This is a genomic window from Enterobacter sp. MGH120 (genome assembly GCF_001037725.1).
In the GTDB taxonomy this organism is placed as follows: domain Bacteria; phylum Pseudomonadota; class Gammaproteobacteria; order Enterobacterales; family Enterobacteriaceae; genus Enterobacter; species Enterobacter hormaechei_C.
The window spans coordinates 1,169,324-1,225,862 of record NZ_KQ089940.1 but is presented as its reverse complement, the minus strand read 5'-3'; the positions used below and the strand labels follow the sequence as shown (position 1 = coordinate 1,225,862).

Annotated in this window: 55 protein-coding genes and 1 tRNA gene (2 of these 56 cut by a window edge); 33 read left to right on the top strand and 23 right to left on the bottom strand. The window is 56.3% G+C overall.

Annotated elements, in window-relative coordinates; translation table 11 throughout:
- The 3 genes from speB to yqgB form a co-directional block, all read right to left on the bottom strand.
- Positions 1-148, bottom strand: the start of a protein-coding gene (gene speB, locus SK54_RS05830; RefSeq protein ID WP_003860040.1) for an agmatinase. It extends 773 nt beyond the left edge of the window; only the first 148 of its 921 coding nucleotides appear in the window; it begins with the start codon at positions 146-148; the stop codon falls past the left edge of the window.
- 286 nt (positions 149-434) lie between these two features.
- The gene (speA, locus tag SK54_RS05825; protein ID WP_017382922.1) at positions 435-2,411 is read right to left on the bottom strand and encodes a biosynthetic arginine decarboxylase; all 1,977 of its coding nucleotides are present in this window, start codon (positions 2,409-2,411) and stop codon (positions 435-437) included.
- Between the two features lie 8 nt (positions 2,412-2,419).
- Positions 2,420-2,551, bottom strand: a complete 132-nt coding sequence (gene yqgB / locus SK54_RS21760; protein ID WP_057979949.1) for an acid stress response protein YqgB — start codon at positions 2,549-2,551, stop codon at positions 2,420-2,422.
- A gap of 660 nt (positions 2,552-3,211) precedes the next feature.
- On the opposite strand from yqgB, the gene metK reads away from it, so the two are divergent.
- The 8 genes from metK (at position 3,212) to ruvX (ending at position 10,351) form a co-directional block, all read left to right on the top strand.
- Positions 3,212-4,366, top strand: coding sequence for a methionine adenosyltransferase (metK, locus tag SK54_RS05815; RefSeq protein WP_003860037.1), 1,155 nt, complete (start codon positions 3,212-3,214; stop codon positions 4,364-4,366).
- A 416-nt stretch (positions 4,367-4,782) separates the two neighbouring features.
- Positions 4,783-6,180 (top strand): galactose/proton symporter, encoded by a 1,398-nt coding sequence (gene galP / locus SK54_RS05810; protein ID WP_015571832.1) that lies wholly within the window; start codon positions 4,783-4,785, stop codon positions 6,178-6,180.
- A gap of 58 nt (positions 6,181-6,238) precedes the next feature.
- Positions 6,239-6,736, top strand: coding sequence for a SprT family zinc-dependent metalloprotease (locus tag SK54_RS05805; RefSeq protein WP_015571833.1), 498 nt, complete (start codon positions 6,239-6,241; stop codon positions 6,734-6,736).
- A 94-nt stretch (positions 6,737-6,830) separates the two neighbouring features.
- Positions 6,831-7,538 (top strand): deoxyribonuclease I, encoded by a 708-nt coding sequence (endA, locus tag SK54_RS05800; RefSeq protein ID WP_003860034.1) that lies wholly within the window; start codon positions 6,831-6,833, stop codon positions 7,536-7,538.
- A 51-nt stretch (positions 7,539-7,589) separates the two neighbouring features.
- Complete coding sequence (rsmE, locus tag SK54_RS05795; protein WP_017692692.1) at positions 7,590-8,321, top strand: 16S rRNA (uracil(1498)-N(3))-methyltransferase; 732 nt, start codon at positions 7,590-7,592, stop codon at positions 8,319-8,321.
- A 31-nt stretch (positions 8,322-8,352) separates the two neighbouring features.
- Complete coding sequence (gshB, locus tag SK54_RS05790; RefSeq protein ID WP_015571835.1) at positions 8,353-9,300, top strand: glutathione synthase; 948 nt, start codon at positions 8,353-8,355, stop codon at positions 9,298-9,300.
- A 74-nt stretch (positions 9,301-9,374) separates the two neighbouring features.
- Positions 9,375-9,935: a YqgE/AlgH family protein gene (locus SK54_RS05785; RefSeq protein ID WP_006811924.1), complete on the top strand. Its 561-nt coding sequence runs from the start codon at positions 9,375-9,377 to the stop codon at positions 9,933-9,935.
- Positions 9,935-10,351, top strand: a complete 417-nt coding sequence (ruvX, locus tag SK54_RS05780) for a Holliday junction resolvase RuvX (protein WP_006811925.1) — start codon at positions 9,935-9,937, stop codon at positions 10,349-10,351. Before SK54_RS05785 ends, ruvX begins: the two co-directional genes overlap by 1 nt.
- A 9-nt stretch (positions 10,352-10,360) precedes the next feature.
- Here the strand turns inward: ruvX and SK54_RS05775 are convergent, their stop codons facing one another.
- Positions 10,361-11,341, bottom strand: a complete 981-nt coding sequence (locus SK54_RS05775) for a type IV pilus twitching motility protein PilT (RefSeq protein ID WP_015571836.1) — start codon at positions 11,339-11,341, stop codon at positions 10,361-10,363.
- A 17-nt stretch (positions 11,342-11,358) separates the two neighbouring features.
- On the opposite strand from SK54_RS05775, the gene SK54_RS05770 reads away from it, so the two are divergent.
- The 6 genes from SK54_RS05770 to SK54_RS05745 are packed head-to-tail and all read left to right on the top strand — an operon-like array spanning position 11,359 to position 15,074.
- Entirely contained in the window at positions 11,359-12,060 is a 702-nt protein-coding gene (locus tag SK54_RS05770; RefSeq protein WP_015571837.1) for a YggS family pyridoxal phosphate-dependent enzyme, read from the top strand.
- Positions 12,061-12,081: 21 nt separating this feature from the next.
- The gene (locus tag SK54_RS05765) at positions 12,082-12,648 is read left to right on the top strand and encodes a YggT family protein (protein ID WP_015571838.1); all 567 of its coding nucleotides are present in this window, start codon (positions 12,082-12,084) and stop codon (positions 12,646-12,648) included.
- Positions 12,645-12,941, top strand: a complete 297-nt coding sequence (gene yggU, locus SK54_RS05760) for a DUF167 family protein YggU (RefSeq protein ID WP_003860023.1) — start codon at positions 12,645-12,647, stop codon at positions 12,939-12,941. The genes SK54_RS05765 and yggU overlap by 4 nt, the downstream gene beginning before the upstream one ends.
- A 3-nt stretch (positions 12,942-12,944) precedes the next feature.
- A complete protein-coding gene (locus SK54_RS05755; protein WP_015571839.1) occupies positions 12,945-13,538 on the top strand; it encodes an XTP/dITP diphosphatase in 594 nt (197 codons plus the stop codon).
- Positions 13,531-14,679: a radical SAM family heme chaperone HemW gene (gene hemW / locus SK54_RS05750; protein WP_045141926.1), complete on the top strand. Its 1,149-nt coding sequence runs from the start codon at positions 13,531-13,533 to the stop codon at positions 14,677-14,679. The genes SK54_RS05755 and hemW overlap by 8 nt, the downstream gene beginning before the upstream one ends.
- 56 nt (positions 14,680-14,735) lie before the next feature.
- Positions 14,736-15,074 (top strand): endonuclease domain-containing protein, encoded by a 339-nt coding sequence (locus SK54_RS05745; protein ID WP_015571841.1) that lies wholly within the window; start codon positions 14,736-14,738, stop codon positions 15,072-15,074.
- Positions 15,075-15,157: 83 nt separating this feature from the next.
- Here the strand turns inward: SK54_RS05745 and SK54_RS05740 are convergent, their stop codons facing one another.
- The 3 genes from SK54_RS05740 to trmB are packed head-to-tail and all read right to left on the bottom strand — an operon-like array spanning position 15,158 to position 16,976.
- Positions 15,158-15,874 carry a YggN family protein gene (locus SK54_RS05740; protein WP_015571842.1) on the bottom strand — a complete coding sequence of 239 codons (717 nt, stop codon included), beginning with the start codon at positions 15,872-15,874 and terminating at the stop codon, positions 15,158-15,160.
- A gap of 56 nt (positions 15,875-15,930) precedes the next feature.
- Positions 15,931-16,257 carry a YggL family protein gene (locus SK54_RS05735; protein ID WP_003862421.1) on the bottom strand — a complete coding sequence of 109 codons (327 nt, stop codon included), beginning with the start codon at positions 16,255-16,257 and terminating at the stop codon, positions 15,931-15,933.
- Positions 16,257-16,976, bottom strand: a complete 720-nt coding sequence (trmB, locus tag SK54_RS05730) for a tRNA (guanosine(46)-N7)-methyltransferase TrmB (protein ID WP_015571843.1) — start codon at positions 16,974-16,976, stop codon at positions 16,257-16,259. Before trmB ends, SK54_RS05735 begins: the two co-directional genes overlap by 1 nt.
- Positions 16,977-17,120: 144 nt before the next feature.
- On the opposite strand from trmB, the gene mutY reads away from it, so the two are divergent.
- The 4 genes from mutY (at position 17,121) to SK54_RS05710 (ending at position 21,201) form a co-directional block, all read left to right on the top strand.
- Positions 17,121-18,173: an A/G-specific adenine glycosylase gene (gene mutY / locus SK54_RS05725; protein WP_169805287.1), complete on the top strand. Its 1,053-nt coding sequence runs from the start codon at positions 17,121-17,123 to the stop codon at positions 18,171-18,173.
- A gap of 26 nt (positions 18,174-18,199) precedes the next feature.
- Positions 18,200-18,472, top strand: a complete 273-nt coding sequence (locus SK54_RS05720) for an oxidative damage protection protein (protein ID WP_003862425.1) — start codon at positions 18,200-18,202, stop codon at positions 18,470-18,472.
- Between the two features lie 124 nt (positions 18,473-18,596).
- The gene (gene mltC / locus SK54_RS05715; protein ID WP_017382930.1) at positions 18,597-19,673 is read left to right on the top strand and encodes a membrane-bound lytic murein transglycosylase MltC; all 1,077 of its coding nucleotides are present in this window, start codon (positions 18,597-18,599) and stop codon (positions 19,671-19,673) included.
- A gap of 271 nt (positions 19,674-19,944) precedes the next feature.
- Positions 19,945-21,201, top strand: a complete 1,257-nt coding sequence (locus tag SK54_RS05710; RefSeq protein WP_015571846.1) for a nucleoside permease — start codon at positions 19,945-19,947, stop codon at positions 21,199-21,201.
- A 79-nt stretch (positions 21,202-21,280) separates the two neighbouring features.
- On the opposite strand, the gene citG is transcribed toward SK54_RS05710, so the two are convergent.
- Genes citG through SK54_RS05670 form a run of 8 tightly spaced genes read right to left on the bottom strand, consistent with a single transcriptional unit; the run spans position 21,281 to position 28,592 of the window.
- Complete coding sequence (gene citG / locus SK54_RS05705) at positions 21,281-22,084, bottom strand: triphosphoribosyl-dephospho-CoA synthase CitG (RefSeq protein WP_015571847.1); 804 nt, start codon at positions 22,082-22,084, stop codon at positions 21,281-21,283.
- Positions 22,062-22,601, bottom strand: coding sequence for a citrate lyase holo-[acyl-carrier protein] synthase (gene citX / locus SK54_RS05700; RefSeq protein WP_022651835.1), 540 nt, complete (start codon positions 22,599-22,601; stop codon positions 22,062-22,064). The genes citG and citX overlap by 23 nt, the downstream gene beginning before the upstream one ends.
- Positions 22,598-24,121, bottom strand: coding sequence for a citrate lyase subunit alpha (gene citF, locus SK54_RS05695; RefSeq protein WP_015571848.1), 1,524 nt, complete (start codon positions 24,119-24,121; stop codon positions 22,598-22,600). The genes citX and citF overlap by 4 nt, the downstream gene beginning before the upstream one ends.
- Positions 24,122-24,131: 10 nt before the next feature.
- A complete protein-coding gene (gene citE, locus SK54_RS05690) occupies positions 24,132-25,007 on the bottom strand; it encodes a citrate (pro-3S)-lyase subunit beta (protein WP_015571849.1) in 876 nt (291 codons plus the stop codon).
- On the bottom strand, positions 25,004-25,297 hold the full coding sequence (citD, locus tag SK54_RS05685; RefSeq protein WP_017382935.1) for a citrate lyase acyl carrier protein: 294 nt from the start codon (positions 25,295-25,297) through the stop codon (positions 25,004-25,006). The genes citE and citD overlap by 4 nt, the downstream gene beginning before the upstream one ends.
- Positions 25,298-25,313: 16 nt before the next feature.
- Complete coding sequence (gene citC, locus SK54_RS05680; protein ID WP_048246887.1) at positions 25,314-26,336, bottom strand: [citrate (pro-3S)-lyase] ligase; 1,023 nt, start codon at positions 26,334-26,336, stop codon at positions 25,314-25,316.
- Positions 26,337-26,349: 13 nt separating this feature from the next.
- Positions 26,350-27,213 (bottom strand): fumarylacetoacetate hydrolase family protein, encoded by an 864-nt coding sequence (locus tag SK54_RS05675; RefSeq protein WP_015571851.1) that lies wholly within the window; start codon positions 27,211-27,213, stop codon positions 26,350-26,352.
- Between the two features lie 17 nt (positions 27,214-27,230).
- Complete coding sequence (locus SK54_RS05670) at positions 27,231-28,592, bottom strand: 2-hydroxycarboxylate transporter family protein (protein WP_015571852.1); 1,362 nt, start codon at positions 28,590-28,592, stop codon at positions 27,231-27,233.
- A gap of 345 nt (positions 28,593-28,937) precedes the next feature.
- Here SK54_RS05670 and SK54_RS05665 point away from each other — a divergent pair, with 345 nt between their 5' ends.
- Together SK54_RS05665 and SK54_RS05660 are read left to right on the top strand one after the other, a co-directional pair.
- Positions 28,938-30,575 (top strand): ATP-binding protein, encoded by a 1,638-nt coding sequence (locus SK54_RS05665; protein WP_017382937.1) that lies wholly within the window; start codon positions 28,938-28,940, stop codon positions 30,573-30,575.
- A complete protein-coding gene (locus SK54_RS05660; protein ID WP_015571854.1) occupies positions 30,565-31,257 on the top strand; it encodes a response regulator in 693 nt (230 codons plus the stop codon). Before SK54_RS05665 ends, SK54_RS05660 begins: the two co-directional genes overlap by 11 nt.
- Positions 31,258-31,332: 75 nt before the next feature.
- On the opposite strand, the gene SK54_RS05655 is transcribed toward SK54_RS05660, so the two are convergent.
- The gene (locus SK54_RS05655) at positions 31,333-33,471 is read right to left on the bottom strand and encodes an ornithine decarboxylase (protein WP_045347354.1); all 2,139 of its coding nucleotides are present in this window, start codon (positions 33,469-33,471) and stop codon (positions 31,333-31,335) included.
- Positions 33,472-33,652: 181 nt separating this feature from the next.
- On the opposite strand from SK54_RS05655, the gene SK54_RS05650 reads away from it, so the two are divergent.
- The gene (locus tag SK54_RS05650) at positions 33,653-34,366 is read left to right on the top strand and encodes a DUF554 domain-containing protein (protein WP_003862452.1); all 714 of its coding nucleotides are present in this window, start codon (positions 33,653-33,655) and stop codon (positions 34,364-34,366) included.
- Between the two features lie 95 nt (positions 34,367-34,461).
- Positions 34,462-34,537, top strand: a tRNA-Phe gene (locus SK54_RS05645).
- A 77-nt stretch (positions 34,538-34,614) separates the two neighbouring features.
- On the opposite strand, the gene SK54_RS05640 is transcribed toward SK54_RS05645, so the two are convergent.
- Both SK54_RS05640 and SK54_RS05635 read right to left on the bottom strand, forming a co-directional pair.
- Positions 34,615-36,399 (bottom strand): hybrid sensor histidine kinase/response regulator, encoded by a 1,785-nt coding sequence (locus tag SK54_RS05640; protein WP_015571857.1) that lies wholly within the window; start codon positions 36,397-36,399, stop codon positions 34,615-34,617.
- Positions 36,396-37,028, bottom strand: a complete 633-nt coding sequence (locus SK54_RS05635) for a response regulator transcription factor (RefSeq protein WP_017692678.1) — start codon at positions 37,026-37,028, stop codon at positions 36,396-36,398. Before SK54_RS05635 ends, SK54_RS05640 begins: the two co-directional genes overlap by 4 nt.
- Positions 37,029-37,203: 175 nt before the next feature.
- On the opposite strand from SK54_RS05635, the gene SK54_RS05630 reads away from it, so the two are divergent.
- Together SK54_RS05630 and SK54_RS05625 are read left to right on the top strand one after the other, a co-directional pair.
- Positions 37,204-37,518, top strand: coding sequence for a lipoprotein (locus SK54_RS05630; protein WP_017382737.1), 315 nt, complete (start codon positions 37,204-37,206; stop codon positions 37,516-37,518).
- 116 nt (positions 37,519-37,634) lie between these two features.
- Complete coding sequence (locus SK54_RS05625; protein ID WP_048246885.1) at positions 37,635-40,682, top strand: autotransporter family protein; 3,048 nt, start codon at positions 37,635-37,637, stop codon at positions 40,680-40,682.
- A gap of 61 nt (positions 40,683-40,743) precedes the next feature.
- Here the strand turns inward: SK54_RS05625 and SK54_RS05620 are convergent, their stop codons facing one another.
- Positions 40,744-41,271 carry a helix-turn-helix transcriptional regulator gene (locus SK54_RS05620; protein ID WP_015571858.1) on the bottom strand — a complete coding sequence of 176 codons (528 nt, stop codon included), beginning with the start codon at positions 41,269-41,271 and terminating at the stop codon, positions 40,744-40,746.
- Between the two features lie 668 nt (positions 41,272-41,939).
- Between SK54_RS05620 and pgaA the strand changes: the two genes are divergently transcribed.
- From pgaA to pgaD, 4 genes are read left to right on the top strand one after another with little or no spacing between them, the layout of a single operon-like run.
- A complete protein-coding gene (gene pgaA, locus SK54_RS05615; protein ID WP_048246882.1) occupies positions 41,940-44,378 on the top strand; it encodes a poly-beta-1,6 N-acetyl-D-glucosamine export porin PgaA in 2,439 nt (812 codons plus the stop codon).
- Between the two features lie 8 nt (positions 44,379-44,386).
- Positions 44,387-46,324, top strand: coding sequence for a poly-beta-1,6-N-acetyl-D-glucosamine N-deacetylase PgaB (gene pgaB, locus SK54_RS05610; RefSeq protein WP_048246880.1), 1,938 nt, complete (start codon positions 44,387-44,389; stop codon positions 46,322-46,324).
- Positions 46,317-47,648 (top strand): poly-beta-1,6-N-acetyl-D-glucosamine synthase, encoded by a 1,332-nt coding sequence (gene pgaC, locus SK54_RS05605; RefSeq protein ID WP_015571860.1) that lies wholly within the window; start codon positions 46,317-46,319, stop codon positions 47,646-47,648. The genes pgaB and pgaC overlap by 8 nt, the downstream gene beginning before the upstream one ends.
- Positions 47,645-48,079 carry a poly-beta-1,6-N-acetyl-D-glucosamine biosynthesis protein PgaD gene (gene pgaD, locus SK54_RS05600; protein ID WP_015571861.1) on the top strand — a complete coding sequence of 145 codons (435 nt, stop codon included), beginning with the start codon at positions 47,645-47,647 and terminating at the stop codon, positions 48,077-48,079. Before pgaC ends, pgaD begins: the two co-directional genes overlap by 4 nt.
- Positions 48,080-48,131: 52 nt before the next feature.
- Here pgaD and gss read toward each other — a convergent pair whose 3' ends face one another.
- Positions 48,132-49,994, bottom strand: coding sequence for a bifunctional glutathionylspermidine amidase/synthase (gene gss / locus SK54_RS05595; protein ID WP_015571862.1), 1,863 nt, complete (start codon positions 49,992-49,994; stop codon positions 48,132-48,134).
- A 183-nt stretch (positions 49,995-50,177) separates the two neighbouring features.
- Here gss and yghU point away from each other — a divergent pair, with 183 nt between their 5' ends.
- The gene (gene yghU / locus SK54_RS05590) at positions 50,178-51,044 is read left to right on the top strand and encodes a glutathione-dependent disulfide-bond oxidoreductase (protein ID WP_003862465.1); all 867 of its coding nucleotides are present in this window, start codon (positions 50,178-50,180) and stop codon (positions 51,042-51,044) included.
- A 76-nt stretch (positions 51,045-51,120) separates the two neighbouring features.
- Complete coding sequence (gene fucR, locus SK54_RS05585) at positions 51,121-51,882, top strand: L-fucose operon activator (RefSeq protein ID WP_015571863.1); 762 nt, start codon at positions 51,121-51,123, stop codon at positions 51,880-51,882.
- Here fucR and SK54_RS05580 read toward each other — a convergent pair.
- Positions 51,872-53,419, bottom strand: coding sequence for a methyl-accepting chemotaxis protein (locus SK54_RS05580; RefSeq protein ID WP_015571864.1), 1,548 nt, complete (start codon positions 53,417-53,419; stop codon positions 51,872-51,874). The two genes, fucR and SK54_RS05580, sit on opposite strands and share 11 nt — an antisense overlap.
- Before the next feature lie 151 nt (positions 53,420-53,570).
- On the opposite strand from SK54_RS05580, the gene SK54_RS05575 reads away from it, so the two are divergent.
- Positions 53,571-54,611 carry an aldo/keto reductase gene (locus tag SK54_RS05575; protein WP_032649519.1) on the top strand — a complete coding sequence of 347 codons (1,041 nt, stop codon included), beginning with the start codon at positions 53,571-53,573 and terminating at the stop codon, positions 54,609-54,611.
- Positions 54,612-54,685: 74 nt separating this feature from the next.
- On the opposite strand, the gene SK54_RS05570 is transcribed toward SK54_RS05575, so the two are convergent.
- Together SK54_RS05570 and SK54_RS05565 are read right to left on the bottom strand one after the other, a co-directional pair.
- Positions 54,686-55,174 carry a TIGR00645 family protein gene (locus SK54_RS05570; RefSeq protein ID WP_006811956.1) on the bottom strand — a complete coding sequence of 163 codons (489 nt, stop codon included), beginning with the start codon at positions 55,172-55,174 and terminating at the stop codon, positions 54,686-54,688.
- 43 nt (positions 55,175-55,217) lie between these two features.
- On the bottom strand, positions 55,218-55,721 hold the full coding sequence (locus tag SK54_RS05565; protein WP_023295431.1) for an ESA_00282 family adhesion-associated protein: 504 nt from the start codon (positions 55,719-55,721) through the stop codon (positions 55,218-55,220).
- Positions 55,722-55,824: 103 nt separating this feature from the next.
- On the opposite strand from SK54_RS05565, the gene SK54_RS05560 reads away from it, so the two are divergent.
- On the top strand, positions 55,825-56,229 hold the full coding sequence (locus tag SK54_RS05560) for a hypothetical protein (protein ID WP_023304418.1): 405 nt from the start codon (positions 55,825-55,827) through the stop codon (positions 56,227-56,229).
- A protein-coding gene (locus tag SK54_RS05555; RefSeq protein WP_023304419.1) for a hypothetical protein crosses the window boundary here: on the top strand, positions 56,210-56,539 show its 5' portion. Its footprint extends 117 nt past the window's final position; 330 of the gene's 447 nt are visible here — the first part of the coding sequence; it begins with the start codon at positions 56,210-56,212; its stop codon lies off the right edge, out of view. Before SK54_RS05560 ends, SK54_RS05555 begins: the two co-directional genes overlap by 20 nt.

Genomic DNA, 56,539 nt, shown 5'->3' with positions numbered 1-56,539 from the left:
CGCGACCGGACGTTGCCATGTCGAACGGTACGCCGGTGATCACCCAGTCCGCATCGCTGTCGTACGGCTGGAAGTTCATCGGAAGGCGTAAAAAACCAAACGCGTTAGATACCAGAGAGTTATCGTACTGATGACCTAAAGTGCTCATGTCCTGACCTCTTATAAAGTCGATACATTAAAAACAGATGAAAAAAAATCCCCTCCGCGTCGTTAAACCCGACGAGGAAGGGATTGATTCGTAAATCGCATATTGGGGCGAATTATCGCCGTTAATCCATATGGGTTCAAGTGAGTATAGCATTCTGCCGGATGGCGGCTTCGCCTTCTCCGGCCTACATTCGTAGGCCCGGTAAGCGCAGCGCCACCGGGCATCGGCGGCACAGCGGCCTGATGCCCTCACCCCGCCCCTCTCCCACAGGGAGAGGGGGGTTTTCTTACTCGTCTTCCAGATACGTATACCCGTACAGACCCGCTTCAAACTCTTCCAGGAACTGCTGCTGCAAGGCATCGTCCAGACCGGTGTTTTTCACCTGATCGCGGAACTGGGTGAGCAGTTTTTTCGGATCCAGCTGAACGTATTCGAGCATGTCCGCCACGGTGTCCCCTTCGTCGGACAGCTCAACCTCCACGCTGCCGTCAGGGAAGACAAACACGTCAACCGCTTCGGTATCACCGAACAGGTTGTGCATGTTACCGAGGATCTCCTGATACGCCCCCACCATAAAGAAGCCCAGCATTGGCGGGTTCTCCGGATCGTACTCCGGCATTGGCATCGTCGTTGCGATACCGTCGCCATCGACGTAGTGGTCAATTGCGCCATCGGAGTCACAGGTGATGTCCAGCAGCACGGCGCGGCGTTCCGGGGCGTGGTTCAGCCCTTCCAGCGGCAGAACCGGGAACAGCTGGTCGATACCCCAGGCATCCGGCATCGACTGGAACAGGGAGAAGTTGACGTACATTTTGTCCGCCATACGCTCCTGCAACTCGTCGATAATTGGACGGTGCGCGCGGTTGCTCGGATCGAGCTGTTTCTGCACTTCGTGGCACATATTCAGATAGAGCTGCTCCGCCCACGCGCGCTCTTGCAGGCTGAAGGTGCCTGACGAGTAGCCGACGTGAATATCGTGCAGGTCCATCTGGCTGTCGTGCAGCCATTCGCGCAGGGAACGACGCGTGCCCGGCTCGTGCATCTCCTGCCAGGTTTCCCACATGCTTTGCAGGGAACGTGGGGCATCGTCTGCCGGAGGCGTGGCTTCGGTGATTTCGCTACGCTCAACGCCAATGATGTTAGAGACCAGCACCGTATGGTGCGCGGTGACCGCGCGGCCGGATTCGGTGATCACCGTCGGGTGCGGCAGGCCGTGCTCTTCGCAGGCATCGCCAATCGCCCAGATGATGTTGTTGGCATATTCGTTCAGGCCATAGTTTACCGAGCAGTCAGACTGCGAGCGGGTCCCTTCGTAGTCCACGCCCAGGCCGCCGCCCACGTCAAAGCACTGAATATTCACGCCGAGCTTATGCAGCTCAACGTAGAAACGCGCGGATTCACGCACCCCAGTGGCGATGTCGCGAATATTGGCCATCTGCGAACCGAGGTGGAAGTGCAGCAGCTGAATGCTGTCCAGACGACCGCGCTCGCGCAGAATTTCCACCAGCTGAAGCACCTGGTTCGCCGCGAGGCCGAACTTGGATTTTTCACCGCCGGAAGACTGCCATTTACCGGAACCCTGCGACGCCAGTCGCGCACGCACGCCAAGGCGTGGGATCACGTTCAGACGCTCGGCCTCTTCCAGCACGATCGCGATTTCGGTCATCTTCTCGATCACCAGATAGACCTTGTGGCCCATCTTCTCGCCAATCAGCGCCAGACGAATGTATTCGCGGTCTTTATAGCCGTTACAGACGATCACCGACCGGGTCATGCCCGCGTGCGCCAGAACCGCCATCAGCTCCGCTTTAGAGCCTGCTTCCAGGCCCAGCGGCTCGCCGGAGTGGATCAGGGACTCAATCACGCGACGGTGCTGATTGACCTTGATCGGGTAAACGAGGAAATAGTCGCCGTTATAACCATACGATTCCCGCGCGCGTTTGAACGCGGCATTAATAGAACGCAGGCGATGTTGCAGGATCTGCGGGAAGCAGAACAGTGCAGGCAAGCGCTGACCCTGCGCTTCACGGGTTTTCACCAGTTTAGCGAGATCCACGCGCGCTTCCGGGACGTCCGGATCCGGGCAGACACTGATGTGGCCCAGCTCGTTAACGTCGTAGTAGTTATTGCCCCACCAGGCAATATTGTAAGTGCGCAGCATCTTGCTGGCTTCCTGGGAGCTCATCGCAACCTCCTGCATAGAACGTAGTACACCCTGTTCGCCTGCTGACGAAGGCGAAAGCGAAGACATGTCGTCAGACATAGCGAACCTCAACTCTTTGTATTAAGTGTAAAACAGTTGACTACTATCGCAGCGTTATACGGCGATAACAACCCATTAACGGCTCCATTTCCCAGCAGAGTATGCTGAAATCCAGACCGTGCGACCGGTTTCTTATTCATATCATTGTAAAACACGTATCCGAACTCTGTATGACAAGGTTCGGCGAAACCACGAGAAAACTCCTGTATTAACAAGAGCGCCCTTGTTCAGTTTTCACAAAGCGTGACCGGCTCTGGAATCCTGAGAAGCACCGAGATGGGTATAACATCGGCAGGTGTTTAGACCAGAAGTGCGGGTGGGAATCAAATGCGCGCCAGAACGGCTGCGCTGAATGAGCGGAAAACGATGGTTCATTATCTCGTATCACCTCCACGGCCGCCTCTGCTGAAACGGACCACAAGCCAAAGCTAACAGTTCACTGCTTAACCCGGCTGGAAGTGGCGACACGATGTGTTCATCGAGCGCTTATTTTATATGAGCCGCGCGCCGCGTTTTATACCGAGAAGGTCGCTAAAAAGCAAAACAAAAATGCGCAGGTTGCCAGCGTCGTCAGGAAAAATTTCCAGCCGTGTTTTCAACGCAGTGAGAGGTGAGTCAAAAAAAACTGGAAATCGGGTGAAGAAGTGACCTAAAATAGACGTCCAGATGTTAATCCATCCATACCGATTAACACTCAGACTGCCAGTGTCAAAATCCTGTAGGCCTTGGTAGAATTATCTCCTATGGCTATTCCACACAGCAGCTTGAGCTAACCAAATTCCTCTTAGGTGAAATAAAACATGGCAAAACACCTGTTTACGTCCGAGTCCGTATCAGAAGGACATCCTGATAAAATTGCTGACCAAATCTCCGATGCGGTGCTGGATGCGATCCTGGCGCAGGATCCAAAGGCGCGCGTAGCGTGTGAAACCTATGTCAAAACCGGCATGGTTCTGGTTGGCGGTGAGATCACCACCAGCGCATGGGTTGATATCGAAGAGATCACCCGTAACACGGTGCGTGAGATTGGCTATGTACATTCTGATATGGGCTTTGATGCCAACTCCTGCGCCGTACTGAGCGCGATTGGCAAACAGTCTCCGGATATCAACCAGGGCGTTGACCGTGCCGATCCGCTGGAACAGGGCGCGGGTGACCAGGGCCTGATGTTCGGCTACGCAACCAACGAAACCGACGTGCTGATGCCAGCGCCGGTAACCTACGCCCATCGTCTGGTGCAGCGTCAGGCTGAAGTGCGTAAAAACGGCACCCTGCCGTGGCTGCGTCCGGATGCGAAAAGCCAGGTGACCTTCCAGTATGACGACGGGAAAATCGTTGGTATCGATGCAGTGGTTCTTTCCACGCAGCATGCTGAAGAGATTGACCAGAAATCCCTGCAAGAAGCGGTGATGGAAGAGATCATCAAGCCGGTTCTGCCAACTGAATGGCTGAGCTCTGCGACCAAATTCTTCATCAACCCAACCGGACGCTTTGTTATCGGCGGCCCAATGGGTGACTGCGGTCTGACCGGTCGTAAAATCATCGTAGATACCTACGGCGGCATGGCACGTCACGGCGGCGGCGCATTCTCCGGTAAAGATCCGTCTAAAGTTGACCGTTCTGCGGCGTACGCTGCACGTTATGTGGCGAAAAACATCGTTGCTGCCGGTCTGGCTGACCGCTGTGAGATCCAGGTTTCCTACGCTATCGGCGTGGCTGAGCCAACCTCCATCATGGTGGAAACCTTCGGTACTGAAAAAGTGCCTTCTGAACAGCTGACCCTGCTGGTGCGTGAGTTCTTCGACCTGCGTCCATACGGTCTGATTCAGATGCTGGATCTGCTGCACCCAATCTACCAGGAAACCGCAGCGTACGGTCACTTTGGCCGCGAACATTTCCCATGGGAAAAAACCGACAAAGCCGCCCTGCTGCGTGATGCTGCCGGTCTGAAGTAATCGACTGCCAGTAGCTTAAACAGGCCAGCCGTTGTGCTGGCCTTTTTTATGTCGGGTGGCGGCTATGCCTTACCCGACCTACGAGTAGTGAGTTTTTGTAGGCCGGGTAAGGCGCAGCCGCCACCCGGCAATGTTTGGAACCGTTTACACCTCACTCTCTATACCCCGCTTTCAGAATATTCTCTTTGCATGATCGCATTTCTTCTGCTGTTACATTCCCTTTCAGTTAAGTCTGAAATTTGTGCAAACGCGATGCACATCAATTAATTTACCTCTATATTTTCAAAGCTTTAATTATTTTTACGGTTACAAACTAGTGTAACCGATTACACCGCTGTGATTTGACTCACATATTTTTATGAGCCGCTCACCTACTCTTAATATCGTAAAAACTGATAACCCAACTGGAGGGCATAATGCCTGACAATAATAAACAGGGGCGTACGTCCAATAAGGCAATGACGTTCTTCGTCTGCTTCCTCGCCGCTCTGGCAGGATTACTCTTTGGCCTGGATATTGGCGTAATTGCCGGTGCATTACCTTTCATCACCGATGAGTTCCAGATTAGCGCACACACTCAGGAATGGGTGGTTAGCTCCATGATGTTCGGTGCCGCCGTCGGCGCGGTCGGCAGCGGCTGGCTCTCCTTTAAGCTCGGGCGTAAAAAGAGCCTGATGATCGGCGCGATCCTGTTCGTTGCCGGCTCACTGTTCTCTGCCGCTGCACCTAACGTTGAAGTGCTGATCATCTCCCGCGTGCTGCTCGGTCTGGCAGTGGGCGTGGCGTCTTATACTGCCCCGCTGTACCTGTCTGAAATCGCTCCGGAAAAAATCCGCGGCAGCATGATTTCCATGTATCAGCTGATGATCACCATCGGTATTCTGGGGGCTTATCTCTCGGATACCGCATTCAGCTACAGCGGCGCATGGCGCTGGATGCTGGGCGTAATCATCATTCCAGCCATCCTGCTGCTGATTGGCGTCTTCTTCCTGCCGGACAGTCCGCGCTGGTTCGCCGCCAAACGCCGCTTCCATGATGCCGAACGCGTGCTCTTACGCCTGCGTGATACCAGCGCCGAAGCCAAAAACGAGCTGGAAGAGATCCGCGAAAGCCTGAAGGTCAAACAGTCCGGCTGGGCGCTGTTCAAAGAGAACAGCAACTTCCGCCGTGCGGTGTTCCTCGGTGTGCTGTTACAGATCATGCAACAGTTCACCGGGATGAACGTCATCATGTATTACGCGCCGAAAATCTTCGAACTGGCGGGCTACACCAACACCACCGAACAGATGTGGGGCACCGTGATCGTCGGCCTGACCAACGTGCTGGCGACCTTTATCGCTATCGGTCTGGTGGACCGCTGGGGACGTAAGCCAACCCTGACGCTGGGCTTCCTGGTGATGGCCGTCGGGATGGGCGTGCTGGGTACCATGATGCACATGGGCATTCATTCCCCAACGGCACAGTACTTCGCCGTGGCGATGCTGCTGATGTTTATCATTGGGTTTGCGATGAGCGCCGGTCCGCTGATTTGGGTGCTGTGCTCTGAGATCCAGCCGCTGAAAGGGCGTGATTTTGGTATCACCTGTTCTACCGCAACCAACTGGATTGCCAACATGATCGTCGGCGCAACGTTCCTGACCATGCTCAATACCCTGGGTAACGCCAATACCTTCTGGGTCTACGCCGGTCTGAACCTGTTCTTTATCGTTCTCACTATCTGGCTGGTTCCTGAAACCAAACATGTTTCACTGGAACACATTGAACGTAACCTGATGAAAGGTCGTCCTCTGCGCGAAATCGGCGCACACGACTGATCCTCCTGCGGGAGGCGCCTCTTGCGCCTCCCCGCTTCCCGCTTTATGCTCTGCCCCTATGAAAGCTCCCCGTCTCCCCATCGCCATTCAGCAAGCCGTCATGCGCAGCCTGCGGGAAAAACTCGCCCAGGCCAACCTGAAGCTCGGCCGCAATTATCCTGAACCGAAGCTGGTCTATCAGCAGCGTGGCACCGCGGCAGGCACAGCCTGGCTGGAGTCGTATGAGATCCGCCTGAATCCGGTGCTGATGATGGAAAACCAGCAGGCGTTTATCGACGAAGTGGTGCCGCACGAGCTGGCCCACCTTCTGGTGTGGAAGCACTTTGGCCGCGTCGCACCGCACGGCAAAGAGTGGAAATGGATGATGGAGGCGGTGCTCGGGGTTCCGGCCCGCCGCACCCATCAGTTCGAGCTGGAATCGGTACGCCGCAATACCTTCCCCTACCGCTGCCAGTGTCAGCAGCACCAGCTTACCGTCCGCCGCCATAACCGCGTGGTGCGCGGCGAAGCGACCTATCGCTGCGTTAAATGCGGCGAACCGCTGGTTGCGGAATAATCACTCGAACTTTCAGGAACTTTCCTGATCTGACTGATTGCATACGGGAACAACATTCGTTACGTTGCGGGCTCGTTTTGACACGGAGTGTAAGATGTCCCGTAATGTTTCTCTCGCGGTCGCTTTTCTGGCGACAGCGCTATCCGGCCATGCTCTGGCCGACGGTATTCACAGTTTCTCTCAGGCAAAAACCGCAGGCGTAAAGATTAACGCCGACGTACCGGGTGATTTCTACTGCGGCTGTAAAATTAACTGGCAGGGTAAGAAAGGGGTCGTGGATCTGGGATCCTGCGGCTATAAGGTGCGCAAGAACGAGAACCGCGCCAGCCGAATCGAATGGGAACACGTTGTTCCGGCCTGGCAGTTTGGCCACCAGCGCCAGTGCTGGCAGGACGGTGGACGTAAAAATTGCGCAAAAGATCCGGTCTACCGCCAGATGGAAAGCGATATGCACAACCTGCAACCCGCCGTGGGTGAGGTCAATGGCGACCGCGGAAACTTCATGTACAGCCAGTGGAACGGTGGCGAAGGCCAGTACGGTCAGTGCGCCATGAAGGTCGATTTCAAAGAGAAAGTCGCCGAACCGCCTGCCCGCGCACGCGGCAGCATCGCCCGCACTTACTTCTATATGCGCGACCGCTACGATCTCAATCTTTCCCGCCAGCAGACGCAGCTCTTCAATGCCTGGGACAAGCTCTACCCGGTGACGGACTGGGAATGCCAGCGCGACGAACGTATCGCCAAAGTCCAGGGGAATCACAACCCTTACGTCCAGCGGGCTTGCCAGGCGCAAAAGAGCTAACCTACACTACGGCAATTCGCTTATATCGCATGACACATGGAATTTCTGACTATGCGCATCCCTCGCATCTATCACCCTGAACTGATTACCCCAGGCGGCGAAATCGCCCTGTCTGATGATGCCGCAAACCATGTAGGCCGCGTGCTGCGCATGGGTGCAGGCCAGGCGATTCAGCTCTTTGACGGCTCTAATCAGGTTTTCGACGCTGAAATTACGCGCGCCGATAAAAAAAGCGTGCACGTGAAGGTGCTGCGTGGCGAGGTGGATGACCGGGAATCCCCGCTGCACATTCACCTGGGCCAGGTGATGTCGCGTGGGGAAAAGATGGAGTTCACCATTCAGAAATCCATTGAACTGGGTGTAAGCCTCATTACGCCACTTTTTTCTGAGCGCTGCGGCGTTAAACTGGATGCGGAACGTCTGAACAAAAAGATCCAGCAGTGGCAAAAAATTGCCATTGCGGCCTGCGAACAGAGCGGCCGCAACCGTATCCCGGAGATCCGCCCGGCGATGGATCTGGAGGACTGGTGTGCAGAAGAGGAGAGCGGGCTTAAGCTCAATCTTCATCCGCGCGCCAGCGCCAGCATCAATACGCTGCCGCTGCCCGTTGAGCGTGTACGCCTGCTGATTGGCCCGGAAGGCGGCCTGTCGGCTGACGAAATTGCCATGACGGCGCGTTACCAGTTTACTGATATTCTGTTGGGACCTCGCGTTCTGCGCACTGAGACAACGGCACTCACCGCCATTACCGCGCTACAGGTGCGATTTGGCGATCTGGGTTGAAGCAAAGCCTGACCCATAACCGGAGAAGAAGATGATTAAGCTCGGCATCGTGATGGACCCCATCGCAAACATTAACATCAAGAAAGACTCCAGCTTCGCTATGCTGCTGGAAGCGCAGCGTCGCGGCTATGAACTCCACTATATGGAGATGAACGATCTTTACCTGATCAACGGTGAAGCCCGCGCACGCACCCGCATCGTTAACGTCGAGCAGAACTACGAAAAATGGTACGAATTCGGTACCGAGCAGGATATTGCCCTGGCCGACCTTAACGTGATCCTGATGCGTAAAGATCCGCCGTTCGACACCGAATACATTTACGCCACCTATATCCTTGAGCGTGCCGAAGAGAAAGGAACGCTGATCGTCAACAAGCCGCAGAGCCTGCGCGACTGCAACGAGAAGCTCTATACCGCATGGTTCTCTGACCTGACGCCGGAAACGCTCGTCACCCGCAGCAAAACGCAGCTGAAAGAATTCTGGCAGAAGCACGGCGACATCATCATGAAGCCGCTGGACGGCATGGGCGGCGCGTCGATCTTCCGCGTGAAAGAGGGCGATCCGAACATTGGCGTGATTGCCGAAACGCTGACCGAGCTGGGAACCCGCTACTGCATGGCGCAGAACTATCTGCCAGCCATTAAAGACGGCGACAAGCGTGTGCTGGTCGTAGACGGCGAGCCGGTGCCTTACTGCCTGGCGCGTATCCCGCAGGGAGGGGAAACCCGTGGCAACCTGGCGGCTGGCGGCCGTGGCGAACCGCGTCCGTTAAGCGAAAGCGACTGGGAAATTGCCCGCCGCGTCGGCCCTACGCTGAAAGCCAAAGGCCTGATCTTCGTCGGCCTCGATATCATCGGCGATCGTCTGACCGAAGTGAACGTCACCAGCCCGACCTGCATTCGTGAAATCGAAGCGGAATTCCCGATCTCGATCACCGGAATGCTGATGGACGCTATCGAAAAACGTTTACAGAAATAACCTGTGACAGCGCCTGTGTTTATCCCCATACTGGGCGCTGTCGCTTTTTAAACCAGGAAACAGTACCTCTGACAATGAATTTACAGCATCACTTTCTTATTGCCATGCCTGCTCTCCAGGATCCGATTTTCCGCCGCTCCGTGGTCTATATTTGCGAATACAACGAAGACGGCGCGATGGGGATTATCATCAATAAGCCGCTGGAAAACCTCCAGGTGGAAGGCATTCTGGACAAGCTGAAAATCCCTGCTGAAGCGCGGCTGCCGGAAATCCGTCTCGATAAACCGGTGATGCTCGGTGGCCCGCTTGCAGAAGATCGTGGCTTTATCCTGCATACCCCGCCGGTTTTCTCGTCCAGCATTCGTATCTCCGATAACACCGTCGTCACCACCTCTCGCGACGTGCTTGAAACGCTGGGCACTGCCAGTCAGCCTTCTGAGGTGCTGGTTGCGCTCGGCTACGCCTCCTGGGAAAAAGGGCAGCTGGAACAAGAAATTCTGGACAACGCCTGGCTGACAGCCCCTGCGGATATGAATATCCTGTTTAAAACCCCTATCGCCGATCGCTGGCGTGACGCGGCAAAACTGATTGGCATTGATATTCTGACCATGCCTGGCGTTGCGGGGCACGCGTAATGAGCGGCACCCTTCTCGCCTTCGACTTCGGCACCAAAAGCATCGGCGTCGCTGTGGGTCAACGAATCACCGGCACCGCTCGCCCGCTCACGGCGCTGAAAGCTAACGACGGCACGCCGGACTGGAACCTTATTGAGCGCTTGCTCAAAGAGTGGCAGCCGGACGACGTGATTGTCGGCCTGCCGCTAAACATGGACGGCACCGAGCAACCGCTTACCGCCCGCGCGCGCAAGTTCGCGAACAAAATCCATGGCCGCTTTGGCGTCTCCGTTAAGCTGCACGATGAACGTTTGAGCACCGTCGAGGCACGCGCTGGCCTGTTCGAGCACGGTGGCTTCCGGGCGCTGAACAAAGGCAGCGTGGATTCAGCTTCAGCCGTCATTATCCTCGAAAGCTATTTCGAACAGGGTTACTGAGCGCCGGGGCTACAGCCGCCCCTGCGCCCGTCGCTCCGCCAGACTCTGCTCAAAGTTCTGCATTCCCGCCTGCTGCCCCGTTTGAATAATGCCCGGCAGTTGCCAGGTTTTGCCTTCGCGGATCAGGTTTGCCGCCGCCGAGGTATTCACCAGTAGCTCATACAGCGCCACGCGCCCGCCCTGGACATCCTGACGTAGCTTCTGCGCCAGGACCGCACGCAGGCTTCCCGCCAGCTGATTACGCACCGGATCTTTCTCCTGAGCCGGAAAGGTGTCGACCAGGCGCTCGATCGCCTGCGCCGCACCGCGCGTGTGCAGCGTGGCCAACACCAGATGGCCGGTTTCCGCCGCCGTCAGCGCCAGGCGTATCGTCTCGCTGTCGCGCAGCTCACCAAGCAGAATCACATCCGGATCTTCACGCAGCGCGCTGCGCAGCGCCTCGGCAAAGGACGGGCTGTGCTGGCCTATCTCCCGCTGCTGGATCAGGCAACGTTCGCTCTGGAACATAAACTCCACCGGATCTTCCAGGGTCAGAATATGCCCGTCCGTCTGGTGATTGAGGAAATCGACCATCGCGGCCAGGGTGGTCGATTTTCCGCTGCCGGTGGCGCCGGTGACCAGAATCAGGCCATTGTCATTGGACAGCAGCTCCGGGATCGCTCGCGGTACACCTAGCGCAGAGAGCTGCGGGCACGTCAGCGGCAACAGCCGCAGCGCAATCGAAACGCCGTGCATATGCTTAAACGCACTGCCGCGCAGCCGCTGACGGCCTGCGAGGGTAACGGCAAAATCCACCTGCCCGTTTGCCCACCATGCGCCCTGCTGTTCGTCGTTGAGCCACGCTTTTAATAACGCCTCCACATCCGGGGGCGGAAACGGCGCAGGTTCAAGACGGCCTGACCTGCGCCAGCGCGGTGGCGAATCACTGCACAGGTGTAGATCGGAGACGTTATGCTTTACACTAAGGGCCACAATTTCTTCCACATCCATAGACTACTCCTCGGAAAATGAACGACATTGCGCATAACCTGGCACAGGTCCGGGACAAAATCTCAGCCGCGGCAACGCGTTGCGGCCGTGCTCCAGAAGAAATTACGTTGCTTGCAGTCAGCAAAACTAAGCCTGCGAGCGCCATCGCAGAAGCGATAGCCGCCGGTCATCGTGCCTTTGGCGAAAACTATGTGCAGGAAGGCGTGGATAAAATTCGCGCTTTCCGGGAACGGGGAAATACAGACCTGCAATGGCACTTTATCGGTCCGCTACAGTCGAACAAAAGCCGTCTGGTAGCAGAGCACTTTGACTGGTGCCACACGATCGATCGTCTGCGCATCGCTACCCGTCTGAGCGACCAGCGCCCGGCGGAGATGCCAGCGCTTAACGTACTGATTCAAATCAACATCAGCGATGAAAACAGCAAGTCCGGCATTACGCTGGGCGAACTGGATGCGCTGGCGGCGGACGTGGCGGCGCTGCCGCGCTTAACCCTGCGCGGGCTGATGGCTATCCCGGCGCCAGAGTCAAGTTATGAAAGGCAGTTTGCCGTGGCACAGCAAATGGCTGTAGCATTTGAGGCGCTTAAGGCGCGCTATGACACGGTAGACACGCTTTCTCTGGGCATGTCGGACGATATGGAAGCCGCCATCGCGGCAGGCAGCACCATGGTGCGCATCGGCACGGCAATTTTCGGTGCGCGCGATTACCCCCAATAATAAGGAAACCTGAGGAACGCCATGAAGACGTTGACTTTCCTGCTTTCAACGGTCATTGAACTGTATACGATGGCGCTGCTGTTGCGCGTCTGGATGCAGTGGGCCCGTTGTGATTTTTACAATCCATTCTCACAATTTATCGTGAAAATCACGCAGCCCGTTGTGGGGCCGCTTCGCCGCGTCATTCCGGCAATGGGGCCAATTGACAGTTCATCTCTGCTGATGGCGTTTATTCTGAGCGTTATCAAAGCGATCGTGCTGTTTATGGTCATCACTTTCCAGCCGATTATCTGGATTTCAGCCGTTCTGATCCTGGTTAAAACCGTCGGCTCGCTGATCTTCTGGGTCCTGCTGGTGATGGCGATCATGAGCTGGGTAAGCCGGGGCCGTAGCCCGGTGGAGTACGCGTTGATTCAGCTGACTGAACCGTTGCTGCGCCCGATTCGTAGCCTGCTGCCTGCAATGGGCGGAATCGACTTCTCCCCGATGCTTCTCGTTCTGCTGCTGTACGTGCTGAATATGGGTATCGCGGAACTGTTACAGGCGACGGGTAATATGCTGCTGCCGGGGCTGTGGATGGCGTTATGAGTGCAGTTAGCCCCTGCGCCGACGGGCTGGTTTTACGGCTGTACATTCAGCCGAAAGCCAGCCGCGACAGTATTGTTGGGCTGCATGGCGACGAGCTAAAAGTCGCCATCACTGCCCCGCCGGTTGACGGCCAGGCGAATGCGCATCTGACCAAATATCTGGCTAAACAGTTTCGCGTCGCTAAAAGCCAGGTCATCATTGAGAAAGGTGAACTTGGCCGGCATAAACAGGTAAAAATCCTTAACCCGCAATCTATCCCGACGGAAGTCGCGGCTCTGACAGAACAGGACTAAACCATGCAGAAAGTTGTTCTCGCCACCGGTAACGCCGGTAAAGTGCGCGAGCTGGCCTCGCTATTAAATGATTTTGGGCTGGACGTGGTGGCTCAGACCGAGCTGGGCGTGGACTCCGCCGAAGAGACCGGCCTGACGTTTATCGAAAACGCCATTCTGAAAGCGCGCCATGCGGCGCAGATCACCGGACTGCCCGCGATAGCCGATGACTCCGGTCTGGCCGTGGATTTTCTGGGCGGTGCGCCGGGGATTTACTCCGCCCGCTATTCCGGGGTGGACGCCACCGACCAGCAGAATCTGGAAAAGCTGCTTGTGGCCCTGAAAGACGTCCCTGACGAACAGCGTACCGCGCAGTTCCACTGCGTGCTGGTCTACATGCGTCACGCGGAAGATCCCACGCCGATTGTCTGTCACGGCAGCTGGCCGGGCGTGATCACCCGTGAAGCGGCGGGCAACGGCGGCTTTGGTTACGACCCGATTTTCTTTGTCCCGACCGAGGGAAAAACCGCTGCGGAACTCACCCGCGAAGAGAAAAGCGCGATCTCCCACCGTGGACGCGCCCTGAAACTGTTACTGGAAGCACTGCGTAATGGCTAATTTGCCGCCTCTGAGTCTTTATATTCACATCCCATGGTGCGTGCAGAAATGCCCGTACTGCGATTTCAACTCGCACGCGCTGAAGGGCGAAGTGCCGCACGATGATTACGTCGCGCATCTGCTGGCCGATCTGGATGCTGATGTATCGTACGCACAGGGACGTGAAGTGAAGACCATTTTTATTGGTGGCGGTACACCGAGCCTTCTTTCAGGCCCGGCGATGCAGACGCTGCTGGATGGAGTGCGCGCACGCCTGAACCTGGCAGTGGATGCTGAAATTACGATGGAAGCCAACCCCGGTACCGTTGAGGCCGATCGTTTTGTCGAGTATCAACGCGCGGGCGTGAACCGTATCTCTATCGGCGTGCAGAGCTTTAGCGAGCCAAAGCTGAAGCGTCTGGGGCGTATCCACGGTCCGGAAGAGGCAAAGCGCGCGGCAAACCTGGCAACAGGGCTTGGGCTGCGCAGCTTTAACCTCGACCTGATGCACGGCCTGCCGGATCAGTCTCTCGAAGAAGCGCTGGACGACCTGCGTCAGGCGATTGAACTGAATCCGCCGCATCTGTCGTGGTATCAGCTGACCATTGAGCCGAACACCCTGTTTGGTTCCCGTCCTCCGGTGCTGCCGGACGACGACGCGCTGTGGGATATCTTCGAGCAGGGCCACCAGCTTTTGACCGCGGCGGGGTATCAGCAATACGAAACGTCGGCGTATGCGAAGCCGGGCTATCAGTGTCAGCACAATCTGAACTACTGGCGTTTTGGTGATTATCTGGGAATTGGCTGCGGCGCACATGGCAAAGTGACCTTCCCGGACGGACGCATTCTGCGTACCGCTAAAACCCGTCATCCGCGCGGGTATATGGAAGGCCGCTACCTGGAGCGTCAGCACGACGTCGAGGCGGCGGATAAACCGTTTGAGTTCTTTATGAACCGCTTCCGTCTGCTGGAAGCCGCACCGCGCGCGGAGTTTGCGCTCTACACCGGGCTGCCGGAGTCGGTGATTCGTCCGCAGATTGACGAGGCGCTGGCGCAGGGGTATCTGACCGAGTGTGATGAGTCCTGGCAGATCACCGAGCACGGCAAGCTGTTCTTAAACTCCCTTCTTGAGCTGTTCCTCGCTGAAAATCCTGAAGGCTGATTCAGGATTTTACATCCCGTTCTGCTGGCTGAGGGAAAGGCTGGCAGAGTGTGGGGATGGAAAAATCAAAACAACTCTGCAAACAAATGACACCCGAAGAATTACGCCTCTGGTATTTGCTCAGAGGTCGTCGTTTCTTCGGGTATAAGTTTCGTCGTCAGATGCCGGTTGGGCCGTATATCGTGGATTTTGCCTGCTTTAAGGCGAAGCTGATTATTGAGCTGGACGGTGGGCAGCATCAGAACAAAGAGAAGTATGATTCTCACCGTACCGAGTTTTTGAATGCGAACGGCTGGGAAGTCGTACGGTTCTGGAATAATGAATTCAGGACTAATGAGGAGCAGGTGCTGATGGCTATTTTGCAACGATTGCAATGCCTGATGCCCTCACCCTAACCCTCTCCCACAGGGAGAGGGAACTGGTTACTCCCTCTCCCTGTGGGAGAGGGCCGGGGTGAGGGGTCCTGCGCGCAGAGGCGTTACTTCAGCGTCCCCACCAGCGCCTTCCGGCTGTCTTCCAGCGACACCACGCGTTTACACACGTCTTTGCCGAACTGCTGGAAATCGGCTTCCTGATTCTTCCACTCGTTCTGAATCGAGGTTTGCAGTCCGCCCAGGCTACCCAGTACACCCTGCAACGGATTACCGCCACCCTTCAGCACCGCTTTGGCGCCCATCTCGTTGATGCTGTCCTGGAGAATGCCGCCCATCGCCTGGTTCACCAGCTGCTGACCGTCGGCACGCACCTGATCGATCGCCTTATAATGGAACGTCAGGCCATCAGAGCGCGTCTCGATAATACGGTTCATCTGCTCTTTCAGCTGTTTATCCAGCTTCGTCAGGCGGGTGCGCATATTGCTGCTCTCCCCCACCTCTTTGGTGATGATTTTATCCAGCGCCACGCGGCTCTTTTCAACGCGGGTCAGCGCGCCATCGTTGATCCAGGGCAGCGCGGTACGCAACTCGGCCTGGTAGTCCATCGCCTGCTCGCGCTGGGCGGCCGTCAGGTTTTGCGGTTTGCCGTTAAAGGTCACGTTGCCATCCGGCGTAATCACCAGATTGCCATTCTCGCCCTTAACCTGCACGGTTTGCGGACTCAGCACCACGTCATCACGCGGGGTGACGCTACATTTATACTCCGCATGGGCGGTGGTTCCGATTGCCAGTAAAGCAACAGCCAGCAACGTTTTGCGCATCTTTAACACTCCCTCAGACAAAATGGGCCAGCTAATGCTGGCCCGTTCTTGCTTTATTAGTCCCACCAAACGTCGAAAAGTTCGCTAACGCGGACATCTTCCAGTTTGTGGTCTTCAAGCCATTTGCGTACCAGCGCCTGATGCTCTTCGGTGCATTTCCCCACTTCCTGGGTGCAAATCAGACCTTCCCACGCCAGATAGCCGCTACCGTCGAAGGCCAGCTTGTTTGGCTCGATCACCTCGTTGATGAACGCATCAACGTCCTGATCGATCTGCTCAACGCTGGTGCCTTCCGGGAAACGCCAGGCAACGGAGAAACCCACTTCCTGGAATTCTTCGATGTGCATCTTTTTACGCAGACGACGGCTACGATTCTTTGCCATTATTTCACCCTCTCGAACATTAAGTCCCATACGCCGTGACCAAGACGATGGCCACGCTGTTCAAATTTTGTCACCGGACGTGAATCCGGACGCGGTACGTAGTCGTTGCTTTCAGACTGATTTTTATACCCGTCCAGGGACGACATCACTTCCAGCATATGTTCCGCATAAGGTTCCCAGTCGGTTGCCATGTGGAAAACGCCGCCCAACTTGAGCTTACTTTTCACCAGCTCGGCAAACGGCGCCTGAACGATACGGCGTTTATTATGACGCGCTTTGTGCCATGGGTCAGGGAAAAAGAGCTGAACCATGTTCAAAGAATTGTCAGGAATCATTTTGTGCAGCACTTCCACCGCGTCGTGACACATGACGCGCAGGTTCTCAACGCCCTCTTCGTGGGCCGTTGCCAGGCACGCACCGACGCCCGGCGAGTGTACTTCGATACCGAGGAAGTTCTGCTCCGGGCGCGCTTTTGCCATGGTCACCAGCGAGGTGCCCATGCCAAAACCAATCTCCAGCGTCACTGGCGCGTCGCGGCCAAACAGGTCGGTGAAGTCGAGCGGTTGCTCGCTGAACTCAACGCCCATCACCGGCCAGTAGTTGTCCAGCGCGTGTTGCTGCCCTTTTGTCAGGCGCCCCTGACGGCGGACAAAGCTGCGAATACGGCGCAGCGGGCGACCGTTTTCATCAAATTCCGGTGAAATGACGTCGTTTTTCATAAAAGAGTTGTCTGCTTGTGAGAATGTTCGGGAAACGGGCATTATCCAAAGTTAAGGCTTCTATGCAAGCATGGGAAAGATCCGGTTTACAGCAGATTGACGCTGTGCTGCAATCTGCGTCCCTGATTAAGCGAATCGATGACCATGCAAGCCTCTCAATTTTCAGCCCAGGTGCTGGACTGGTACGACAAATACGGGCGTAAAACCCTGCCCTGGCAAATTGAAAAAACGCCTTACAAAGTATGGCTCTCCGAGGTGATGTTGCAACAAACGCAGGTCGCGACGGTCATTCCTTACTTCGAGCGTTTTATGGCGCGCTTCCCGACAATCACCGATCTGGCCAACGCGCCGCTGGACGAGGTACTGCACCTGTGGACAGGCCTCGGCTATTACGCCCGCGCGCGCAACCTGCACAAAGCCGCACAGCAGGTCGCCACCCGCCACAACGGTAAATTTCCGGAGACCTTTGACGAGGTGGCGGATTTGCCCGGCGTCGGGCGTTCAACCGCAGGCGCAATCCTCTCCCTCTCTTTAGGCAAACATTTCCCTATTCTCGACGGCAACGTCAAGCGCGTGCTCGCACGCTGCTACGCCATAGATGGATGGCCGGGCAAGAAAGAGGTTGAGAAACGCCTGTGGGAGATCAGTGAAGCGGTCACTCCGGCGAAAGGGGTGGCGCGTTTTAACCAGGCGATGATGGATCTGGGCGCGATGGTCTGCACCCGTTCAAAACCGAAGTGCGAACTTTGCCCGGTAAACAACCTCTGCATGGCCTATGCGAACCACACCTGGGCGCAGTATCCGGGGAAAAAACCGAAGCAGACGCTGCCTGAACGCACCGGGTACATGCTGCTGATGCAGCATGGCGACGAGGTGTTTCTCGCTCAGCGCCCGCCGAGTGGCCTGTGGGGTGGTCTATACTGCTTCCCACAGTTTGAGGATGAAGCCTCACTTCGGGCATGGCTTGAACAGCGCGGCATTGCGGCCGATACCCTGACGCAACTCAACGCGTTCCGTCATACCTTCAGCCATTTCCATCTGGATATTGTGCCGATGTGGCTTCCCGTGTCCTCATTCACGTCGTGCATGGATGAAGGCAACGCTCTCTGGTATAACTTAGCGCAACCGCCATCAGTCGGGCTGGCGGCTCCCGTGGAGCGCCTGTTACAGCAATTACGTGTCGGTGCAATGGTTTAGCATCGGCAAGACAAAGAGGAATGAGTATGGCCAGAACCATTTTTTGTACTTTCCTACAGCGCGACGCTGAAGGCCAGGATTTCCAGCTCTACCCGGGCGACCTGGGTAAGCGCATTTACAACGAGATCTCCAAAGAAGCCTGGGGACAGTGGCAGAAGAAGCAGACCATGCTGATCAACGAGAAAAAGCTCAGCATGATGAACCCGGAACACCGCAAACTGCTGGAGCAGGAGATGGTGAACTTCCTGTTCGAGGGTAAAGACGTCCATATCGAAGGCTATACGCCACCGGAAAAATAATACTCTGCGGCTGCTGCCCGGCGGCGCTGCGCTTGCACGGGCCTACGGTTTTGTAGGCCGGGTAAGCGCAGCGCCACCCGGCAACAGCAACCCCAAAGCAAACACAACACGCACTCCCGGAATGATGAAAAAACTTTTAGCGCTAGCCCTTGTTGCGCCGTTGCTTGTGTCTTGTTCTTCCAAAAAAGGCGATGAATACAACGAAGCCTGGGTAAAGGACACCAACGGTTTTGACATTTTGATGGGGCAGTTTGCCCACAACATCGAGAACATATGGGGATTTAACGAAGTTCTTATTGCCGGACCGAAGGACTACGTTAAGTACACTGACGCCTATCAGACCCGTAGCCACATCAACTTCGATGACGGTACGATTACGGTTGAAACCATCGCAGGGACTGAACCTGCGGCGCATTTACGTCAGGCCATCATCAAAACCCTGCTGATGGGCGACGATCCGGGGTCTATCGACCTCTACTCTGATGCCGATGACATCACCATCTCCAAAGAGCCGTTTCTGTATGGCCAGGTCGTTGACCAGACCGGTCAGCCGATCCGCTGGGAAGGCCGCGCCACGAAATTTGCCGACTACCTGCTGCAAACGCGCCTGAAAAGCCGCACCAACGGCCTGAAAGTGATCTACAGCGTCACGATCAACCTGGTGCCGAACCACCTCGACAAGCGTGCGCATAAGTATCTGGGCATGGTGCGTCAGGCGTCGCGTAAGTATGGCGTGGATGAGTCGCTGATCCTGGCGATTATGCAGACCGAGTCCTCGTTCAACCCCTACGCGGTAAGCCGTTCCGACGCGCTGGGGCTGATGCAGGTTGTACAGCACAGCGCCGGTAAAGACGTGTTCCGCGCACAGGGGAAATCCGGCACGCCGAGCCGCAGCTACCTGTTCGATCCGCAAAGCAACATTGATACCGGTACGGCCTACCTGGCGATGCTGAACAATGTCTACCTGGGCGGGATTGATAACCCAACCTCACGCCGCTATGCGGTGATCACCGCCTATAACGGCGGGGCGGGCAGCGTGCTGCGCGTCTTCTCAAATGACAAAGTGCAGGCCGCGAACATCATCAACAGCATGGCGCCGGGGGATGTCTACTCAACCCTCACCACCCGCCACCCGTCTGCGGAATCACGCCGCTATCTGTATAAGGTGAATACGGCGCAGAAGAACTACCGTCGCCGCTAGTCAACACACCTTCTCCTGCAATGAGAAGGTGTTCTGCTTCCCCTCTCCCTGTGGGAGAGGGCCAGGGTGAGGGCATCAGACCGCACCCATCTCATCCCACCCATACGAAAATGCTATTTGCATCACAATCCAGACTGCAAATTAATGTGGATTGCATTTTTTTGCGGGAGGTAACAAAACATATCGTTGCCAACTGATAGAATTGCATCAAATAACAACCCTGAATGTTCCCAAAACAACATATCTCCCGCTCACTTGTGAGGAAAGTAACATGAACCTTAAGCTGCAGCTTAAAATCTTGTCGTTTCTGCAGTTCTGCCTGTGGGGTAGCTGGCTGACTACACTCGGCTCCTATATGTTTGTGACGCTCAAGTTCGATGGTGCGTCGATCGGTGCCGTTTACAGCTCGCTGGGTATTGCGGCTGTCTTCATGCCAACGCTGCTCGGTATCGTGGCGGATAAATGGCTAAGCGCGAAATGGCTGTATATGCTTTGCCACCTGGTGGGTGCGGGGACGCTGTTTATGGCGGCCGAAGTGACCACGCCGGGGGCGATGTTCATGGTGATCCTGCTTAACTCGCTGGCCTATATGCCAACGCTTGGCCTGATCAACACCATCTCCTACTATCGCCTGAAATCTGCCGGTCTGGATATCGTCACCGACTTCCCGCCAATCCGTATCTGGGGCACCATCGGCTTTATCATGGCGATGTGGGGCGTGAGCTTCGCGGGCTTCGAGCTGAGCCATATGCAGCTCTACATCGGCGCGGCGCTCTCCGTACTGCTGGCGCTGTTCACCCTGACACTGCCCACCATTCCGGTATCTAATCAGCAGAAAAACCAGAGCTGGAGCACCATGCTTGGCCTGGACGCCTTCGCACTGTTTAAAAACAAGCGCATGGCGATCTTCTTTATCTTCTCCATGCTGCTGGGCGCGGAACTGCAAATCACCAACATGTTCGGTAATACCTTCCTGCACAGCTTCGATAACGATCCGCTGTTTGCCGGGAGCTTTATCGTCGAACACGCGTCGGTGATGATGTCCATCTCGCAGATCTCCGAGACGCTGTTCATCCTGACCATCCCGTTCTTCCTGAGCCGCTACGGTATCAAGAACGTCATGCTGATCAGTATCGCCGCCTGGATGTTGCGCTTCGGTCTGTTCGCCTATGGCGACCCGAGCGCGTTCGGCACCGTGCTGCTGGTTCTGTCGATGATTGTTTACGGCTGTGCCTTCGACTTCTTCAACATCTCCGGCTCGGTGTTTGTGGAAAAAGAGGTGAAGCCTGAAATCCGCGCCAGTGCGCAGGGCATGTTCCTGATGATGACCAACGGCTTCGGCTGTATTCTGGGCGGCGTGGTGAGCGGCAAAGTGGTTGAGATGTATACCACTAACGGCATCACCAACTGGCAACCAGTGTGGCTGATCTTCGCCGGGTACTCGCTGGTGCTGTTCTTCGCGTTCATCGCGCTGTTCAAGTACAAGCACGTGCGCGAGCCGCACGGTGCGCAGCCGATCGCGCATTGATTGTTGTGCCCGGTGGCGCTGCGCTTACCGGGCCTGGAAAACCAGACCGTAGGCCGGGTAAGGCGTAGCCGCCACCCGGCTATTTTATTCCAGAAAGCACCCACCCCACCGACAGCAAATCCGCGCTGCCGCCCGGGCTCAGGTTGCGTTCAATCAATGCCTTATCCATCTTCAGCAACGCCTCGCAGTCCCAGCCGTTAGCCAGCAGTTCCCGCGCGTAGCCCTGAACGTAGCGCAGCCCCTCAATGCCGCCGCGCGAAACGAGATTGCTGTCCTGATTTACCGCCATCAGGCGCAACAGCAGGCCGTGAAGCGACTGACCGTTCCACGCATCCAAAGCCTTACGCACCGTGGCAAAGCCGCTCTCCGCCTCGCCACGCGCGCCGGTTAAACCGTACAGCTGAAACTGCCGCTCCCCCGCCGTTGCCTGCCCGCTGCGCCTGGCCAGCTCCCGCGCCACCAGCCCACGACAGATGTTACTTACCTCACAACAGAGGCTATCCGCAGAGATATTTTTCACACGCCCGGCGGCGAAGCAGAGCAAACCGAGGGCAAAAATACCGCCCTTGTGGGTATTTACCCCGCCCGTGGCGGCGTACATTGCCTGCTCGCAGGCCATTCCCATTGGGCGGAGAATCCGCAACTGCCGATCGGCAGGTTTGGCCGCATGTGCTTCCCCCAGTTCCGCAAACCGGGCAAACCACGGCGTAATCGCCATAATGCTGCGGACAAACAAGGCATGGTCCATATCGCGATGGGAGCCGTTATTGAGCCTGTCCACCAGCCCCGGTTTTGGCGTCAGCTCCAGCTCCTGCCACAGCGCCTCTGCGGCAAGCGCAGGGAGATCAACCGGGCGCGGTTCAGTCGCGAGCAAACCAGTCATCGATCATCTTCTCCACGCGGGAAACCACCTGCTCAGCGGGGTGATTGCGCGAACGGGAACAGGCATGAGCGGGCTCGTCACAGATAAGGCAGCGTCTGAGATTCGCCCCCAGCGACTGACGCCCGACGTGGCCGTTTTCAGGGCAGATCACATCCAGATCCCACAGCCTGCCGAGTGGGTGCGTCTGCTCCAGTTCTGCACAGTGCGCCTTAATTTCCGCCGCCGGATGCGCGATGCACCACAAGGCTTCAGGTCCGGTGGGTAGCCACAGCACCTTACGGTCCAGCACCTGCCAGCGGTTTTCCCACAGCAGCTGGTCGCACATTTGCAGCGCCACGCCCATGGTGTTGCGATAGCGAAGGCTGTCTTTGATTTCCCCGGGCGTAACCAGCGTGAGGGAGATCACCGGTTGTTGATAGTGCGCAAGCATGTCAGCCTGGCGCGCTGCGCGGCGCTCTTTCGCCGCCAGCAGTTCGTCCAGGCTGACACCCGTCCGCACGGGTGTCGCAATCGTCACACTTCCTCCTTTACCTGTCGCACGGTGTCGATCACGCTGCCGTCGCGGTAGCGGATCACCCCGACGATTTTGTCGGTGAACTCAATCGGTTTCGGTACGCCTGTCAACGAAATCGCTCGTTCATACAGCGCGTTGATATCTACAACCTTCAGCCCTGCTTCCATGAGTCGTTCGCGGATCTCCGGGCGCGCCGGGTTGACCGCAATACCGTGGTCGGTGACCAGCACGTCAATGCTCTCCCCCGGCGTGAGGCGGGTGGTAACGCGCTTCACGACGGTCGGGATGCGGCTTCGCAGCAGCGGCGCGACCACAATGGTCAGGTTGGCTGCCGCCGCCACGTCGCAGTGTCCGCCGGATGCGCCGCGCATCACGCCATCGGAGCCGGTGATGACATTGACGTTAAAGTCGACGTCGATTTCCAGGGCGCTGAGGATCACCACGTCGAGCTGGTCGCAGCTTGCCGCCTTGCTGCCGGGGTTGGCGTAGACGTTGGTGGAGATCTCCACGTGGTTCGGGTTGCGCGCCAGCGAGGCCGCTGCCTGGCCGTCAAAGCACTGGGTGTCGAGCAGCGTTTCGATGAGTCCCTTCTCGTGCAGATCCACCAGGCTGCCGGTGATGCCGCCAAGGGCGAAGCGCGCCTTCACGCCGCTGCGCTCCATCTTCTCTTCCATAAAACGGGTGCAGGCGGTGGCCGCTGCGCCGGAACCGGTCTGCATCGAGAAGCCTGGTTTGAAATAGCCAGAGTGTTCAATCACGTCCGCCGCATAGCGGGCGATCATCAGCTCGCGCGGGTTGCTGGTGACGCGCGCCGCGCCGACGCTGATTTTCGCCGGGTCGCCCACGCTCTCCACCTGCACGATGTAGTCCACCTGGTCCTGCACCAGGCTGGCGGGCATATTGGGGAATGGCACCAGTTCTTCCGTCAGCAGCACCACCTTACGGGCAAAGTGCGCGTCCACCATGGCGTAGCCCAGCGAACCGCAGCACGATTTGCCGTGCGTCCCGTTGGCGTTGCCAAACTCATCGCTGCACGGCACGCCGAGAAACGCCACGTCGATATTCAGCTCGCCGTCCTGGAGCAGCTTCACGCGCCCGCCGTGGGAGTGAATTTGTACCGGCTCGTCCATTAGCCCGTGGGAGATGGCATCCGCCAGCCTGCCGCGCATGCCGGAGGTGTAAATCCGGGTGATGACGCCACTCTCGATATGCTCGATCAGCGCGTCATTGCAGGTCATCAGCGAGCTGGAAGCCAGGGTCAGATTTTTGAAGCCCATCCGCGCCAGCAGCGCCACGACGGTGTTGATCACCCGGTCGCCTTCGCGAAAGGCATGGTGGAAGGAGATGGTCATCCCGTCCTGCAAGCCGCTGCGCTTAACCGCCTCTTCAATTGAGGCGCAGAGCTTGCGGCTGTGCTTCGCCTCGCTGTCCGCCAGCCACGGCGTCGCGCTGTGGGCGGTATCAAAGGGTTTCAGATCCCGCAGATGGGGGAAATTTACATGGAGAAGTTCTGTCTGATTCATTATGTCATCCTTACCGACGCACGCCAGAGGCCGCCGCGCGCTCCAGCACCACCTGCGCGTGGTTAATAATCGGTGCATCCACCATTTTGCCGTTGAGCGACACCACGCCCAGGCCGTTACGCTCGCCCTCTTCTGCCGCCTCAATCACCCTTTTGGCGTGATCCACCTCTTCCTGAGTCGGGGCGTAGGCGTTGTGCAGCAGGTCTATCTGGCGCGGGTTAATCAGCGATTTGCCGTTGAAGCCCATCTTGCGGATCAGGTCGACCTCGCGCAGGAACCCGGCTTCGTCGTTAACGTCGGACCACACCACGTCGAAGGCGTCGATACCGGCGGCGCGTGCGGCGTGCAGCACGGCGCAGCGGGCATAGAACAGCTCGGTGCCGTCGCCGCGCTCGGTCTGCATGTCCATCACGTAGTCAAAGGCGGCCAGCGCGATGCCGATCAGGCGCGGGGAGCTGCGGGCAATCGCCACGGCGTTGATGACGCCAATGGCCGATTCAATCGCCGCCATCACGCGGGTGGAACCCACATCACGCCCGCACTCCTTCTCGATACGCTCGAGGTGGCCTTCCAGCTCGTAAATATCGTCCGGGGTGTCGGTTTTCGGCAGGCGAATCACGTCCACGCCCGCGCGCACGGCGGCCTCCAGATCCAGCAGGCCAAACGGCGTGCTCAGCGGGTTAATGCGCACCACGGTTTCGATATCCTGATACATTGGGTGCTGCAACGCGTGGAACACCAGCATGCGTGCGGTGTCTTTCTCGCGCAGGGCCACGGCGTCCTCAAGGTCAAACATGATGGAGTCGGGGCGGTAGATAAAGGCGGTAGAGAGCATGGCGGCATTGGCGCCTGGCAGGAACAGCATACTGCGGCGGAGTTTGCTCATTTCAGCGCCCCCCAGTTGATGGCCTGTTCATCGGCGGCACGCAGAAGCGCGCTTTGCAGGCGAGCGCGGATCACACAGTCCAGCGCCCCTTTGTCTTCAATAATGATTAATCCCTGGTGCACGTTCATGGCGCGCAATGTGTCGTTGACCACCTGGCGTATTTGCTCGCCAAACTGCTTAATCACTTCACTGTGGATGACAATCTCCAGCTCACCGTGAGCGGGGGCGATTTTCACCATCAGGTCGCTGGACTCCTGCGTTCCGGCCAGCGCCTCCCTTACAATATTCATGATAAATTCCTGATAGTTATGCGACTTCCGCACTCGCACGATAATGTGCTTCGAGGTGCGCGAAGGTGGAGTCCGGGACAATCTCCCGGATCCGGGAAAACTGCTGTGTCTTGAGTAAACGGCGCACTTCCGAGGCCGAAATGGCGTTGCCGGTGGCCTTGATGCGCGGCATCTCCACCACCTCAATATGCGAGGCCAGAAGGTCGTGCAGCGTCTGGTTGTACTGGCGGGTGATGTCGCAGAACGGCTCCGAGCCGATGAAGCGGTGCGTGATGCCCAGCGCCGGGGCGATATAGTCCCGGAAGATCAGCACGTCGATCTCGCTCCACGCCTGCTGCACTTTGCCAGTCTCCTTCAGGAAGTAGGCCGGAAACGTGGCGCGGGAGATGATGTACTGCGAGCCTTCATGCACCACCACGTTCGGCAGATGCGCCACGCCCGCACGCACCATCTCAAGGCGCGCGCTGAACGGGAAGAACGAGGCGTCTTCACGCACCACAAACAGATGCAGGGCATCGCACTGCGCCGCTGCCTGCTCCACCAGATGACGATGGCCGAGGGTGAAGGGATTGGCGTTCATCACGATCGCGCCCGTTTTTTCCCCACACCGGCGCTTAGCGCGCAGGGATCGGCAGTAGCGCGCGATCCCCTGCGGAGTGTTCTCCATTAGCACCGCGTTGTTCCCGCTCTGGGCAATCGGCCAGAAACCGCTGCGGCCAAAGCGCTCCTTATTGCACGGACGGGTGCAGAGGAAGAGGTGAAAATGGCCGCGCTCCAGCGCCGCGTTTTCCACCTCTGCAAGCAGACGCGCGCTGAGGTTTTCCCCACGAAGATGCTCGTTGACCGCCACGCATTTGATGACGTTGGCAGCCAGCCCGGCGCAACCCACCAGCTGCGCGCCGGACCAGGCTTCGACAAACAGCGTGATGTCGTTGTCCAGGCCAAGGCCGCTGTCTGCCAGCAGGTAGCGGATCTGGCTTAAGCGTTCCGGGTGTTTCGCCACAACGGTGTGCCGAAAATCAATGGGTTGCGATTGCATGCTGCCGCCTTACTCAGTGCGCTGCCGCGAGCCCGACGGCTGGCGCTTCCACGATCACGTTGCTCAGATGACCGATATGCTCGATCTCCACCTCAATGCGATCCCCCTCCTTCATAAACAGCGGCGGGTTGCGCTTTTTACCCACGCCACCAGGCGAGCCGGTGATGATCACGTCGCCCGGGCTGAGACGGGTGAAGGTGCTGATATACTCGATCAGTTCCGCCACCTTGTGGATCATGCTGCTGGTGTTGTCCTCCTGCACCATGCGGCCGTTCAGCCAAGTGCGGATCGCCAGGCTGTGCGGGTCCGGGATCTCATCCGCCGTCGCCATCCACGGGCCGAACGCCCCGGTCTGGCGCCAGTTTTTCCCGGCGGTGAACCAGGTGTGCTGCCAGTCGCGGGCGGAGCCGTCCATGTAACAGCTGTAGCCCGCCACGTGGCGCAGGGCGTCGTCGCGGCTGATGTTCTCCCCGCCTTTGCCGATGATCACCGCCAGCTCGCCTTCGTAGTCGAACTCGCTGGAGTGGCGCGGCTTCAGCACCGGCTCGTTGTGGCCGGTCTGTGAATCCGGGAAGCGGACAAACAGCGTCGGGGCCGGGTTGTGCTGGTCAAACTCCTTGCGCTTGTCGGCATAGTTCATGCCCACGCAGAGGATTTTTTCCGGCTGGACAATCACCGGTAAGAAGGTGATTGCGTTCAGCGGTACATCCACCGCGTCGTTCAGAAAACGGGTGGCCTGCGCCAGCCCGTTCCCCTGCAACAGCGCTTTAAGGTCGCCATAGCGGTCGCCCAGGCGGCGGCCCAAATCAATCACGCCTTCGGCCTGTACGATGCCGTAGCTGCGTTTTCCCTGGTATAAAAAGCTTGCGAGTTTCATTGTTCTTTCCTGAAAACTTAAACGAGGAAGTTGCCCAGAATCAGCAGTGAGACAGAGACGTTAATCGCGCCGCCGATACGGGTAGCAATCTGGGCGAATGGCATCAGGCTCATGCGGTTGCCTGCGGTCAGGATCGCCACGTCACCGGTGCCGCCCTGCCCGCTCTGACAGCAGGAGACGATGGCGACATCAATCGGGTGCATACCAATCTTTTTGCCAACGAAGAATCCGGTCGCCACCAGCGCGGAAACGGTGCTGACAATCACCAGCAGGTTGCTGACGGTGAACGCCGCCACCAGTTCATGCCATGGGGTGATCGCCACGCCGACAGCGAAGAGGATTGGGTAGGTCACGGAGGTCTGGAAGAATTTGTACACCACCTGGGAACCCTCCAGCAGACGCGGAGAGGCGCCGTTGCAGAGCTTCACCAGCACCGCCATAAACAACATGCCCACCGGCGCTGGCAGACCAATCAGCTTGTGACCGAGCATGCCCAGCATGTACAGCAGCACCGCCAGCAGCGCGCCCGAGGCGATTGTCGTCACGTCCGCTTTGCCGGAGAACGCAGGTTGGGAAACAGTGGCATCAGCGTTGGCGCGATTCGGCATCAGCTGGCCTTCACCGGTCAGGTGCGGGTAGCGTTTACCGAGCTGGTTGAGGCAGCCGGAGATAATGATCGCCGTCAGGCCGCCGAGCATCACCATCGGCAGCACGCGGCCGAGCGCCACGCCCTGATCCATATGCAGCAGGGTGGCATAGCCGATAGAGAGCGGGATCGCCCCTTCCCCGACGCCGCCCGCCATGATCGGCAGAATGATAAAGAAGAAGATCTGGAACGGCTCGAGGCCCAGCGCCAGCCCAACACCCATGCCGACAATCATGCCGACGATTTCACCGCACAGCATCGGGAAGAAGATGCGCAGGAAGCCCTGGATCAGCACGGTGCGGTTCATACTCATGATGCTGCCGACGATAATGCAGCAGATATAGAGGTAGAGAATATTGGTGGATTTATAGAATTTGGTCGTGGATTCAACCACCACGTCCGGCAGCAGGCCGTAATAGACCAGCGCGGAAGGGATAAAGGTGGCGCAAATTGCCGCCGCACCGAGCTTGCCGACAATCGGCAGGCGTTTGCCGAATTCACCGCAGGCAAAGCCGAAGAAGGCCAGCGTGGCCACCATGACCACAATGTCGCTCGGCAGTTTTCCGCCCAGGCAATCAATCGCAATCAGCGCGCCCGCCAGAACGAACAGCGGCAGAGGAATAATGCCGATTTTCCAGGTATCCATAATATGCCACCAGCGCTCTTTGAGCGATGGCCGCTGAATATCAATCGGGTCGTGGGTAACAGAGAATGAATCGTCAGTTGTGCTCATAATAAGCCCCTTAGTTATTTTGTGCGTTCAGCTTAGAGTCACAAAGGCTTACTTTATGTGAGGGAAGGCATATTAAAAGCGAAGTTTTAATGGCCGCTATGGTTTTAATGGTTTCTTTTATTTAATGTGATTTATGCCTTATTTATTACCGTGGTTTTTATGGTTTCTTTTCTTAACTGAACAAAGAAATAACATTTATTCATTTAACCTTAAGAGGATGAGACTTTCGGAAAAATCTTTTACAGGCTGCGCTGTGCAAGGGATCACAAGTTTTCGGCAAAGCGGGCATCCTGGCCTTAAAAGATGATATATTCAGCCGACCTGTTGATATCTCGCGTGATAGTTATGAAAGTATCGTTTCAGATCAAGCTGTTTATTTCGCTGGTCGCCTTTTTCTCAGTGCTGTTCGCATTACTGGGCGGATATTATTATGTCGATGTCGGCAGGCAGCTTTATCAGGAAATGAGCGCACGCGCAAAAATACAGGCCGAAGAAATTGCGCTTATTCCTACCCTGCGAAAAGAAGTCGAACAAAAGGATATCCTGGGTATCCATGACTTTATGCAGAAAATAGCCGCCCGCAGCGACGCCAGTTTTATTGTGATTGGTGACAATAAGGGGCTGCATCTTTTCCACTCCGTGTTTGCCGACCGGGTAGGCAAAACGCTGGTTGGCGGAGATAACGACGAGGTATTACACGGCAAAAGCACCATCACCATCCGCAAGGGCGGGTTAGGCATTTCGCTGCGCAGCAAAGCGCCCATTTTTAATGATGCCGGGCAGGTGGTGGGGATTGTTTCGGTAGGCTATCTCACGAGCTATCTGGACACCATCACCGTCAACAAGGTGGTTAATATCCTGATTGCCGCCGTGCTGCTGCTTATCGCCCTGTTTATTTTCTCCTGGTTCTTCACCCGCAGCATCAAGAAGCAGATATTCTCTCTGGAGCCGCGCGAAATCGGCCTGCTGGTGCGCCAGCAAAAGGCGATGATGGAATCCATTTATGAAGGGGTGATTGCCATCGACGACGATCTTCGCATTGAGGTGATTAACCAGGCGGCGCGTAAATTATTAGGCTTACGCCAGCCCGCCCGCGAACTGCGGGGTCAGCTCATCAGCCAGGTGATCGCGCCCGTTCCGTTCTTCAACGCGCAAACCATGCTTGCGAAAGACACCCACGATGAGATCTGTCGCTTTAACGATCTCACAGTTATTGCCAGCCGGGTGCGGATCATGCTGGAAGATGCGTTGCAGGGCTGGGTGATCACCTTTCGCGATCGCAACGAGATCGACTCGCTCAGCGCCCAGCTCAGCCAGGTGAAGCGCTACGTTGATAACCTGCGCATCATGCGCCATGAACAGCTGAACCGCATGACTACGCTGTCCGGCCTGCTGCATATGGGCCGTTATGACGAAGCGATTCGCTACATACAGGCGCAGTCGGAACACGCTCAGGAGCTGCTGGACTTTATCTCGTCCCGCTTTAGCTCTCCGACGCTGTGTGGTTTGCTGCTTGGAAAGGCCGCCCGCGCGCGTGAAAAAGGCGTTGAGCTGAGTTTCGACCCGGCCTGCCGGGTGGATAAACCGTTCCTGCCGCTGCTCGAATCGGAACTTATCTCGATCATCGGGAACTTGCTGGATAACGCCATTGAAGCGACCCAGCGTGCACCGCTCCCGCATGCCCCGGTGGACGTGCTGATAAAGCTGAACGAGCAGGAACTGATTATTGAAGTCGCCGACCAGGGCGTCGGCATCACACCGGAGATCCGCGACCGGATCTTTGAGCGCGGCATCACCACCAAAACGCGCGGCGATCATGGTATTGGCCTGTATCTGATTGAAAGCTATGTCACACAGGCTGGCGGTGCAATTGAAGTTGCCGATAACACCCCACGCGGTGCCATTTTCTCACTGTTTATTCCCGCCACGGGAACGGCCCGGCACCCCGTACAGGAACTGGAAGATACCGACTATGCAACATGAACTTATCGACGTACTGATTGTTGAAGACGAGAACGAACTGGCGCAACTGCACGCGGAGCTTATCGGTAAACATCCGCGCCTGAGGCTGGTGGGGATTGCCGCGTCGCTGGCCGACGCGCAGGTACAACTGGAGAGCAAACAGCCGAAGCTGATGCTGCTGGATAACTACCTGCCGGACGGCAAAGGCATCACCCTTATCAGCAACCCGATGCTCACCCGCGCCAACTGCTCGGTGATTTTCATCACCGCCGCCAGCGATATGGACACCTGTAGCCAGGCAATTCGTAACGGCGCGTTCGACTACATCCTCAAGCCGGTTTCCTGGAAGCGCCTGAGCCAGTCGCTGGAACGTTTTGTGCAGTTTGCCGAACAGCAGCGCGTCTGGAAGATCGTCGACCAGCAGAACGTAGATTCACTCTATCAATTGCAGGCGAAAAACTATCGCCTGGACAACGGCAGCAAAGGGATAGAGGAGAACACGCTGGCGCGGGTGCAAATGCTGTTTAACAACAAGGCGGCGCACTGTTTTACGGTGGATGAGGTGGTGAGCGAGACGGGCCTGAGTAAAACCACCACCCGGCGCTATCTGGAACACTGCGTGGAGGTGGGTTTTCTGACGGTGGAGATGCTGTACGGGAAGATTGGGCATCCGAGAAGGATGTACCGCCGCGCAGAAGCCTGACGCAGTATTGTAGGCCCGGTAAGCTTGCGCCGCCGGGCACTCGCCGGGTGGCGCTAACGCTTACCCGGCCTACGTTCAGACATTCAATACGTATCCATACAGCCGCTTAATCCCGTCCGCATCTTTCTCGCTGTAAACGCCCTGCAACTCTGGCGAGAAACCCGGCAGCATATTAATGCCCTCTTCCAGCGCCAGGAAATAGCGCTGTACTGCTCCACCCCAGACTTCCCCGGGCACCACACACAGCACGCCCGGCGGGTATGGCAGCGCACCTTCGGCGGCAATGCGTCCTTCGGCGTCACGAATACGCACCAGTTCGACGTTCCCGCGAATATACTCCTGGTTGGCATCCTGCGGGTTCATCACCACGGCCGGCAGGCTCTCCTGACGGAACATCGCCTTCTGTAAATCCTTCACGTTAAAGCTGAAGTAAAGATCGTGCATCTCCTGGCACAGCTGACGGATCGTGTAGTCGCGGTAACGCACCGGGTATTTCTGATAGATAGTCGGAAGCACATCCGCGAGCGGTGTGTCGTCTTCAATATGCTGTTCAAACTGCCCCAGCATTGCCACCAGCTGCATTAGCTTCTCCGCGCTCTCGGCTGGCGTCAGCAGGAACAGGATGGAGTTGAGATCGCACTTCTCCGGCACAATGCCGTTCTCGCGCAGGTAGTGGGCGAGAATGGTCGCCGGAATGCCGAAATCGGTATAGTGCCCTGTTTCAGCATCAATGCCCGGCGTGGTCAGCAGCAGCTTGCACGGATCGACGAAATACTGCTCGCGGGCATAGCCTTCAAAACCGTGCCATTTTGCACCCGGTTCAAAACTAAAGAAGCGACGCTCGCTGGCGATAGCCTTCGTGGGGTGATCCTGCCATGGCCGCCCCGCCACCACCGGCGGGATAAACGGTTTGATCATATTGCAGTTGGCGATGATGGCCTTGCGCGCTTCAATGCCCAGCTCGACGCACTCCGCCCACAGCCTGCGTCCGCTCTCGCCCTCGTGGATCTTGGCGTTCACGTCCAGCGCAGCAAACAGCGGGTAAAACGGGCTGGTGGAGGCATGCAGCATGAACGCATTGTTCAACCGCTTGTGCGGGCAGAAGCGCGACTGACCGCGAATATGGTTATCCTTTTTATGGATCTGCGACGTTTGCGAGAACCCGGCCTGCTGCTTGTGGACCGACTGGGTCACGAAAATTCCCGGATCGTTCTCGTTCAGTTCCAGCAGAAGCGGAGACGTTTCCGCCATCATCGGGATAAATTGCTCGTAGCCGACCCAGGCGGAGTCAAAGAGGATGTAGTCGCAAAGGTGACCGATCTTGTCGATCACCTGACGGGCGTTGTAGATCGTGCCATCGTAGGTGCCGAGCTGAATGATCGCCAGACGGAACGGGCGCGCCTCGGCGGCTTTCTGCGGCGCGACGTCACGGATCAGTTCCCGCAGCCAGGCCTCATCAAAGCAGTGCTCATCAATCCCGCCGATAAAACCAAACGGATTACGGGCTGCCTCAAGATAGACAGGCGTTGCCCCGGCCTGGATCAGCGCCCCATGATGGTTGGACTTATGGTTGTTACGATCGAACAGCACCAGATCGCCACGGGTCAGCAGCGCATTGGTCACCACTTTATTGGCCGCCGACGTGCCGTTCAGCACGAAGTAGGTTTTATCCGCGTTGAACACTTTCGCCGCGAACTTTTGCGCGTGCTTGGCGGAGCCTTCGTGGATCAGCAGATCGCCCAGCTTAACGTCGGCGTTGCACATGTCGGCGCGAAAAACGTTCTCACCGAAGAAATCATAGAACTGCCGCCCCGCCGGGTGTTTTTTGAAAAAGGCACCGTGCTGGTGACCCGGACAGGCAAAGGTGCTGTTTCCCATCGCCACATACTGGCTCAGGGTGTCAAAAAAGGGTGGCAGCAGGTTCTCTTCATACCGGCAGGCGGCAGATTCCAGTTCCAGCAATTCCTGTGCTTTACCTGAGATGATCGCCGTGACACCCTCTGGCATCTCTCCTGGCTCTGTTGAGAACATAAATACCGGTAGCTGAAAGCCCGTACGCTTCAGCAATGCGAGAATGCCGCTGTAGCTTTCAACAACCGTAATGACGACTGCCGCCACATCGGTGAAATCAGTGTTATCCAGCATAACTTTTTCGCGATGCGTAGAAACTTTGGATACCAGCTCACGGCTGACGGCAATTTTCATGGTTTTCATAAGCGCAAACACCCTCACCGAACGGTGAGACAGGAAGGAGAAAATTCGCGCAATCATGTCACCTTTTATTTTCAGGTGCAAGAAGGAATCAGTATGCGTTACGCCTCCCAAAGCTAAGCGTAATCAGGGACGAACGTGCCATAATCATGCAATGCCAGTGCTTAAATAACAGGAGTTAAACGTGGTAATTGGACCCTTTATCAATGCGGGAGCCGTATTGCTGGGCGGTGTACTTGGGGCAGTATTAAGTCAGCGCCTGCCGGAGCGTATTCGCGTCTCCATGCCTTCTATTTTTGGCCTGGCGTCGTTAGGGATTGGTATCCTTTTAGTGGTGAAATGCGCCAACCTGCCGGTGATGGTACTGGCGACGCTGCTCGGCGCGCTCATCGGCGAGTTTTGCTATCTGGAAAAAGGTATTAATCACGCGGTAGGCAAAGCCAAAAATCTGATTGCCCGACCGGGCAAGGCAAAGCACGGCACGCACGAGTCGTTTATTCAGAACTACGTTGCGATCATTATTCTGTTCTGCGCCAGCGGCACGGGGATATTCGGTTCGATGCAGGAAGGGATGACCGGCGATCCCAGCATATTGATTGCGAAAGCGTTTCTGGATTTCTTTACTGCCACCATTTTTGCCACCACCCTCGGCATCGCCGTCGCCGCGATTTGTGTGCCTATGTTGCTTATTCAGCTGGCGCTGGCCACCTGCGCCACGCTGATCCTGCCGCTGACAACGCCAGCGATGATGGCAGACTTTACCGCCGTCGGCGGCCTGTTGCTGCTGGCGACAGGGCTGCGCATCTGTGGCATTAAGATGTTTGCAGTGGTGAACATGCTCCCTGCCCTGCTGCTCGCGATGCCGCTTTCCGCGCTCTGGACGCACTTTTTCGCTTAAGTTTGCGACGAAATGGTGAGAGAGTGTGCAGTCTGCTCCGAAAGCAACAAATTTCGTTGACGCCGGAGGGAGGATCGGGTTTAATGCGCCCCGTTGCCCGGATAGCTCAGTCGGTAGAGCAGGGGATTGAAAATCCCCGTGTCCTTGGTTCGATTCCGAGTCCGGGCACCAAAATTTATATTAACGGACCTCCACGGAGGTCCGTTTTTGCATTCTGAACCCGCCAGAATCGACACTTCTGCATTCCCTTAATGACACCCCGACCACTGCGTCAGCAGCGCATGCAGTTTAGCCGGCTCAAGAGGCTTGCGAAGCACCAGGTAACCCTCCTGCTCCGCCTCCAGCAGAACCGGTGAATTAAATTCGCCGCTGACTATCGCGCCGCTCATATCCGGCAGACGGTCAAAAAGCGCTTTCAGGATGTCGAAGCCGCTTTCGCCCGATCGCAGGCGCTGGTCGCACAGCACGGCGAACGGCGTAAAGCCGTCGTCGATGATGGCAAACGCTTCTTCAGCGGAGGCCGCACAGCGTACGTCGATTCCCCAGACGCTCATCAGGCTCTCCCAGGCAGACGTCACCAGCGGGTCGTCATCGACGACCAGGCAGGAACCGTGCAGCGGCGCATAGCGTACCGGCGTGGCGGTGTTGTCAGCGGCGGGCGGGGTGTCCAGCACGCTATCTTCGCCTGCATATTGGATAAAGCGCATCCAGAAGCGTGAGCCTTTACCTTCAATGGATTGCATCCCGTATTTTACCTTCATGAGCTTGGCACAACGGGCAACGACGGCCAGCCCCAGCCCGTGTCCGGCGCTGTCGATCTTCCATGCCAGCTCGGGGCGGTAGTAAGGTGAGAAGATTTTGCCCTTCTCTTCATCGGCGATACCGACTCCCGTGTCCCACACCTCCACCATACACTCGTCACCGCGCGGTCGGATGGCGACCAGCACCCCGCCCTGGAGCGTGTAGCGAAGGGCGTTTTGAATCAGGTTAATCAGGGACTGTCGCACCAGCAGCGGATCGCCCATCACGTCGATACGGCGTTTAGGCCGCCGGATACACAGCCTAAGCGCGCGGCTGTTGGCCTCTTCACGAAACAGCGTGATGACCGAGTCGAGCAGAGCACCGATATCCACTTTGGTCGGGGCAGAGAGGACATTCCCGGATTCTATTTTGCTCAGATCGAGCAGAGAATTGAGCATTAAATGCACCGAGCGAACGCTCTGCTGAAGGTCAAGGAGTTGCGGCGTCAGGCTGTCGTCCCGGTTTCGGTGGAGGATGGCTTCGATCAGAAAGCCCATTGCGTGTACGGGCTGGCGCAGATCGTGACTGGCGGTGGTCAGAAACTGATTTTTATCCAGCAGTGCCTGCTCCGCGTCCTCTTTGGCCTGACGAAACTGTTCCGCAAGGCGTGAGCTTTTTTCCTCAAGCAGCGCTTGCTGAATAAAGAACGCATGGGAAGTTAACGCATGGCGGTAAATCGCGAAGCCGTAAAGCAGATTCAGCATGAGCACGATGAACATCAACTCATCCAGCCGCCAGATAATACCGAGGTTCAGCACCCCCCAGGAGGCGAAGAAAAAACGCGTAAAGGTACTGATGACAGGCGTCAGATGCGTCGCATTGGCGGCGACGATGGCGGCAATGCTGATATTAAGTAACAGGAAAAAGTCAAAATTCTGCGTCTGTGGCGTAATTAAATAGAGTGATGAAATTCCCAGCCCGTGAATAAAGGCAATATTATTAATACGCGGAAGCCAGCGTCGCAGAACGTCCCTTTCACCGTTTTCTTTCGCTTCACGCTGATAGCGTCGGTGCAATATTCGTATCGCCACGGCACATAGCAGATAAATAATTATCCAGATAATCGTTGGGCCGAGGTCGTCCCCAAGCATATAAATCCAGATGGCGAAAGGAATACCAACAAAGGGCACTGCACTAAAGCTAAATACCAGCCGCAGAAAGGTGTTGTTTAGCAAACGGATCTGCGCCGGAGGAGAGATACCATCATTTTGTAAGCTCTGAAAAAACCTCATTCCGACGGTTCCTGCTTGCCATGCAGAAGCGTGATGGCTTCGACCCGGCTGTTAACGCCTATCTTTTTCAATATATTGCTGATGTGTTCTTTGACCGTGGGCTCAGAAATTGAAAGCTGGGCGGCGATGCGTTTATTTGGCAGGCCGCGCATAATCATATTTAACACGTCTATTTGTCGCGGCGTTAAGTTAAATTTACTTAACTTCTCATTATTCGTCTTAACGGAAATTTCGTTTCCCTCAGGAAACCATGTCTGATTATCAGTGAGTGCGAAAACGGCCCGCGAGAACATCTCAGGTGGCTCGCTTTTCAATACAAAACCGTGTCCCCCGGCGGCATTAACTTTGCGCCAGATATCATTATTGTCATCCCCGCTGACCACCAGGAGTCGTACCTGTGGGTAAAGTTGCTTTACTTCTTTGAGTAATTTCAGGGCCGTTCCGGAAGAGAGCCAAAAATCGATTACGAGCAAACGTGGCGGGCCATGATCCCTAATTTGGCGGTAGCAATCATCCTCATTCGTCACCACACACGCCTGCTTAAACTGGCAATGTGTAATCAGAAAATTGGCGATGCCGCTTGCTACCAATGGATGGTCATCAACGACTAACGCATAATTCTGTCCCAAAGGAGCCTCCTTTTACCTTCGCATATCTTAGAGTACAGATGAATTATTATCTACCCACCCTACTTTAGGAGGGTTTTTTCGATTAGGAAAGAGAAATATATTATTCGCTGATTTGGGTAAAAGAAAACATAAATACAATCAGTGAAATTAACTGGTTGGATATCAAGGATAATTTATGAAAAAACCACTAATCGTTTTAACCGTTACGTTGATGCTAGCCGGTTGTTCCACGTTGAAAACCGATCAGGCTATTCCACTCCTACAGGCGGAGACCGCTAAAATGCTGGGACTGGGCTCATCGGATGAAATAACCGTATCCAACGTTAATGGCGCCCAGCCGGACGCACTGGGAGGACAAAAACTCTCTTATCGCGCCACGACAGAAAAAGGGCGTATTTTCGATTGTTCATCGATGATGATGCCGGGAATTTTAGGATCTGCACCGACGCTGAGCGCGCCAACCTGTACACCAGTTGTCACACATAAATAATTAGCACCGCATTAAAAGGCGTACTGAAATAACGCCTTTTACGTTATCTGACGTATCTGAGTTTTCATATAAAAACGATGTTCCTGACATCATGCTAATGAGTACGGAGATAGCCCGTGAATAACTCTACATCACATTCTTTAGCGGTTAAGACACCGCTTTCCAGACTTTACCTCGCTCTATTTTCCGCGCCGCTGTTACTTTTTTTACCTGCCGATGTCGCGCGTGCAGCCGATGCCTTTTTTGATGGCGAGTCGCGTATTACCGAAACGCTGGGTTACACCGGAGATGTTTATGTTGGACGTAACCAACGCGGAAACCTGCTGATCGATAATGGCAAAATCACCGCCTATAACATCAATATCGGTCGGCTGTTCGACGGCAAAATTTATGAAAGCGTGGTCACGGTCCGTGGGCCAGACGCTGAGCTTAACGCGGTGAACGATCGGTACGTCCTGCGCGGCGACCTGAATCTTGGCCTCGGCACCCTGCGAGTCGAAGAGGGCGCGCTGGCGAGCGCAAAGGAGATCGTTGTCGGCACCACCCGCGGCTACGACAGCCACCTAATCGCCACGGGTGCCGGCTCTCGTGTGACCAGTAATTTTCTCAGTGTAGGCACCGATCTGGGCGCACGCTCCACGCTTGCGATTGAAGACGGCGCGTCGCTCAGCACCGCTTACGATGCGCGCATCGGCAACGGTACCGGGCCGGGTGAAACCGACACGCTGAGCCCAAAAGCCATCGTCACGGGGAGCGGGTCACAGTGGAACGTTGGCCGTACGTTGACGCTTTATGGCGACCTGGACGTGCTGAACGGCGGGGTGGTTAACGTTGGCGGCGTGCAGGTGGCGGGCGTCTCCGGCGCAGGGAAAACTGCCGAACTGGTTATTGCGGGCAAGGACTCGCGCTTTACCAGCGGCAGCAGCGTGAGCGTGGGCGATTACGGCAATGGCGTGCTGTCTGTGATTGACGGCGGTTCATTTTCCGCTGGCAGCAATGCGCTGATCGTGGGGACATCGGGTTCCGGCTCGAACCGGGGTGCGCTCATCATCGGCAGCCGCGGCAATATGGACACCGGCACGGGTTTAACTGAGCCAACGCTTGGCACGGCGGGCGGCGCAGGTACCCTCGATGCGAAGACGGCAATCAGCCTGCGTGGCGGACTGTTCGGCAGCTATGTCTACTTCAACCATACCGACGGAAATTACCTCTTCAGCAACACGATGAGCGGTGAAGGTGATGTGATCAATACCTCCGGGCAGACGACGCTGAACGGCGATCTTTCCGCACTCAAGGCGAACGTAACCGCGCGGGGCGGTAAAGTCATCATTGCCAGCAATATTAATACCCAGCCAGAAGACGATATCTTTGACGTCCAGACCCTTAGCGCGGAGAACGGCGGTACGCTGATCCTCAACGCGACGGCGGGTTCAGACGTCAGCAACGGGGTGGGTTACAGCAGTGCCGCGTCAATCAAGTCCGGCGGAACGCTGGGCGGCAACGGGACGCTGGGCCAGACCGAGATCCTGTCCGGCGGACATATCTCGCCCGGCGACGGCAATATCGGTACGTTGACGCTGAAACGCTATCTGAACTTTATCGGCGAATCCTTCTATGACGTCGATATCGCAGCAGATGGCCGCAGCGACCAGCTACTGGTATCGGGCAAAACCACCATCAGCAATCAGGCTAAGGTACAGGTCACCGCGCTGGATCCGCAAACCAGCTATAAAACGGGCCAAAGCTACCGCATTTTGACCTCCGACGGGGGAATCGACGGTGAGTTCGCCGGAGCGATCTCCAAATCCGCATTCCTCGACGTGGCGCTTAAGCAAAGCACCAACGCCGTCGATCTGACCATCGCGCAGAAAGAGACCGGTGGCGAGAATCCTGGAGGAGAAAACCCCGGAGGAGAAAACCCCGGAGGCGAAAACCCTGGCGGTGAGAATCCTGGCGGTGAAAACCCCGGAGGCGAAAATCCTGGTGGTGAAAACCCGGGCGGTGAGAATCCTGGCGGTGAAAACCCGGGCAGCGGCAAGCCGGGCATTTTCCAGACCGTGGCCCAAAGCAGCAACCAGTGGAATACCGCAGGCGCGCTCTCCACGCTGACGCAAAGCGGCCCGTCGCTGGCGCTGTATAACTCGCTGCTTCTGCTGAGCGCACCGGAAGCGCGCGAGGCGTTCAACCAGCTTTCTGGTGAAGTTTATCCGTCAATGCAGTCCAACCTGATCGCTGGCAGCACGCAGGTGTTTAACGTGTTAAACCAGCGGATGCAGCGCGCGTTTGATAACGACAGCCTGCCGATACCACCGTTAGCCATGTCGCTGGTGCAGCAGCCGGAGCCGCAAAACAATGGCGTCTGGGGCCAGACCTTCAGCTCCTGGAGCCGAAACAGCGGCGACGGTAACGTGGGCAAGCTGGACGGCAACACCACCGGCTTCCTGCTGGGGGCAGATCGCAAACTGGCGGACCATAACGTGCGTGTCGGCGGCTACTTCGGCTACAGCCGGGGTGATTATGACGTCGACAGCCGTCGCTCCTCAACGGATACCGACAACTATCACCTTGGTCTGTATGCGGCGGGTCAACAGGATGCGTTCTCCCTTCGCGGCGCGCTGGGTTACACCTGGCACAAGATCGAAGGCGAGCGCAATGTTGATTTCAGCGGCTTCTCGGATCGGCTGAAGTCAGATTACGACGCGAACTCCCTGCTGGCGTTCACCGAAGCGGGCTACCGTTTCGGCCAGCCAGACAGGAATATTGAGCCGTTCGTCAATTTATCGTACATCCGGCTGCATACCGACAGCTTCAGGGAAGACGGCGGTGCCGCTGCGCTGAGCGTCCGTAACGAAACGATGAACACCTTCTATACGACACTCGGGTTGCGCGGTGTGACCGAGTTGCCGAAGCACGTTAACCTCTACGGTTCGTTGGGCTGGCAGCACGCCTATGGCGATAAGAATACCTCTTCGCGCATGGCGTTTGCGGGCAGCGACGCGTTCATTACTCAGGGACAGGCCGTGGATGAGGATGTGATGGTCGGTGATATCGGCGTGAGCGTAAAGCTGTCGCGTGCTGCGACGCTGGATGTGGGTTACCAGGGACAATATGGTGCGGATACCCGCGTCAACTCGGTTAACGCCAATCTGCGCTGGTCGTTCTGAATTATTTCCATTAAAAGAACCCGCCCTCGTGGCGGGTTTCTGCTTTTGGCTTCTGACGAAGCTAGGGATCGTTCCCAACCGCGTCCAGCAGTTTGTTTTTAAAGATAAACAAACACGCCTCGTTGAAGTTACCTGCTCCTAACCGCTCCGACAGCACAGTTCGCTTGCGATAGAGGCTTTTAACCGACATATCCAGCTTATCTGCAATCTCTTCCATTGACCTCCCTGCCTTCAGCAACCTGATCATTATCGCTTCGTGTCGACTCAGCCGTAAGTTAAGCAGCCATTTGGTTGTCAGACGCCTGCCTTTCATATCAAGCACCAGATTGAATAACGACGCCATATCCGGAGCCGTAAGCGACGTGTTCATAAACAGCTTCATACTGAGAAGATCCTCCTCTCGAGGACGCATATCCAGCATAACGCAGCAGATCGTTTTTCTCGTTCTGGCCGGATGGCGTATCAGGTAATCATATAAACGGAGCGGCGTACGGCTATCAATCAGTACAGTATATTCATTTGCGTCGGTATCAAATATGTTTCTGTCTATCGAACTGAGGCAAATTATATCCGGGAAAAATAGCCGCATCCCCCTGACAAGGAAACAATCCTGAGTCACTAACACTATTGAAGTCGCCACTAACCATCCCTTTTAGATTAAAGCAAGCCCGCCTCTTAAGAAACAAGAACGCTTTCGTTTATAGCGCTTTACATTAACGGAAAATGTTTTCTGGCTTTGATCATCCCTCAATATGACATTGGTGAGCTAGACTTTTTGTAGACTATCACTCAATGCCTGGCGTTAATTATAAATAAAAAAGAATTTCAGAAAAGTCACTTCTCTGAACATTAAGAATTTTTGTCATGAAACTTCCCAAACATGCACCAGAAAGTACTTTAATTAACTCAGCAGAACTTCATTTCTAATATAAAAAAACAGGAAGCAGCAAAAGAAAAAACATTTAACATCAATCAGTTAAAAAGAACAATCCTGCGCTGAATTATCTAAAAAACTTACTTCTTCCAGAATTATCTCAAAACCTCCCAGCCGCTTTTCAACTTATTTATCCCCCAACATATCGGGTGTACATTAAGCCCAATCAGACCACTGAGATGAGGGCTCATAATTACCTTTAAGTAAGTACCCCATAACGTAGCATCATTCAGATTTAATGTTCTCCTTTATGCCCTTTAACACAGAGTTAAAAGGCGGCCGTGTTATGCAATGGATTCACGATAAATAAATGGCAAATAGATATGGAAAGATCGCTTAGCTTCACTACGTTATTCTTTTATCGCACCACAATATTATTGCTCCTGCTTTTACTCTTTCCTGTTCTGGTTCAGGCTGATGAATCCGTTTATGAGCATCAGATACAACAGGCACGTAACGGTAATTACGCGCTGTTTCTTGATTACCTACAGCGCTATGAGCAACAGCATGCTTTAACACCCGGACAGGTTGCGGACTGGTTACAGGTAGCCTCCTGGGCAGGACGCGATGATGAGGTTATCCGGGTCTGGCAGCGTTATGGTATTTATATGCCGCTGCCCGCTCGCGCCATCGCTGCTGTCGCCCAGTCCAGAAGAAACCAAAAAGCCTGGCCATCCGCCTTATCGCTGTGGAAAGAGGCGCTCAGCCTTGCGCCAGATAACGACGATTACCGCATCGGCTATGTTAAGACCCTGGCCGATGCCCGCAGAGATCGCCTCGCGCTTTCGGAAGCCCGGCGGCTGGTTAAGGACAATCCTTCTCCCGCGCACCTTGAGACGCTCTCCTATGTCTGGATGCGCCAGGGAAAAAACGGGGACCGGCTGCTGGCGGACATGCGTGCACTGAACGCCGCTCCCGGGAATAATGCCCTTCTTCGCGAGACGATCGATGCGTTAACGGAAAATCGGGTAAGCACGCCTGCACTCTGGCTGTCGCAAAGCGCGGCGATGTCTCCCGCGGAGCGCCGCCGCCTTGAGCGTAACGCCGCGGCTGAAAGGGTACGCCTGGCGGATGTGCCTGGCAGAACGGAGAAAGAGCGCCTGCGGCTGGCACAAAACGCGTTAGATCGCTATCACGCCCTGCTTTCCCGCTGGCAAAACGAACCGCAGGCGGCTGAAGACGTCGTCCTTGCACGTATCGATCGGCTTGGCGCCCTGTATGCGCAGGGTAATTACCGGCAGGTCATTAGCGAATATGAGGCGCTGACGGCCGCACAGCATCCGGTACCGGACTGGGCCATCGGCTGGGTGATCTCGGCATATTTGCAGGAGAAAAACACCGTCGCCGCCTTCTCGCTTGTGCAACGCTATCCACACTACGCCTCCGATCCGCAGGATGAGGAGCATGCGCTTTTCTACGCCTGGCTGGATACGGGGCAGTATCAGACCGCCCGCCACTACGTTGAGCGCGAGACCCGCAGCGTTCCCTGGACCCGCTACGATTTCGGATCCCCGACCGCTCAGCCGAACGATCGGTGGCTCACCGGACAGTCTCTCAAACTTAACTATTTGCTGGCGACCAACGCCCTGCCGGAGGCCGAAAAGCTGTCGTATCGTCTGGCATCAACGGCGCCGGGAAATCAGGGGTTACAGATTGATTATGCCGCCCTGCTTCAGGCCAGAGGCCTGCCGCGCGCGGCCGAGCAAAAGCTTAAACGAGCAGAGGCGCTTGAACCCGCGAATCTGGAGCTTGAAAAACAGCAGGCTTACGTCGCAATGGACCTTCAGGAGTGGCGCCAGATGGATTTACTGGCTGCTGACGTAATTGCTCGCGCCCCCGCCGATCGCAGCGCCCGTCGCCTGGACAGACTCAGAGCGGTCCACCATATGTCTGAGCTGCGTCTGAACGCGGGTAAAGGATTGCACTCAGATAACCCCGTCAGCGGTAGCCACGACATGAACTGGGACGCCACGCTCTATGGCCCGCCCGTGGCGGATAACTGGCGGCTGTTTGCCGGCGCCCGCTATGCTCAGGGGAATTTCGACGAAGGTAAAGGCATCAGCCGCCACCTGCTGGGCGGCGTTGAGTGGCGCCCCCGTGACCTCACGCTCGAAGCCGAGCTCTCCAGCAACCGCTATCACGGTACAAACAGGCCGGGCGCACGGCTCTCAACAACCTACAGCCTGAGTGATAACTGGCAGGTCAGCGGTAACCTCGAACGCTTGTCACGCGCCACACCCTTACGGGCATTACGCAATGGGATCAGCGCCAACCGGGGTGAAGGTGGGGTGCGCTGGTATCAAAACGAGCGACGTGAATACCAGTTCAACGCCGCCGTCAGCCGCTTCTCAGACCACAACCGCCGTCAGGAATACACCCTCTCTGGGAAAGAGCGTCTCTGGCAGACCCCGACCCTGACGCTGGATCTCGAACCGGGGATCGCCGCCAGTAAAAACAGCCTGCGGAATACGCTCTATTACAACCCGGCACGGGATCTGTCCGTGACGGCTGCCCTGTCCGTTGACCATGAGATGTACCGCCACTACGACACCCTCTGGAGCCAGCAGTTCGTGGCAGGCGGCGGCAGCTACTGGCAGAAAAATCAGTCACCTGGCGCCATTACCCTGATGGGTTACGGGCAACGCATCCAGTGGAACAACGTTGTCGATACTGGCGTGATGCTGAACTGGGATAAGCGCCCTTACGACGGCAAACGCGAGAGCAATCTCTCCGTCACGTTAGATGCGACTTTACGCTTTTAAGGATGAATATGCTGAACACACGTTTTTCTGTAAGCCTGATCGTCATCGGCTGGCTCTGCCTCAGCGCGAGCCTCTGCGCGCAGCCGCTCTCCTTTATGGCCCCTGAAAAGAGGCCGCAGCTGGAGGCCAGCAAACCCTGGCCGGAGAATCAGTTTCTGGTCCTGGCCTACCACGACGTTGAAGATGATGCCGCCGATCAGCGCTACCTCTCCGTTCGCACCAGCGCGTTAAACGAGCAGATAAGCTGGCTTTTGCACAACGGCTATCACGCCATCAGCGTGCAGGACATTCTGGATGCGCATGAAGGGAAAAAAGCGCTGCCGCCGAAAGCCGTTTTGCTCAGCTTTGACGACGGCTACAGCAGCTTTTACACCCGGGTCTGGCCTCTGCTTCAGGCCTGGAACGTTCCTGCGCTGTGGGCGCCGGTGGGCAGTTGGGTGGATACGCCGGCAAATCAAAAAGTTAACTTCGGCGGTCTGATGACGCCCCGCGATCGCTTTGCCACTTGGGATATGGTTCGCGAGCTCAGCCAGTCCCCGCTGATTGAGATTGGCTCGCATACCTGGGCCTCGCATTACGGCATTCCGGCCAACCCGCAGGGAAGCCGTGAACCCGCCATCGCCAACCGTTTTTTCGATAACGCGACGGGGCATTACGAAACCGATGAACACTTCAACCAGCGGATCGCCGCAGACGTACGGAAAGTCACCGATAAAATAACCCAGGTGACGGGAAAAGCGCCGCGTGCCTGGGTGTGGCCCTATGGGGCTGCCAACGGTACGTCGCTCACTATCGCCCAGAAACAGGGCTATCAGTTGGCCTTTACCCTGGAGGACGGGCTGGGAAACGTGCGCGACCTCGGCAACATCCCGCGCCTGCTGATCGCCGGAAATCCGTCGATAAAAACCTTTGCCAACACGGTTAGCCGCGTTCAGGAGTTTGACCCGGTGCGCGTCATGCATGTCGATCTCGATTACGTCTACGATCACGATCCGGCCCAGCAGACGAAAAACATCAACAAACTGGTCCAGCGGGTCTACGACATGAAAATCAGCCATGTGTTTCTCCAGGCGTTTTCGGATCCGCGGGGCGACGGCAGGATCGATGCGCTCTATTTCCCCAACCGTCGGCTCCCGGTCCGGGCCGATCTCTTTAATTTTGTCGCCTGGCAGCTACAAACCCGCGCGGGAGTGAAAGTCTTCGCGTGGATGCCGGTTCTCTCTTTCGATCTCAGTCCAGCCTTGCCGCGCGTGCAGCGCCGGGATCGTCAAACGGGAGCGTTGACCGTGGCCGCCGAGCCCTATATCAGGCTCTCCCCCTGGAGTCCGCAGGTTCGCCAGCAGGTGACGGAGATCTATGAAGATCTGGCCCGCTATGCCAGCTTCAATGGCATCTTATTTCATGACGACGCGGTGCTGACGGACGTTGACGATGCCGGACAGGACACGACCCGACAGAAGAGTCAGCGACTTATCGGCTTTACCCGCACCCTGAGCCAGGCGGTGAAAAACATCCGTGGCCCGCAGATCAAAACCGCGCGGAACATGTTCGCGTTGCCCATTCTCGAGCCGGAAAGCGAGGCATGGTTTGCGCAAAATCTCGATGATTTTCTGGCGGCCTACGACTGGACGGTGCCGATGGCAATGCCGCTGATGGAGTCCGTCCCGGCAGAAGAGAGCAATGCCTGGCTGACGCGTTTAGTCAAAGCCGTCGCCGCACGCCCCGGCGCGCTGAATAAAACGATTTTTGAGCTACAGGCCAGGGACTGGGCACAGAAACCGCAGCGTGCCGTAGCCGATGAACGTCTGATGGAGTGGATGCGGGTGCTCCAGCTGAATGGCATCAAAAATTACGGTTATTACCCCGACGACTTCCTCAACAACCAACCTGATATTTCACGTATCAGACCTGAATTTTCTTCGTACTGGTATCCTGACAATGACTGATCGCATTATCGCCTTCTCTATTTTGTGTCTGGTATTCGGGTTGCCGTTAGGCGTAGCCGCGCTATTTACCGGCGAACTGATTCTGGACTTTGTCTTTTTCTGGCCGCTTTTTATGTCCGTGCTCTGGGTAACCGGCGGCCTCTATTTCTGGTTTCAGCTTGAACGGCACTGGTCGTGGGATAACGCAACACCCGCCCCCGCCTTAGCCGGTGAGCCGTTAATCTCGATTCTTATTCCCTGCTTCAATGAGGAACGCAACGCACGGGAGACCATTAGCGCCGCGCTGGGTCAGCGGTACTGGAATGTGGAAGTTATCGCCATCAATGACGGTTCTTCTGATAACACGGCGGAGGTACTGCAACAGCTGGCGCGAGAGCAACCGCGCCTGCGGGTGATTAATCTCGCGGAGAACCAGGGGAAAGCCGTGGCGCTCAAGGCCGGCGCTGCGGCGGCCCGGGGCGATTTGCTGGTCTGCATTGACGGCGACGCCCTGCTCGACCGCGACACCGCGGCGTATCTGGTGGCACCGCTGATTCAGTATCCCCACGTTGGGGCCGTCACCGGGAATCCGCGTATTCGCACGCGCTCAACGCTGATTGGCCGCATTCAGGTGGGCGAGTTTTCTTCCATTATTGGCCTTATCAAGCGAACGCAGCGGATCTATGGCCGGGTCTTTACCGTCTCCGGCGTCATCGCCGCCTTTCGCCGACAGGCGCTGGCGGATGTCGGGTACTGGAGCCCGGACATGATCACAGAGGATATCGACATAAGCTGGAAGCTTCAGCTTCGCCACTGGGATATCTTTTTCGAGCCGCGGGCACTGTGCTGGATCCTGATGCCGGAGACGCTAAAGGGGCTGTGGAAACAGCGTCTGCGCTGGGCGCAGGGGGGGGCAGAGGTGTTTCTGGTTAACCTGCGCAAGATGGCCCGCTGGGAGCATCATCGCATGTGGCCCCTGTTTCTTGAGTACGCGCTATCAACGCTGTGGGCGTTTGCCTATGGGGCGACCGTGGTGTTGTTCATTCTCAGCCATATTATCCCTCTTCCCGCGAACCTGGCCGTTGCGAGCCTGTTTCCACCGGCGTTTACCGGGCTGCTGCTGGGCGTGATGTGCCTGCTGCAATTCCTCGTCAGTTTGTATATCGAGCGGCGCTACGAGCGGAAAGTGGCAGGCTCGCTGTTCTGGGTAATCTGGTTCCCGATGGTGTACTGGATGATTGGCCTGTTTACCACCCTTGTGGCATTTCCGAAAGTCATGCTTAAACGTAAACGCGCCCGCGCGCGCTGGATCAGTCCGGACCGGGGTAAAGGGAGCATTCAATGAACGAGAATACGTTAATTTTGACTGAACATCGGCTGGCACCGCGTCTTTTCGATGCCGCATTAACGCTGATAGCCTGGGGAGGATTCCTGTTTTTCCTTTACGCCAGGCTGTGGATGCAGTTAACCGAGGAGGGCGATCACCGCTGGAGCGTGATTATCGCCTCTTTTAATACGGTGCTGGTCTATCTGCTGATTGCCGCGTTCAACGGCTGGCTGCTGATCCTGTGGTATCAGTACAATCGCCGCCGCGCGCATGTGAGGCGGCGTCATCCGGAAATGTTGCGCCATGACGAGCTTGCCCAAAGTTTTAACGTCACGCCGCAAATTATGTCCGAGATGAGCCAGTACAACTTGCTGACGGTTTACCATGACCAGATTGGCCGGATCATTGATTTGAAGATCAGCGAGCAGCAGGAAGAGGAAGAGCAGTAATGAAACGCCCCCGCAACATGCCCTGCGGGGGCGTTTTTATAACAGGGAGACGTTATTTATCTTTCACCACAATCAGCGGTTCAATATCGCTCTCTTTCTTCACCACCAGCGAGTCATCCCCGCGCAGACAGGTTCCGCCATAGTTCCCGCCCACGGTAAAAGTGCAGACCTGAATGTATCTGCCGTCAACTTTCGGCAGGCACCATAGCTGCTGGTAGATATTTTTACGGTCGACAAACTTGCCGCTGGACTGGTCCAGCAGTTCGTCCTGGGCGCCGATCAGATCGATATTGCTCCCGCAGCGTCCGGCGATCGGTTTAACGGCATAACCGGTCCGTTTGAGCAGATCGTTGACCTCAAAATCGGTATCCAGCAGGTAACGGTGGTTCGGGAACAGCTGCCACAGCACCGGCAGGATCGCCTTGTTACCTGGGATCACCGTCCACAGCGGTTCAAAGACCAGCACTTCCGGGCGCAGCAGGACGTCAATCAGGCGCACTTCACCTTGCGGGTGACCGGTGCGGATAGGCACGGCGGCGTACTCGGTTTCGCTCACCTCGCGGATCTGCTCAATCGCCGTTTCCCACGCCCAGGTTTTCCATACGCAGTTGACGTGACGGCCTTCATCATCAATCAGTTGCCCGGCGGCATCCCAGCTCAGCGCCCCCAGTCCATGCAGGATTTTGGTTTCAAACCCGGCCTGGATCAGCGAGCGCTGAATAAAGAGCGCGTGGTAATCCTCTTCGATATCGTTGTCCTGCATGATATGGACGAACGGCCGCGCGTGGCTGTGCTTCCATGCGCCGGTCAGCTCCTCCAGCAAGCCTTCCGCCGGATTGTGGCCGGTGCCGCGATAGCCGTTTTTCACCCACTCTTCAAGAATGAGCCCGCCCTCGGTATGGCAGGAGGCGGAATCCGCGTTGTACTCGTAAACCTTGATGCCGCGTTCATCCATGCAGAAATCCATACGACCGGTGATCATATGGTGACGACGCCACTGCCAGGAAAGGCGCAGACGCGGCCAGAGAATTTTCGGGATGTCGAAAAGCGCGAGTAAGCTGTCGTCTTTCAGCACCTTGTCGGTGGCATGAAGGTACATCAGATGCAGTTCGTTGGTGGCTTTGATCAGCTCCTGCTCGGCGCTTTCGGTAATGGTGAAGTACTGGCAGGGATCGTTGTTGATAACGTGGCCGTTGGCGCGAACGTACGCCTGTTGCAGGGCGTCGTTTTCATTGAGCCATTTTCCGTCGAACTGACGGTTGTTCTTCAATCGCGCGCCGCTGATTTTCAGCAGTTCACCGTCGATCTCCGGCTGAGGAATACTGTGTTCCGTCTCCTCCGTCTGGATCATCCAGCCGAGGATCTCGGTATCGTTGAACGTGTCATGAAGCGTATAGCAACCGTCCTCCACGCTCAGACGCAGCTCGCGCGTCCACTGCTGCCCCATCGGCAGCGGGGAGTGAATAACGTTCTGCTCGGCAATGCGCACTCTGTCATCCAGCAGCTGGGTAATGACGGCGACGTGGCCGGTTTCATGAAACTCACCGCCCTTTTGCCAGATGAGCAGCGCACCGGCCTGCGGCGCGCGTTTTGAGCCATTAGCAAAGGCCTGTAGCGGCAAAATATTGTCGTTTACCACCTGGCGCAAAAAACGCAGGGAGAAGATCTCCCACGCCATCCCGACGTCGGTAAAAACAAACCCGTGATTGAGAAACAGGAAACGGCGCGCAAACTCAACGCACTGCCATTTATGGCCCATGTATTCGTTGCCGATATAGCTGCGGAATTCCGCGTCTTCCGGGTAGTGACGCGGATCGAGACTGCCGTAATTTGAAGAGTAAATCGCCACGCCACCCGGCGCATAACCTAATAACGTCCCGAAGGGTGCGTCACTGCTTAACGTTCCTTTACGCATGTGTCCAACCTAAAACAGGCAGGCGGCAATTTTTTTGTTGGGTTGTCGTCGTCTGCACGTTGTAATTAACTGACAGAGGTGGCGTTATCATACACCCGCCCTGCCCATTACGCTCGCATCGTTAAACGGTTCCTGCATCTCCTGCTACACTGCCTCAACACAACACCAAAAAGGCAGGCCAACATGTCAGATAACACCTATCAGCCACCGAAAGTGTGGGAATGGAAACAGAATAACGGCGGCGCGTTCGCCAATATCAACCGTCCCGTCTCGGGCGCGACGCACGAGAAAGAGCTACCTGTGGGCGCGCACCCGCTCCAGCTGTACTCTCTCGGTACGCCGAATGGACAGAAAGTTACCATCATGCTGGAAGAGCTGCTGGCGCTGGGCGTGACGGGCGCGGAATACGACGCATGGTTGATCCGCATTGGTGAGGGCGATCAGTTCTCCAGCGGTTTTGTCGACGTGAACCCGAACTCGAAGATCCCGGCCCTGCGTGACCACTCCACCACCCCGCCGACGCGCGTCTTTGAATCCGGCAATATCCTGCTCTACCTGGCCGAGAAATTTGGTCACTTCCTGCCAAAAGATCCGGCAGGACGAACGGAAACCCTGAACTGGCTGTTCTGGTTACAGGGCGCGGCCCCGTTCCTCGGCGGCGGTTTTGGCCACTTCTATAACTACGCACCAGTGAAGATTGAGTACGCTATCGATCGCTTCACCATGGAAGCTAAACGCCTGTTCGACGTGCTGGACAAACAGCTGGCGCGCGGTCGTTACGTAGCGGGTGAGGAATATACCATTGCGGATATGGCAGTCTGGCCATGGTTTGGCTGCGTGGCGCTGGGCAGCGTGTATAACGCCGCCGAGTTCCTGGATGCCGGGAAGTACACCAACGTGCAGCGCTGGGCAAAAGATGTGGCGAATCGTCCGGCCGTTAAACGCGGGCGCATTGTTAACCGTACCAACGGCGAGCTGAACGAGCAGTTACATGAGCGTCATTCAGCAAGCGACTTCGATACCCAGACGGAAGATAAACGTCAGGGTTGATCCATGACCGGGCGGTTCGCCGCCCTTCTTCCGCGATGAGAAAAATGCGTCAGCACGCGTGCGCAAGGAGCCTCGTATGTCAGACCAGACGCTAAAAGCGACCCGACAGCAGAGTCTTATCACCTTGCTGAGTAAAAGCGACTGGCTGACTACCGATGTGCTGGCTGAAAAGCTCTCCGTCAGCAAAGAGACCATCCGCCGGGATCTGAAGTCGTTGCAGCAGCAGGGGAAGCTTCTGCGCCAGCACGGGCGCGCGCGTCTGATTCATCCGGACAGCCGCGACAGCGGTGAACCCTTTGGCGCACGCCTGAAAAGCCATTATGCCGACAAAGCCGATATTGCCCGCCACGCGCTGGGCTGGATAAGCGAAGGGATGACCATCGCCCTCGACGCCAGCTCAACCTGCTTTCATCTGGCGCGCCAGTTGCCGGACATCGACCTCACCGTATTTACCAACAGTCTGCCTATCTGCCACGAGATGGCAAAGCGCGAGCGGATCACGCTTATCTGCTCCGGCGGAACGCTTGAGCGTAAGTATCGCTGCTATGTTAACCCGGCGCTGGTGACGCAGCTAAAAGGGCTGGAGATCGATCTGTTCATCTTCTCGTGTGAAGGGGTCGATGAGCATGGCGTCCTTTGGGATCCGTCCGAGCACAACGCGGGCTTTAAGGCGCTGCTGTTAAACCGCGCCAGCCAGTCGCTGCTGCTGATCGACAAAAGTAAATTTATGCGGGCAAGTGAAGTGAAAATTGGTCAGCTGTCGCAGGTGACACAGATTATTCAGAGCGATAAACGTCAGGCCGCCAGAGACGGCCTGACACGAGAGGTTACGCGGTGAGACGGAATTTCTGCACTGAGCGCTGGAGTTCTTCGGTCTGCCGTTCAAGTGCGGCGGCGGCGGCGGAAACCTGCTCCACCAGCGAGGCGTTCTGCTGGGTCACGCCGTCCATCTGCGTGATGGCAACGCCGACCTGAGAAATACCTTTGCTCTGCTCCTCTGACGCGGTGGCGATCTGCTTCATAATGACGGTCACTTCCGTCACGTCGCGCAGGATCGCTTCCATCGTGGTGCCGGTATCGTTCACCAGCTGCGCCCCCTGCTCCACGCGGGCAACGGAATCTGCAATCAGCCCTTCGATCTCTTTTGCCGCATTCGCGCTGCGGCTGGCCAGATTACGCACCTCACCCGCCACGACCGCAAAGCCCCGCCCCTGCTCCCCGGCCCGGGCCGCTTCCACCGCGGCGTTCAGCGCCAGAATATTGGTCTGGAAGGCGATGCTGTTGATGACGGTAGTGATTTCAGCGATTTTTTTCGAGCTGTCCGAAATGCCGCTCATGGTTGTGACCACATCTTCCACCAGCGAGCCGCCGCGGCTGGCCGTACTGGAGGCGACATCCGCAAGCTGGCTGGCCTGGCGCGCGCTTTCGGCGTTCAGCTTCACCGTTGCGGTTAGCTGCTCCATGCTGGCCGCGGTCTCTTCCAGCGCGGCGGCCTGCTCTTCGGTACGCGAAGAGAGATCGTTATTCCCGCTGGAGATCTCCGTTGCCCCGCGCCAGATATTCTCGCTGCCGGAACGAATCGTGCTGACCGCTTCCCGCAGGCTGTCCTGCATGGCGCTCAGCAGCGGCACCAGTTGCCCCACGCAGTTGCGGCCAAAGGATTCAATCGGCTGGCTGAGATCGCCCTGCGCAATCTGGCGGAACTGCTGACGGATACGATCCAGCGGTTTTACCAGTATCGCCACCAGGTAGCGGTCGGTGAACAGCAGGATCAACAGACCCACGATCGTGGCGGTGATAATCACCGTCCGGGTCATGCTGGTGAGGCCGTCGACCACCACGCGCGTGCTGTCGAGCGCCTTCGCCGCGGTGTTGTTAAAGTTCTCAGCCGCTGACCCGAATGCACGGCTTAGCGGCGGCGTGACGTTGTTGGCATGCTGACGATAGCCTTCGAGCGTCGCCTGCTTCGCCTGCGCCATCTGCGGCGTCACGCCACGATCGAGCAGCGCCTGCCAGGTGGAAATCACCTGCGCAGACACCTTTTCATCCATCGGGCCCGGGGAGATAGCTTTCATCTCTGCCAGCTTTTTACTCATGTTATCCAGCGCCTGCTGAGCAGGAGCCAGGTCCGGCGTGCCGCCCGCCGCTTTGACTTCCATCGCCCGGCTCAGGCGGGTGACGAAACGGAAATACTGATCGTTGCCCTGGCTCAGCACCGTCATTTGCCGGACCAGCTGGCGGTCAACATCATTACCATCAGAAACACGAGACAGAGACCAGGTGCTGTAAAGCCCCACGCCTGCCCACATGACACAAAAGATCCCCAGTATCGTCAGCATGACGAAACGGATGGTGAAATTACGAAGCATCTTCATTGAGTATTCCTTGCCGTGAGGGTGAATTCGCCCAGAGGCGAGTACTACCCTCTTTATCGGCAGATACCGCAGAAAATATACTTTTTTGTTATCGAGTCGGCATAGAATGAAAACGTTGTTTCGAAAATTCACCGACAAGAAAGGAGACATCATGTCCTGGCACCCTTACACTGGCCGATACGAAAACATGCAGTACCGATACTGCGGCAAAAGCGGCCTGCGCTTACCGGCACTGTCGCTAGGCCTGTGGCACAGCTTCGGTCACGTTCAGCCGCTCGATTCCCAGCGCGCGCTGCTGCGTAAGGCCTTCGATCTCGGTATTACCCACTTTGACCTTGCCAACAACTACGGCCCCCCACCAGGCAGCGCTGAAGAGAATTTTGGCCGTCTGCTGCGGGAGGATTTTGCCGGGTATCGTGACGAGCTGATCATCTCCACCAAAGCGGGCTACGACATGTGGCCAGGGCCGTATGGTTCGGGCGGTTCACGTAAATACCTGCTCGCCAGCCTCGACCAGAGCCTGAAACGCATGGGTGTGGAGTATGTGGATATTTTCTATTCTCACCGCGTAGACGAAAACACGCCGATGGAAGAGACCGCCTCCGCGCTGGCGCACGCGGTGCAGAGCGGAAAAGCGCTGTACGTCGGCATTTCGTCCTACTCCACGGAACGCACGGCGGTAATGGCCGAATTGCTGCGCGAGTGGAAGATCCCGCTTTTGATCCACCAGCCGTCTTACAACCTGCTTAACCGCTGGGTCGACAAGACCGGCCTGCTGGACGCGCTGGAGAAAAACGGAACGGGCTGTATCGCCTTTACCCCGCTGGCACAGGGCCTGCTCACCGGAAAATACCTGAACGGTATTCCGGACGGTTCACGTATGCAACGCGAAGGGAAAAAAGTGCGCGGCCTGACGGAGAAAATGCTGACGGAAGCCAACCTGAGCAGCCTTCGTTTGCTGAACGAGATGGCGCACGCGCGCGGGCAGACGATGGCGCAGATGGCGCTAAGCTGGCTGTTGAAAGATGAGCGTGTAACCTCAGTGCTGATTGGCGCGAGCCGCCCGGAGCAGCTGGAAGAGAACGTTCAGGCGCTGAATAACCTGCGCTTTAGCGAAGATGAACTGACGCGGATTGACCAGCACGTTGCGGATGGTGAGCTGAATTTGTGGCAGGCGTCGTCGGATAAATAAATAGTGCGGCCTGCTGCCCTCACCATGTCCCTCTCCCCTCCGGGGAGGGGGTTAGGGTGAGGGGCGTGGTGGATTTATTTCTTACTGATCTTATCCAGATACCCCATCACAAACGCCGACAGCACAAACGTCAGGTGGATAATCACATACCACATCAGCTTATTATCCGGGACGTTTTTCGCGTCCATAAAGACGCGTAACAGGTGTATAGACGAAATCGCCACAATCGACGCCGCGACTTTATTCTTCAGCGATGAGGCATCCATTTTCCCCAGCCAGTTGAGCTTTTCTTTGTGCTCGGCGATATCAAGCTGAGAGACGAAATTCTCATAACCGGAGAACATCACCATCACCAGTAACCCCCCCACCAGCGTCATATCCACCAGCGACAGCAGAACCAGAATCAAATCGGCTTCTGCCACGGAGAAAATGTTTGGCAGGACGTGAAATATCTCCTGGAAGAACTTGATCGTCAGGGCGACCAGCGCCAGGGAGAGACCAAAATAGACGGGTGCGAGCAGCCAGCGAGAGGCATACATTGCGTTTTCAAAGAAGCGTTCCATAAAATCCTGTCTGCAAACGAAACCAGCGCTCAGTATATCTCAACTATACCTCGTTGGGATCCACATCCGGACGCGCATACTCCGGCCAGACCAGCGCGACCAGTTCCGGGTAGGCTTCCAGGCTAAACTCGCGAAAACACTGGCGCAGATTTAATACGTCTAAATCGGAGTACGACACCTTCTCGCCATTCAGACAGCGCTTTTTGATATTGTCGTAATATTTATAAACCGCCGAATTAAGGTCGCTACAACGGCGCTGCGCGTCGAACAGGCCGGGCGTATCATTAATTTCAGCCATTTTCATTCGCTTAATTGTCGCATGGAGAAAATCGATATATTCGTGATTTACCCGCCAGTACCAGACCGGCGTCACGGCGTTCATCAATACGGAGAAATGATCTTCCCCCTCCTCTTTCGACATCAATTCAGGCTGCGGCGGTTCACTGACGTCTTTTGACGCTTTCGTTTTATTTAACTCTTGCATCAATAAAAGCACGCCAGCGGTCAGTAATAGTAACGTTATGACCGTAAAGAAAATGCTGTTCATGGGTAGGCTCCATTTTTTTTGATTTTAAAATTGCCTCATGTTATTGTCAACGAATCTCACCCTTTTTCCACCCCCACCTTTTTTGAAATTAAAGGAAATTAAAATGCTGCCCGACAATCTTGTCCCGGCAAAGTACCACATTACGCCTGTGGAACAGCCTTCGACGGAAGCAGATAAAGAGGCGAATTTCACTCAAGGAAAAAGAAAACTCTCCGACTATGAAGCCGATATATTAATTGGTGTTTCACGCACCGGCAAATCCCGTAATATGGTGCTGGAAGAGCACGATCGCCATTTAAAAGAGCGTTTATTTCGCGCCATCAAGATTGAAGCCTTAGTTCATCTACTAAATGATTTACAGGCCGAAGGGGAAATAGATGCCCAGACGCTAAGTCAAATAATGACCGAGAAAACGCAGCAAATAAATGAGGCCGGCAATGAAATTTGGCTTAATTTAATTACGCGTGAAAAAAACAATCCCATTTTTTATGACCTGGGGGAAGATTAACGTGAATGATGACAGCGGTAATAACGTTTATTTGACTTTAGATGATAAGAAAAGCGATGAATTTATCTTAAAGCAGAATCTCGACGCCCTGAAAAAGATAAAAAATGACGAGATGACGCGAATTACGCAGGATTTGGTTTCGATTCCGGCCACGCTGGTGCGCCTGAAATGGCAGAATCGTCGGGAGATTTACGCCTTGCAGGCCAAGGAGGAGATTTACGGCGCGGTGATGAACGCCATTATTGAACAGCGCCCTGAGCTTAAAGAGAAGATCCTCGGGCGACTGGAGGCGAACTATCAGTACCTGCTG

What these genes read in the sequence shown, in the direction of transcription:
- SK54_RS05675 (WP_015571851.1), bottom strand. Translation starts at nt 27,213, where the DNA reads ATGAAACTCGCAAGCTTTTTATACCAGGGAAAACGCAGCTACGGCATC.
- SK54_RS05655 (WP_045347354.1), bottom strand. Translation starts at nt 33,471, where the DNA reads ATGAAAACCATGAAAATTGCCGTCAGCCGTGAGCTGGTATCCAAAGTT.
- SK54_RS05670 (WP_015571852.1), bottom strand. Translation starts at nt 28,592, where the DNA reads ATGAGCACAACTGACGATTCATTCTCTGTTACCCACGACCCGATTGAT.
- metK (WP_003860037.1), top strand. Translation starts at nt 3,212, where the DNA reads ATGGCAAAACACCTGTTTACGTCCGAGTCCGTATCAGAAGGACATCCT.
- SK54_RS05560 (WP_023304418.1), top strand. Translation starts at nt 55,825, where the DNA reads ATGCTGCCCGACAATCTTGTCCCGGCAAAGTACCACATTACGCCTGTG.
- SK54_RS05620 (WP_015571858.1), bottom strand. Translation starts at nt 41,271, where the DNA reads ATGCGGCTATTTTTCCCGGATATAATTTGCCTCAGTTCGATAGACAGA.
- galP (WP_015571832.1), top strand. Translation starts at nt 4,783, where the DNA reads ATGCCTGACAATAATAAACAGGGGCGTACGTCCAATAAGGCAATGACG.
- pgaC (WP_015571860.1), top strand. Translation starts at nt 46,317, where the DNA reads ATGACTGATCGCATTATCGCCTTCTCTATTTTGTGTCTGGTATTCGGG.
- citG (WP_015571847.1), bottom strand. Translation starts at nt 22,084, where the DNA reads ATGACTGGTTTGCTCGCGACTGAACCGCGCCCGGTTGATCTCCCTGCG.
- SK54_RS05785 (WP_006811924.1), top strand. Translation starts at nt 9,375, where the DNA reads ATGAATTTACAGCATCACTTTCTTATTGCCATGCCTGCTCTCCAGGAT.
- yggU (WP_003860023.1), top strand. Translation starts at nt 12,645, where the DNA reads ATGAGTGCAGTTAGCCCCTGCGCCGACGGGCTGGTTTTACGGCTGTAC.
- mutY (WP_169805287.1), top strand. Translation starts at nt 17,121, where the DNA reads ATGCAAGCCTCTCAATTTTCAGCCCAGGTGCTGGACTGGTACGACAAA.
- SK54_RS05745 (WP_015571841.1), top strand. Translation starts at nt 14,736, where the DNA reads ATGGAAAAATCAAAACAACTCTGCAAACAAATGACACCCGAAGAATTA.
- mltC (WP_017382930.1), top strand. Translation starts at nt 18,597, where the DNA reads ATGAAAAAACTTTTAGCGCTAGCCCTTGTTGCGCCGTTGCTTGTGTCT.
- SK54_RS05740 (WP_015571842.1), bottom strand. Translation starts at nt 15,874, where the DNA reads ATGCGCAAAACGTTGCTGGCTGTTGCTTTACTGGCAATCGGAACCACC.
- SK54_RS05805 (WP_015571833.1), top strand. Translation starts at nt 6,239, where the DNA reads ATGAAAGCTCCCCGTCTCCCCATCGCCATTCAGCAAGCCGTCATGCGC.
- SK54_RS05770 (WP_015571837.1), top strand. Translation starts at nt 11,359, where the DNA reads ATGAACGACATTGCGCATAACCTGGCACAGGTCCGGGACAAAATCTCA.
- SK54_RS05565 (WP_023295431.1), bottom strand. Translation starts at nt 55,721, where the DNA reads ATGAACAGCATTTTCTTTACGGTCATAACGTTACTATTACTGACCGCT.
- citC (WP_048246887.1), bottom strand. Translation starts at nt 26,336, where the DNA reads ATGCAATCGCAACCCATTGATTTTCGGCACACCGTTGTGGCGAAACAC.
- gshB (WP_015571835.1), top strand. Translation starts at nt 8,353, where the DNA reads ATGATTAAGCTCGGCATCGTGATGGACCCCATCGCAAACATTAACATC.
- SK54_RS05570 (WP_006811956.1), bottom strand. Translation starts at nt 55,174, where the DNA reads ATGGAACGCTTCTTTGAAAACGCAATGTATGCCTCTCGCTGGCTGCTC.
- citE (WP_015571849.1), bottom strand. Translation starts at nt 25,007, where the DNA reads ATGAGCAAACTCCGCCGCAGTATGCTGTTCCTGCCAGGCGCCAATGCC.
- speA (WP_017382922.1), bottom strand. Translation starts at nt 2,411, where the DNA reads ATGTCTGACGACATGTCTTCGCTTTCGCCTTCGTCAGCAGGCGAACAG.
- trmB (WP_015571843.1), bottom strand. Translation starts at nt 16,976, where the DNA reads ATGAAAAACGACGTCATTTCACCGGAATTTGATGAAAACGGTCGCCCG.
- yghU (WP_003862465.1), top strand. Translation starts at nt 50,178, where the DNA reads ATGTCAGATAACACCTATCAGCCACCGAAAGTGTGGGAATGGAAACAG.
- SK54_RS05660 (WP_015571854.1), top strand. Translation starts at nt 30,565, where the DNA reads ATGCAACATGAACTTATCGACGTACTGATTGTTGAAGACGAGAACGAA.
- yqgB (WP_057979949.1), bottom strand. Translation starts at nt 2,551, where the DNA reads ATGAATAAGAAACCGGTCGCACGGTCTGGATTTCAGCATACTCTGCTG.
- SK54_RS05755 (WP_015571839.1), top strand. Translation starts at nt 12,945, where the DNA reads ATGCAGAAAGTTGTTCTCGCCACCGGTAACGCCGGTAAAGTGCGCGAG.
- pgaD (WP_015571861.1), top strand. Translation starts at nt 47,645, where the DNA reads ATGAACGAGAATACGTTAATTTTGACTGAACATCGGCTGGCACCGCGT.
- rsmE (WP_017692692.1), top strand. Translation starts at nt 7,590, where the DNA reads ATGCGCATCCCTCGCATCTATCACCCTGAACTGATTACCCCAGGCGGC.
- SK54_RS05640 (WP_015571857.1), bottom strand. Translation starts at nt 36,399, where the DNA reads ATGAGGTTTTTTCAGAGCTTACAAAATGATGGTATCTCTCCTCCGGCG.
- SK54_RS05580 (WP_015571864.1), bottom strand. Translation starts at nt 53,419, where the DNA reads ATGAAGATGCTTCGTAATTTCACCATCCGTTTCGTCATGCTGACGATA.
- endA (WP_003860034.1), top strand. Translation starts at nt 6,831, where the DNA reads ATGTCCCGTAATGTTTCTCTCGCGGTCGCTTTTCTGGCGACAGCGCTA.
- citF (WP_015571848.1), bottom strand. Translation starts at nt 24,121, where the DNA reads ATGAATCAGACAGAACTTCTCCATGTAAATTTCCCCCATCTGCGGGAT.
- pgaA (WP_048246882.1), top strand. Translation starts at nt 41,940, where the DNA reads ATGGAAAGATCGCTTAGCTTCACTACGTTATTCTTTTATCGCACCACA.
- SK54_RS05775 (WP_015571836.1), bottom strand. Translation starts at nt 11,341, where the DNA reads ATGGATGTGGAAGAAATTGTGGCCCTTAGTGTAAAGCATAACGTCTCC.
- SK54_RS05720 (WP_003862425.1), top strand. Translation starts at nt 18,200, where the DNA reads ATGGCCAGAACCATTTTTTGTACTTTCCTACAGCGCGACGCTGAAGGC.
- SK54_RS05575 (WP_032649519.1), top strand. Translation starts at nt 53,571, where the DNA reads ATGTCCTGGCACCCTTACACTGGCCGATACGAAAACATGCAGTACCGA.
- gss (WP_015571862.1), bottom strand. Translation starts at nt 49,994, where the DNA reads ATGCGTAAAGGAACGTTAAGCAGTGACGCACCCTTCGGGACGTTATTA.
- SK54_RS05735 (WP_003862421.1), bottom strand. Translation starts at nt 16,257, where the DNA reads ATGGCAAAGAATCGTAGCCGTCGTCTGCGTAAAAAGATGCACATCGAA.
- SK54_RS05665 (WP_017382937.1), top strand. Translation starts at nt 28,938, where the DNA reads ATGAAAGTATCGTTTCAGATCAAGCTGTTTATTTCGCTGGTCGCCTTT.
- pgaB (WP_048246880.1), top strand. Translation starts at nt 44,387, where the DNA reads ATGCTGAACACACGTTTTTCTGTAAGCCTGATCGTCATCGGCTGGCTC.
- SK54_RS05710 (WP_015571846.1), top strand. Translation starts at nt 19,945, where the DNA reads ATGAACCTTAAGCTGCAGCTTAAAATCTTGTCGTTTCTGCAGTTCTGC.
- SK54_RS05630 (WP_017382737.1), top strand. Translation starts at nt 37,204, where the DNA reads ATGAAAAAACCACTAATCGTTTTAACCGTTACGTTGATGCTAGCCGGT.
- SK54_RS05765 (WP_015571838.1), top strand. Translation starts at nt 12,082, where the DNA reads ATGAAGACGTTGACTTTCCTGCTTTCAACGGTCATTGAACTGTATACG.
- fucR (WP_015571863.1), top strand. Translation starts at nt 51,121, where the DNA reads ATGTCAGACCAGACGCTAAAAGCGACCCGACAGCAGAGTCTTATCACC.
- ruvX (WP_006811925.1), top strand. Translation starts at nt 9,935, where the DNA reads ATGAGCGGCACCCTTCTCGCCTTCGACTTCGGCACCAAAAGCATCGGC.
- citD (WP_017382935.1), bottom strand. Translation starts at nt 25,297, where the DNA reads ATGAATATTGTAAGGGAGGCGCTGGCCGGAACGCAGGAGTCCAGCGAC.
- hemW (WP_045141926.1), top strand. Translation starts at nt 13,531, where the DNA reads ATGGCTAATTTGCCGCCTCTGAGTCTTTATATTCACATCCCATGGTGC.